Source organism: Falcatimonas sp. MSJ-15 (assembly GCF_018918265.1).
GTDB lineage: Bacteria > Bacillota > Clostridia > Lachnospirales > Lachnospiraceae > Falcatimonas.
This window is the reverse complement of the sequence record NZ_JAHLQC010000023.1, coordinates 1-56,129: the sequence shown is the minus strand read 5'-3', so window position 1 is coordinate 56,129 and position 56,129 is coordinate 1. Positions and strand designations below refer to the sequence as shown.

Annotated in this window: 51 protein-coding genes and 2 pseudogenes; 49 read left to right on the top strand and 4 right to left on the bottom strand. The window is 43.9% G+C overall.

Features of this window, described 5'->3' with window-relative positions:
* Positions 1–108 precede the first annotated feature (108 nt).
* The 26 genes and pseudogenes from KQI85_RS17040 to KQI85_RS14720 all read left to right on the top strand — a co-directional run.
* Positions 109–3,933, top strand: a pseudogene (locus KQI85_RS17040) (SpaA isopeptide-forming pilin-related protein); the annotation flags it as partial.
* Between the two features lie 71 nt (positions 3,934–4,004).
* Positions 4,005–4,352: a helix-turn-helix domain-containing protein gene (locus KQI85_RS14840; protein WP_055196088.1), complete on the top strand. Its 348-nt coding sequence runs from the start codon at positions 4,005–4,007 to the stop codon at positions 4,350–4,352.
* 14 nt (positions 4,353–4,366) lie between these two features.
* The gene (locus KQI85_RS14835; protein WP_173794071.1) at positions 4,367–5,362 is read left to right on the top strand and encodes a DUF5688 family protein; all 996 of its coding nucleotides are present in this window, start codon (positions 4,367–4,369) and stop codon (positions 5,360–5,362) included.
* A gap of 109 nt (positions 5,363–5,471) precedes the next feature.
* Entirely contained in the window at positions 5,472–6,011 is a 540-nt protein-coding gene (locus KQI85_RS14830) for a JAB domain-containing protein (protein ID WP_119214214.1), read from the top strand.
* A 4-nt stretch (positions 6,012–6,015) separates the two neighbouring features.
* Entirely contained in the window at positions 6,016–6,993 is a 978-nt protein-coding gene (locus tag KQI85_RS14825) for a DUF3991 and TOPRIM domain-containing protein (RefSeq protein WP_119214213.1), read from the top strand.
* 393 nt (positions 6,994–7,386) lie between these two features.
* Positions 7,387–7,908: a multidrug transporter gene (locus KQI85_RS14820; RefSeq protein ID WP_117477939.1), complete on the top strand. Its 522-nt coding sequence runs from the start codon at positions 7,387–7,389 to the stop codon at positions 7,906–7,908.
* Positions 7,909–7,912: 4 nt separating this feature from the next.
* Entirely contained in the window at positions 7,913–8,245 is a 333-nt protein-coding gene (mobC, locus tag KQI85_RS14815) for a plasmid mobilization relaxosome protein MobC (protein ID WP_055262787.1), read from the top strand.
* Between the two features lie 10 nt (positions 8,246–8,255).
* Positions 8,256–9,674, top strand: coding sequence for a relaxase/mobilization nuclease domain-containing protein (locus tag KQI85_RS14810; protein ID WP_216576829.1), 1,419 nt, complete (start codon positions 8,256–8,258; stop codon positions 9,672–9,674).
* A gap of 29 nt (positions 9,675–9,703) precedes the next feature.
* The gene (locus KQI85_RS14805; RefSeq protein ID WP_077326144.1) at positions 9,704–10,888 is read left to right on the top strand and encodes a hypothetical protein; all 1,185 of its coding nucleotides are present in this window, start codon (positions 9,704–9,706) and stop codon (positions 10,886–10,888) included.
* Between the two features lie 9 nt (positions 10,889–10,897).
* Entirely contained in the window at positions 10,898–11,302 is a 405-nt protein-coding gene (locus KQI85_RS14800) for a hypothetical protein (protein ID WP_006858865.1), read from the top strand.
* Positions 11,302–12,420 carry a PcfB family protein gene (locus KQI85_RS14795; RefSeq protein ID WP_004611534.1) on the top strand — a complete coding sequence of 373 codons (1,119 nt, stop codon included), beginning with the start codon at positions 11,302–11,304 and terminating at the stop codon, positions 12,418–12,420. Before KQI85_RS14800 ends, KQI85_RS14795 begins: the two co-directional genes overlap by 1 nt.
* A 6-nt stretch (positions 12,421–12,426) precedes the next feature.
* On the top strand, positions 12,427–14,622 hold the full coding sequence (locus KQI85_RS14790; protein WP_216576826.1) for a VirD4-like conjugal transfer protein, CD1115 family: 2,196 nt from the start codon (positions 12,427–12,429) through the stop codon (positions 14,620–14,622).
* Between the two features lie 96 nt (positions 14,623–14,718).
* The gene (locus KQI85_RS14785; protein ID WP_015563755.1) at positions 14,719–15,321 is read left to right on the top strand and encodes a Type 1 glutamine amidotransferase-like domain-containing protein; all 603 of its coding nucleotides are present in this window, start codon (positions 14,719–14,721) and stop codon (positions 15,319–15,321) included.
* A 63-nt stretch (positions 15,322–15,384) separates the two neighbouring features.
* Positions 15,385–15,837, top strand: a complete 453-nt coding sequence (locus KQI85_RS14780) for a VOC family protein (RefSeq protein WP_117823161.1) — start codon at positions 15,385–15,387, stop codon at positions 15,835–15,837.
* A gap of 267 nt (positions 15,838–16,104) precedes the next feature.
* Positions 16,105–16,482, top strand: a complete 378-nt coding sequence (locus tag KQI85_RS14775) for a hypothetical protein (protein WP_005340540.1) — start codon at positions 16,105–16,107, stop codon at positions 16,480–16,482.
* 54 nt (positions 16,483–16,536) lie between these two features.
* Complete coding sequence (locus KQI85_RS14770) at positions 16,537–17,379, top strand: hypothetical protein (RefSeq protein WP_004611540.1); 843 nt, start codon at positions 16,537–16,539, stop codon at positions 17,377–17,379.
* A gap of 12 nt (positions 17,380–17,391) precedes the next feature.
* Positions 17,392–17,802, top strand: coding sequence for a DUF4313 domain-containing protein (locus KQI85_RS14765; protein ID WP_055062572.1), 411 nt, complete (start codon positions 17,392–17,394; stop codon positions 17,800–17,802).
* A 12-nt stretch (positions 17,803–17,814) separates the two neighbouring features.
* Positions 17,815–18,327: a PrgI family protein gene (locus KQI85_RS14760; RefSeq protein ID WP_055062573.1), complete on the top strand. Its 513-nt coding sequence runs from the start codon at positions 17,815–17,817 to the stop codon at positions 18,325–18,327.
* Positions 18,328–18,419: 92 nt separating this feature from the next.
* Positions 18,420–20,795, top strand: a complete 2,376-nt coding sequence (locus tag KQI85_RS14755; RefSeq protein WP_055062574.1) for a VirB4-like conjugal transfer ATPase, CD1110 family — start codon at positions 18,420–18,422, stop codon at positions 20,793–20,795.
* Positions 20,796–21,122: 327 nt separating this feature from the next.
* Positions 21,123–21,821 (top strand): M24 family metallopeptidase, encoded by a 699-nt coding sequence (locus tag KQI85_RS14750; protein WP_243008690.1) that lies wholly within the window; start codon positions 21,123–21,125, stop codon positions 21,819–21,821.
* Between the two features lie 126 nt (positions 21,822–21,947).
* Positions 21,948–23,882: a C40 family peptidase gene (locus KQI85_RS14745; protein ID WP_371820672.1), complete on the top strand. Its 1,935-nt coding sequence runs from the start codon at positions 21,948–21,950 to the stop codon at positions 23,880–23,882.
* A gap of 50 nt (positions 23,883–23,932) precedes the next feature.
* On the top strand, positions 23,933–24,829 hold the full coding sequence (locus tag KQI85_RS14740; protein ID WP_117568848.1) for a hypothetical protein: 897 nt from the start codon (positions 23,933–23,935) through the stop codon (positions 24,827–24,829).
* Between the two features lie 27 nt (positions 24,830–24,856).
* Complete coding sequence (locus KQI85_RS14735; RefSeq protein ID WP_015567852.1) at positions 24,857–25,075, top strand: DpnD/PcfM family protein; 219 nt, start codon at positions 24,857–24,859, stop codon at positions 25,073–25,075.
* Positions 25,072–25,440 carry a hypothetical protein gene (locus KQI85_RS14730; RefSeq protein WP_106492169.1) on the top strand — a complete coding sequence of 123 codons (369 nt, stop codon included), beginning with the start codon at positions 25,072–25,074 and terminating at the stop codon, positions 25,438–25,440. Before KQI85_RS14735 ends, KQI85_RS14730 begins: the two co-directional genes overlap by 4 nt.
* A gap of 798 nt (positions 25,441–26,238) precedes the next feature.
* Positions 26,239–26,598: a TnpV protein gene (locus tag KQI85_RS14725; protein ID WP_106492170.1), complete on the top strand. Its 360-nt coding sequence runs from the start codon at positions 26,239–26,241 to the stop codon at positions 26,596–26,598.
* Positions 26,523–28,535 (top strand): hypothetical protein, encoded by a 2,013-nt coding sequence (locus KQI85_RS14720; protein WP_216576825.1) that lies wholly within the window; start codon positions 26,523–26,525, stop codon positions 28,533–28,535. The genes KQI85_RS14725 and KQI85_RS14720 overlap by 76 nt, the downstream gene beginning before the upstream one ends.
* A gap of 174 nt (positions 28,536–28,709) precedes the next feature.
* Here KQI85_RS14720 and KQI85_RS14715 read toward each other — a convergent pair whose 3' ends face one another.
* The 4 genes from KQI85_RS14715 to KQI85_RS14700 are packed head-to-tail and all read right to left on the bottom strand — an operon-like array spanning position 28,710 to position 36,320.
* Positions 28,710–31,487 carry a DEAD/DEAH box helicase family protein gene (locus KQI85_RS14715; protein WP_216576824.1) on the bottom strand — a complete coding sequence of 926 codons (2,778 nt, stop codon included), beginning with the start codon at positions 31,485–31,487 and terminating at the stop codon, positions 28,710–28,712.
* On the bottom strand, positions 31,481–33,241 hold the full coding sequence (locus KQI85_RS14710) for a site-specific DNA-methyltransferase (RefSeq protein ID WP_216576823.1): 1,761 nt from the start codon (positions 33,239–33,241) through the stop codon (positions 31,481–31,483). Before KQI85_RS14710 ends, KQI85_RS14715 begins: the two co-directional genes overlap by 7 nt.
* A gap of 13 nt (positions 33,242–33,254) precedes the next feature.
* Entirely contained in the window at positions 33,255–36,098 is a 2,844-nt protein-coding gene (locus KQI85_RS14705) for an SNF2-related protein (protein ID WP_216576822.1), read from the bottom strand.
* A 9-nt stretch (positions 36,099–36,107) separates the two neighbouring features.
* Positions 36,108–36,320 (bottom strand): helix-turn-helix transcriptional regulator, encoded by a 213-nt coding sequence (locus KQI85_RS14700; RefSeq protein ID WP_216576821.1) that lies wholly within the window; start codon positions 36,318–36,320, stop codon positions 36,108–36,110.
* Between the two features lie 247 nt (positions 36,321–36,567).
* Between KQI85_RS14700 and KQI85_RS14695 the strand changes: the two genes are divergently transcribed.
* The 23 genes and pseudogenes from KQI85_RS14695 (at position 36,568) to KQI85_RS14585 (ending at position 55,825) form a co-directional block, all read left to right on the top strand.
* The gene (locus tag KQI85_RS14695; protein WP_216576820.1) at positions 36,568–37,110 is read left to right on the top strand and encodes a helix-turn-helix domain-containing protein; all 543 of its coding nucleotides are present in this window, start codon (positions 36,568–36,570) and stop codon (positions 37,108–37,110) included.
* Positions 37,100–37,798, top strand: a complete 699-nt coding sequence (locus tag KQI85_RS14690) for an ImmA/IrrE family metallo-endopeptidase (protein WP_216576819.1) — start codon at positions 37,100–37,102, stop codon at positions 37,796–37,798. Before KQI85_RS14695 ends, KQI85_RS14690 begins: the two co-directional genes overlap by 11 nt.
* Positions 37,799–37,892: 94 nt before the next feature.
* Positions 37,893–38,063 (top strand): hypothetical protein, encoded by a 171-nt coding sequence (locus KQI85_RS14685; protein WP_216576818.1) that lies wholly within the window; start codon positions 37,893–37,895, stop codon positions 38,061–38,063.
* 418 nt (positions 38,064–38,481) lie between these two features.
* Entirely contained in the window at positions 38,482–39,075 is a 594-nt protein-coding gene (locus KQI85_RS14680) for a hypothetical protein (RefSeq protein ID WP_216576817.1), read from the top strand.
* Positions 39,076–39,357: 282 nt separating this feature from the next.
* Entirely contained in the window at positions 39,358–39,723 is a 366-nt protein-coding gene (locus KQI85_RS14675; RefSeq protein WP_216576816.1) for an rRNA biogenesis protein rrp5, read from the top strand.
* Positions 39,713–40,840, top strand: a complete 1,128-nt coding sequence (locus tag KQI85_RS14670; RefSeq protein WP_216576815.1) for a DUF2800 domain-containing protein — start codon at positions 39,713–39,715, stop codon at positions 40,838–40,840. The genes KQI85_RS14675 and KQI85_RS14670 overlap by 11 nt, the downstream gene beginning before the upstream one ends.
* A gap of 1 nt (position 40,841) precedes the next feature.
* Entirely contained in the window at positions 40,842–41,411 is a 570-nt protein-coding gene (locus tag KQI85_RS14665) for a DUF2815 family protein (protein ID WP_216576814.1), read from the top strand.
* 20 nt (positions 41,412–41,431) lie between these two features.
* On the top strand, positions 41,432–41,614 hold the full coding sequence (locus KQI85_RS14660) for a hypothetical protein (RefSeq protein WP_216576813.1): 183 nt from the start codon (positions 41,432–41,434) through the stop codon (positions 41,612–41,614).
* A 65-nt stretch (positions 41,615–41,679) separates the two neighbouring features.
* Positions 41,680–43,671: a DNA polymerase gene (locus KQI85_RS14655; RefSeq protein WP_216576812.1), complete on the top strand. Its 1,992-nt coding sequence runs from the start codon at positions 41,680–41,682 to the stop codon at positions 43,669–43,671.
* Positions 43,672–43,803: 132 nt separating this feature from the next.
* Positions 43,804–44,469, top strand: coding sequence for a Rha family transcriptional regulator (locus tag KQI85_RS14650; RefSeq protein WP_216576811.1), 666 nt, complete (start codon positions 43,804–43,806; stop codon positions 44,467–44,469).
* Positions 44,470–44,471: 2 nt separating this feature from the next.
* Entirely contained in the window at positions 44,472–44,696 is a 225-nt protein-coding gene (locus KQI85_RS14645) for a hypothetical protein (protein ID WP_216576810.1), read from the top strand.
* A complete protein-coding gene (locus tag KQI85_RS14640; protein ID WP_216576809.1) occupies positions 44,677–45,126 on the top strand; it encodes a DUF4406 domain-containing protein in 450 nt (149 codons plus the stop codon). Before KQI85_RS14645 ends, KQI85_RS14640 begins: the two co-directional genes overlap by 20 nt.
* Before the next feature lie 2 nt (positions 45,127–45,128).
* The gene (locus KQI85_RS14635) at positions 45,129–47,459 is read left to right on the top strand and encodes a virulence-associated E family protein (protein ID WP_216576808.1); all 2,331 of its coding nucleotides are present in this window, start codon (positions 45,129–45,131) and stop codon (positions 47,457–47,459) included.
* A gap of 225 nt (positions 47,460–47,684) precedes the next feature.
* A complete protein-coding gene (locus KQI85_RS14630; RefSeq protein WP_216576807.1) occupies positions 47,685–47,966 on the top strand; it encodes a VRR-NUC domain-containing protein in 282 nt (93 codons plus the stop codon).
* Positions 47,947–49,305: pseudogene (locus KQI85_RS14625) on the top strand (SNF2-related protein). The gene KQI85_RS14630 and the pseudogene KQI85_RS14625 overlap by 20 nt, the downstream one beginning before the upstream one ends.
* Before the next feature lie 57 nt (positions 49,306–49,362).
* Positions 49,363–49,779 (top strand): sigma factor-like helix-turn-helix DNA-binding protein, encoded by a 417-nt coding sequence (locus KQI85_RS14620; protein ID WP_216576806.1) that lies wholly within the window; start codon positions 49,363–49,365, stop codon positions 49,777–49,779.
* A gap of 128 nt (positions 49,780–49,907) precedes the next feature.
* Positions 49,908–50,255 carry an HNH endonuclease signature motif containing protein gene (locus KQI85_RS14615; protein WP_216576805.1) on the top strand — a complete coding sequence of 116 codons (348 nt, stop codon included), beginning with the start codon at positions 49,908–49,910 and terminating at the stop codon, positions 50,253–50,255.
* A 135-nt stretch (positions 50,256–50,390) separates the two neighbouring features.
* On the top strand, positions 50,391–50,966 hold the full coding sequence (locus KQI85_RS14610) for a P27 family phage terminase small subunit (protein WP_216576804.1): 576 nt from the start codon (positions 50,391–50,393) through the stop codon (positions 50,964–50,966).
* A gap of 1 nt (position 50,967) precedes the next feature.
* Entirely contained in the window at positions 50,968–51,750 is a 783-nt protein-coding gene (locus KQI85_RS14605) for an S-adenosylmethionine synthetase N-terminal domain-containing protein (protein WP_216576803.1), read from the top strand.
* A gap of 14 nt (positions 51,751–51,764) precedes the next feature.
* The gene (locus KQI85_RS14600; protein ID WP_216576802.1) at positions 51,765–53,012 is read left to right on the top strand and encodes a site-specific DNA-methyltransferase; all 1,248 of its coding nucleotides are present in this window, start codon (positions 51,765–51,767) and stop codon (positions 53,010–53,012) included.
* A complete protein-coding gene (gene dcm, locus KQI85_RS14595; RefSeq protein WP_216576801.1) occupies positions 53,002–54,816 on the top strand; it encodes a DNA (cytosine-5-)-methyltransferase in 1,815 nt (604 codons plus the stop codon). Before KQI85_RS14600 ends, dcm begins: the two co-directional genes overlap by 11 nt.
* A gap of 93 nt (positions 54,817–54,909) precedes the next feature.
* Positions 54,910–55,623, top strand: a complete 714-nt coding sequence (locus tag KQI85_RS14590) for a virulence protein (RefSeq protein WP_216576800.1) — start codon at positions 54,910–54,912, stop codon at positions 55,621–55,623.
* Positions 55,607–55,825 carry a DUF4314 domain-containing protein gene (locus KQI85_RS14585; protein WP_216576827.1) on the top strand — a complete coding sequence of 73 codons (219 nt, stop codon included), beginning with the start codon at positions 55,607–55,609 and terminating at the stop codon, positions 55,823–55,825. The genes KQI85_RS14590 and KQI85_RS14585 overlap by 17 nt, the downstream gene beginning before the upstream one ends.
* Positions 55,826–56,129 lie beyond the last annotated feature (304 nt).

The following is a 56,129-nucleotide window of genomic DNA, read 5'->3' as shown; positions in this document are numbered from 1 at the left end:
ATGCACATGTAATACCAATATCAGGAAAATCATACAGATTAAAAGACCACTTAAAACAAACAGACTAATTGTACATTTTTATATAATATTTTTTGTACATTAAGTCTTGACATTTTATACGTAAAGAAGGACTCTGACACAGAGAACCCTCTTGAAGGCGGCAAGTACACACTTTATGCCGGAAATGACATCAAAAACTATGCCGGACAGGTTATTGTGACAAAGGGTACAGCTCTTGAGACAGTAACTACAGGTGAGGACGGAAAGGCAAGCTACAGCGCGGATCTGCCAATCTCTAACGGATATTATATCCAAGAGACACAGGCACCATATGCGTATATCAGAAACAGTAAAGATGTTTACAGCTTCAATTTCAATGTATTACCTGAAACACAGGCAAAGGCATCATTCAGTCATACATTTGTGAATGACAGAACGACAGCAAAGATTCATATCTACAAGGTAGACAAGGAATCAGGCAAGGCAGTTGCCCAGGGAGATGCAAGCCTTGAAGGTGCAGTTTATGGTCTTTATGCAAGAAACGATATCGTGCATCCGGACGGAGCAACAGGAGTTGTATTCAAAACAGGAGATCTTGTAGCAACACTTACAACAGATAAGAATGGCGAGGCAGAGGTCAATAACCTTTACCTTGGAAACTATTATGTGAAAGAAATCACTCCATCAGAGGGGTATCTTTTAGACGAAGAGGAGCACGATGTAGTTTGCGACTATGAGGGAGACCTTGTAGCAGAGGTATCAAGAAGCACAACCTCAGCAGAGCAGGTCATCAAGCAGCCATTCCAGCTTATCAAGGTATCTGACAATGGCGATGATACTGAAGCAGGCTTATTGGCAGGTGCAGAGTTCACAGCTTATTTGAAATCATCTTTACCTGTAAAGGCAGATGGAAGTTATGACTTTGACAAGGCAACTCCGGTAGTAATCGGGGAAAACGGAGCAACAACAATCACATCCGATGACAAGGGACATGCAGTTTCTATTGCAATTCCTTATGGAACTTATGTGGTAGTAGAGTCAAAGACTCCGCATAACATGAAGACAATCAAGCCATTTGAGGTAAAAATCAGCGAGAACCATCCTGACAAGCCTCAGACATGGAGAGTATTCCTTGACAGGGAGTTTACTGCAAAGCTTCGTGTAATCAAGAAGGATTCCGATACAAAGCAGACAGTACTTGTACCAAATGCAGAGTTTAAGATCTTCAATATTGATAAGAACGAATATGTGAAGCAGTACACAACTTATCCGTCAAAGGTCGAGCATACTTCATTCTTTACTGACGATGATGGAGATTTAATCTTACCTGAAGCACTTAAAATCGGTAACTACCGTATTGAGGAAGTATCTGCACCATACGGATATGTTGTAAATGATAAGTATGTCAGCATCTCTGTTGATACTGATACAGCATTTGAAACAGATGGTGATACAAATGATGCAATCATTACTGTGGAATATTCCGATGCCCCTGCAGTCGGAGAAATGACTGTAGAAAAGAAGGGTGAGGTACTTGACGGATTCAAGGGTGGACTTCTTGCAAGCTCATATGAGAAAGAGTTTGTTTATAAGGAAGGCTCACTTGCCGGAGCAAAATTCAAAGTTTATGCTGCCGAGGATATTTACACAGCAGACAACCAGAAGGATGCAGACGGAAACCGCATTAAGTATTACAGCAAGGGAGACCTTGTGACAACTCTTACAACTGGCAAGGATGGAAAGGCAACAGCTAAGAATCTTCCTCTTGGACAGTACAGAGTTGTGGAAGTGGAAGCTCCATACGGATATGTATTAAATCCGAATGAGCAGAAAGTGACATTCACATATGTGGATGATAAGACACCTGTTATCAAGGAAAGCCTTACTTTCTCAGATGACAGACAGAAGCTTGATATGTCAGTGACTAAGCTTGATGCAGAAGATAACACACCGATTGCAGGTGCAGTATTTGGTCTTTATGCAGACGAGGATATCAAGAATGTAGATGGCAAGGTAATTATCGAGAAAGGCACACTTCTTGAGAAGACAACATCTGATGAGAATGGAAAGATTGCTTTTGTTAAGGATTATCCATTTGCAAAATATGTTGCAAGGGAGCTTGTAAAGCCTGCCGGATATGTGACAAATGAGGAAGCAGTAAACTTTGATACAAAATATCAGGGACAGGATGTTAAGACTGCTGTATATAACAGCGAGTATAAGAACACTCCTACAACCTTTGAGTTTACAAAGACAGATATCACAAGCGGTGCAGAGCTTACAGGTGCAACACTTACTGTACTTGATAAGGATGGAAATGTGGTAGACACATGGACATCTGATGTTAAGGAAGCACATGTGATCAAGAGACTTGTAGTTGGAGAGACTTACACTCTTCGTGAGGAATTTGCTCCTTACGGATACCTCAAGGCAACTGATATCCAGTTTACAGTTGAGGACACAGGCAAAGTGCAGCATGTAGAGATGAAGGATGAAGTTCCTACAGGTTCCATCGTTATCAATAAGGACGGCGAATTTGTAACAGACACTACTCTTATGAAGGGTTACTGGTACGACTTTATCTTCAATTTCTTCAAGGACAGCCTTGCAGGAGTAACTTTTGATGTATATGCAAAAGAGGATATCGTAAGTGCTGACGGACTTGACACTGTATATCATAAGGCAGGAGACAAGGTGGCAACCATCGTGACAAATGATAAGGGTATCGCAAGAGTTGATGACCTTCCACTTGGCAAGTATTATCTTGTTGAGACAAAGACCATTGATGGATTTGTATTAGATGATACACCGATTGAGTCAGACCTTTCCTATATCGACCAGAATACAAAGGTTGTTTTCGCAGGAATGGATGTGACAAATGAGCGTCAGAAAGTGCAGATTACTGTAACCAAGACGGATTCAGAGACTAAGGAAGCACTTGAAGGAGCAGTATTCGGTTTATTTGCGAAAGAAGATATCGTAAATAAAGATGGCAAGGTAATCGTAAAAGCTGATACACAGATTGAGAGAACAGTAACAGGTAAGGATGGAAAGGCTGCATTTACCTCTGACCTTCCGCTTGGACAGTATTATGTCAAAGAGATTGAGGCACCAAAGGGATATGTGAAGTCTGATAAGATTTTTGATGTTGATGCTTCATATCAGGGAGATAAGGTAAAGGTTATCGAGTTTGACGCAGCATTTGAAAACGCACCGATCAAGGTAGAGATTTCAAAGACTGATATCACAGGCGAGAAAGAGTTGCCTGGAGCAAAGCTTTCTGTTATTGATGCTGATGGAAAGCTTGTTGAGAGCTGGATATCTGAAGCAGGAAAGACTCATATGATCGAAAGACTTCCTGTTGGCAAGTACACACTCAGAGAGGAATCTGCACCGTATGGATATAAGGTGGCAAGTGATGTAACCTTTGAAGTAAAGGAGACAGCAGAAATCCAGAAGGTATCCATGAAGGATGAGCAGGTTGTCGGAAAGATTGTCATTGAGAAAACTGACAAAGTAACCGGAAAGCCAATCGAGGGTGTTGTATTTGAAGTAAGAGATAAGGACGGAAAGGTGCTTGATACACTCACTACTGACAAGAATGGTCATGCAGAGAGCAAGGAGCTCCCTATCTGTACTTACAACGAGGATGGAACTTTTAAGGAAGATATCCATTATACAGTAGTTGAGACAAAAGCAGCTGACGGATATATCCTTGATGAAACAGCTCATGATGTAACTCTTCGATATGATGACAATGCACCGGATGTTGTTGTAGCAACTCTTAAGCTTGTCAATGTACCGACAGAGCCTAAGCTTCCACAGACAGGCGACAATGCAAATCCGCTTCTTTATCTTGGAATTGGTGCACTTGCACTTATTACAGGTGTTGGAGTAGGACTTCGTGGAAGAAAGAAAAAGAATAAACAGTAACAATAAACCTTGCAGGGAATGTAAGCCAGTGACTTATGTTCCCCGCTTTTTTTTGATTTGGAGGACAAACAGTGGTAGGAGAAAGAATCAGGTATTACAGAAAACGACAAAAAATGACACTCAGGGAACTGGGCGAGAAAAGTGGTTTTGAAAATAGAGGTGATGTAAGAATTGCCCAATACGAAAATGGTTCAAGAGTTCCAAGGACGGGAACGTTGAACAGGATTGCAAAGGCACTAGGCATTCCGCCGGAAGAATTATTCTGTGAGGACTGTAGAAAGTGTATGTTTCTCAAGAATTATTACAGAAAGAAAAGAAAATCTCATACCACTTTTGATATGGGAATCGAAGAAGACAACAGTTACAGAGAACACAAAAATCCTGATGATGAAGGGATTTTATATGACAATTTAGATTAAGGAGGAACCGTAATATGATGAATTACGAGATTTTTAAGGAAGTAGTAAAAGAAAAGTTTATGGATTATATGCCTGAGAAATTCAAAGGAATGGAGCTTGTGGCAGAGCCAGTGGAAAAGGTAAATGTGACTCTTGATGGCATCATCTTAAGAGAAGAAGGCAGGAACATTTCACCTACGATTTATATCAATGACATGTATAAGAAGTATCAGGACTGTGGCGATCTTGAGGAAACACTTATGGCTGCATGTGACTTCATGGAAAGGGCATATGAGCAGACTCCGGTTGTTGATGTGGACAGCATTATGAGGGATGCTAACGAGAAGATTGTATTCCAGCTCATCAATACAGAGCAGAATAAAACATTTTTGGAACAGGTGCCGCACAGAGAGTTCCAGGATCTTTCTATTGTGTATAAGGTAATAATCAGTGCAGATAAGGATGCGGTGCAGAGTTCAAAAATTACAAATGAATTTGCGAAAAGACTTGGAATGAGCGAGGAACAGCTCTTTAAGTGTGCAGCGGAAAACACAAGAAGACTCTTCCCACCTGTCGTTCGTAGCATGAATGACATTATGAAAGAAATGTTCGCAAGGGATGGGATGCCACAGGATATCGCAGAGATGATGATAGCTGAGATTCCACCGGAGCAGACGATGTGGGTGATTTCCAATGAAAAGGGTATCAATGGCGCAGCATCCATGCTTTATGAGAATGAGCTTCATGAGCTGGCAGAGAGTTTAGAGAGTGACCTTTATATTCTCCCTTCGAGCGTGCATGAGGTTATTGCAGTATCTTCAGATATGGGAAGCCCTGAGATGCTAGCACAGATGGTAGTCGAGGTAAATATGCAGGAGGTGTCTTTGGATGAGAGACTTTCCAATCAGGTATATCACTATGATAAGGATTTAAGAAAACTCACCCTTGCAACTGATACACCAAACAAGAGACTTGATGGCATCGTTGCAGAACCTCCCCTTGTATATGACGCGAAGGAAAAGTCCAGATAGGAGGCAGCTATGGAGCAGGAACTTACAATGGAAGAACTCATTGCTCTCATAAATAGCCAGAAAGGTGACTTTGTTATCCGTGTCGAGTTTGGAGAGGAGGCGGTGTCTGATGCCAAAGAAGAATGACTTCAAGCTTGATGTGGTTTCGGTAAGACTTGTAAAGGATGCTCCGATTTATTCGGAGCACACCTTTAATAATCCGGCGGATATAGCTGCTGTCATGGGAGACTGTATGTGCCAGTTTGACAGGGAAGTAGTGTGTGTGGTCAATCTAAGGTCAGATTTAAAACCTATCAATGTGCATTTTGCAAGTGTTGGTTCTTTAAATGAGGCAATGGCACATCCGAGAGAGCTGTTTAAATCAAGTATCTTAAGCAATGCTGCAAGCATGATGTTAATCCATTGTCATCCATCCGGAAATGTATTCCCAAGCAAGGCAGACACGATGATGACAGACCGCATGAACAAGCTGTGTGAACTGATGGGAATACCGCTCATTGACCATATCATAGTCGGTGGAGACAATCGTGAATTTTTCAGTTTCAGGGAAAAAGGCATGATTGATAATCCTAAGATTACCCTGAGCACAGATTACCGGACACTTGATATCAAGTCACCGCTTGTAGCAGAGCAGCGAAAGGCAAGGTGAAAGCATGGATGGAAGATTTACGGATGAAGAGCTTGCCATAGCAAAGAGTGTTGACCTGTGTGCAGTTGCTGAAAGCCTTGGGTATACAGTAAAGAGGATTGGCAAATACCACACTTTAAAGGAGATGGATTCCATCCGTATCTATAACAGAAGCCATTGGTACAGATGGTCAAGGCAGTTTGACAAAGGCAACAATGGCGGCTCACAGATAGATTTCTTGCGGGTGTTTTGTGGAATGAGTGTAAAAGAGGCTGTGTTCTGGCTTTTAGATTTTGCAGGATATAGAAGGATCGAGAATCCTGTAAAGCAGCCACTTGTTCATCAGGTATCGCAGAAGCAGGCAGAGGAGAGAAAGCCATTTGTCCTACCGGAACCGGCGGGAGATAATTCCTATCTTATTTCATATCTGAATCAGGAGAGAGAAATCAGCAGGACTGTCATAGATCTGTTTTTAAAAGATGGACTGATTTATGAGAGCAGGCATTACCACAATGTTGTTTTCAAAGGAAATGATAAAAATGGAGTGACAAGATTTGCAAGTATGCGTGGAGTGTTTGATAAGCAGGGCAAGCCATTCAAGTGTGATGTCACAGGCAATGATAAGAACTATGGATTTAATGTGGTAAATGTTAACAGTACAGAGCTTGTAGTATTTGAGGCTGCAATTGACCTTATGAGTTATGTGGATATCTTCACAGATTATGAATCAAATAAGCTGGCACTTGGGATGCTTGCAGATGCACCACTTGAAACATTTCTTCGGGAACATCCGCAGATAACTTCCATCCGGTTCTGCCTTGATGGAGATGAGCCGGGGAGAAAAGCAGCAGCTGAACTTATGAGAAAATATTATGAGCTTGGATATGAGGTAGAAGACTGTCCGCCTCCAGCCGGATATAAGGATTACAACGAGTGGCTTGTGGCTGCAAAGCTTAATCTGAACCAGATGAATCAGAGAGCAGATGAACCAGTCAGGGCATGAGAAACCGGATTTTGATGTGTGGGGGCAGAAAGCGCCCCCAAAACAGCAAAGTGGGGGCAGAAAGCGCCCCCAAAATGTCAAAGTGGGGGCAAAAAGTGCCCCCACAATTTGGACACGACAAAATCCGGACTGAAGTAAAAATAAAAGTGGGGGCAGAAAGCGCCACCAAAATAACAAAATGGGGGCAGAAAGCGCCCCCAAAGTAGCAAAGTGGGGGCAAAAAGCGCCCCCACTTTCATAAACAGAGGGTTTTAGGGAGATTTTCTCCCTAACTAGATGGCATTAGGACAGAGATGTCTCTAATGCGTATCTAGCCGTAAACCTAAGAGATTCAGACAGGCGTGTGGGTGGAAGAGATATACAAAACACGGATAAGGGAGGTGCAGGAAAGCAATGGATAAAGAACTTACAATAATCGCAGAACCAGAGGAACTTATTGCCTGGGCAGACACATTTGATATCTTACTAAACCCTTCGATAGAAGATGCTGCAATTCTGCTTAACTATATGGAAGGACATGATTATGCCATTGGCATAGATTCAGATGGGAAGATGTACAGGCAGGATGTAGCTGAGGAGAATGGTGAAATTGAACCATACCCGATAGATGATGTTATAGATATTGTCTGTGAATGGAACTATGAACTGATACTTGATGCGGAAGCACACAGGAGTGATCCAAAGGATTTTAACGACTATAACGAGTATCAGAGCAAGTATGAAAGTCTGAAAGCAGATGAAAAGAGACTGGACAGATTGTTTGATAAAACCTGTTATGGTAAGGAACTTATAGAAGTTGCCACAGAGCTTGCAGACAGGGTTATTGCCCAGCTGGGTAATAAAGAACTGGAAAAAGTTGCTGTAACAGTAGCAGAAGGAGTAAGAGAATACAGTACGGGTAAGAGAGGAAGGTGATTCTATGGCGGATAAAGTTCATTGTATAAGGAAAACACTAAGACTTATGCCACAGGAAGCGAAGGTACTTTCTGATAAGGCAAAGGCAAATGGAATGAATGAAGCCGAATATATCAGGCTTCTAATCAGTCAGAAACCAAATGATTATCCGGAAGTAAGGAAACTTCTTAAAGAGCTTATCAATGAGATAAACCGAATCGGCATTAACATCAATCAGATTGTATTTAACAGCAATGCACAGCTGTATTCCAAGAAAGATAAGGAACAGCTTGTGGCATATATGAAAAAGCTGAATCAGTCTGTCAGCGAGGCGGTGGTAAAGATTGGCAATCAGTAAGATACTTCACATGAAGGACAGCGGGAATTCTTTTCATGCAAGGCATTTGAAACGGGCACTGGATTATGTGATGAATCCTGAGAAAACTCAGAGAGGAAGACTTGTGGGAGCTGTTAACTGTCAGGCAGATATGGCTTTTGAACAGATGATGGATACAAAGAAGCAGTTTGGAAAAACAGACAAGCGACAGGGGTATCACATCATTCTTTCCTTCAAAGAGGATGAGGTGGAACCGGACAGGGCTTTTGAGATAACACAGAAGTTTGTAGCAGAATATCTTGGCGATGCCTATGAAGCGGTATTTGTGGTTCATGATAATACAGACCATGTTCATTCACACATTGTATTTAACAGTGTAAGCTTTGTGGATGGGAAAAAGTATCGCTACGAGAAAGGTGACTGGGCAAAGTATATCCAGCCGATTACCAATAAGCTGTGTCAGGAGTATGGTCTTTCCATTATAGATGTGGAGGCTGGCAGCAAAGAGAAACAGCACGAGAATTATAAGGATTGGAGCGAATATCGTGAAGGCAGCTTTGTGTGGGCAGATATGATAAAAAGAGATTTGGATGCCTGCATTTTACAGGCAAATGATTTCAGAGGATTTCTGGAACTGCTGTCGGAAAAAGGATATGAGGTCAAGCAGGGAAAGTATCTGGCAGTCAGACCACAGGGGATGACAAGATTCAGAAGATGTAAGACTCTTGGCGAGAATTATTCACAGGAAGCTATTGTGGAGCGTATTGCTAAGGAAGATTTATCTTTTTACCAGTCACAGAATGAGGAAAAACAGGCAGCGATAGTAAAGTGCTATGTCAAAAGATACCGCAGGGCGAAGATGTCAGGCTTGCAGAAAAGATATTATGCAAAGCTTTACCGGATTGGAAAGCTGAAAAAGAAGCCATACAGTCAGGTATGGAAGTATAAGGATGATATCCGAAAGATGCATAAGCTGCAGGAGCAGTATCTATTTCTGGTAAGGCATAAGATTGAGAGTGCGGAAGAACTTGTATCGGTACTTGATAATCTGACGGATAAGAAAAAAGAAGCATCAAAGGAAAAGAGTAAGACCTATAAGGCTAAGGAAAGATTCAAAGATATTTTTGACAAGGCTGAACAGATCCGGGGGCTTGATGATGCGGAATCGTGTTATCAGAGTGGGGATACCTTCTTTGAAGATGAGCACAATGCATGGGAAAGGCTTAACACTGAGCTTCTGGCACAGGGATACAGTGTGGAAGAGGTCGAGAGTCTTAGAAAAAAATATGAGAGCAAGTATGCACAGGACTGTAAGGCAGAACGGGCGGTATCAAAGGAACTTAATCTTGGAAGATCAATATGGAAGGAACTTACGGTATCAGCTTCGGCAGAAGAGAAGCAGTATGACAAAGAAACAATAAGAGACAGAAAAGAACAGCCGGTACGTTAGGCTGTTTTTTTAGTGGTTAGGAGGCATATATGGAAGAAAAAAGAGAGCCATTAAGTGAAATGGCGATTGAGAGAAAGATACAGATTCTTCGTAATAAGCATATGGACAGTGAGGTTATTGCTCTTGTCAAAAGCGATTATGAATATGGACTGACTGATGATGAAATCGGTCTGTATCTTAACAAAAGTTATGACATTGAGCAGATGAAGGTGTTATCAAAATGTCTGCATAAGGGTGTATCAGAAGAGTTGTTAACGCTGCTGAAAGATAGCAGGATGGCAGCACCTAAGATGCAGACAGCATTGGATTACTATGAAAAAGGTGTGCCGATTGATGCAATCAGAGAGGTAGTCCAAAAAGATGATACAGCAGTAAACATGCGCAGGATGTTTGATGTGGTATTAGAAAAGCTTAATAAAGCCAAAGAGCAGATGCCACAGGATTTAGAGTATGTGAAAAGTCTTGTAGCTCAGATGGATGAAGTGGTTGCAAAGATCAATCATCAGAATGAAAGGTATGATGCCCTGAATAAGAAGCTTTCTGAAATAGAAACTTCCAAAGATGACGAGGAAGTCAGGGAGCGTCTGGTCAAGGAGAACCAGGATAAGGACGCTCTTATCAACAGTCAGCAGAATGAACTGAATAAGGCAAGCAGTACGATTGCAAGACTCAGGGATGATATTGAGAAAAAGGATAAGGAGATGAAGCGTATGGGAGACAGAATAGAGTCATTGGAAGATAAGATCATAAGTGTTGCCACAGAGAATAAGAAAGAGGCAGAAAGTAAGGCAGAGCCGCAGGAAAGCCAGTCCGTATCACAGGCAGATAAAAAGATGGTTGATACAGTTGCAGTTCCTCAGAATATGCAGGCTGTGGCAAATGGTATTCCGGTCTATTATCAGATTCCGGTAGTTGATGGAACCGGAAATGTGGTGCAGAGACTTCCGATTGAGCGAAGTGTGAGAAAGAGCAGCAACAGCGGAGTGGCGAGCCTTTTTGCAAGACTGTCATTTAAGAAAAAGTCAAGAGCAGACATTGTAAAGCTAGTTGCATCGGGAGACCTTGTTCCGGCGCAGCTTGTGCAGATTAAGAGTGCAATAGAAAAGGGACTTACTGAGTCACAGCTTGTAGAGCTTATAAACAACAACATTTCAGCGGAAAAGATGAAGGAGATCATTGAGATTGCTGTGCTTGAAAACAGCATGGCAGATTAGGAGGAACTTATGAATTTAGCAGTAGTAAATGAAGCAGTAACAGAGATGAATGGTGTGGAGCATCAATTTACAGAGGAAGAGAAAAACTTTGTTGTCCAGTTCGCATTCAGAAGCGGCAGCAAGGAAGATACGATTTCTCTTATTGAAGCTTTGGCACATTCAGCGGATAAGGCTGAGTCGGACGAGATTATGGTCACATACAGGTCTAAATATGATATGAAGCCTGCATGGGTGGAACAGGTGGAAAACCTGCTTGTGGCACTTGAAATGTATCGTATCGAGGAGGAGAAAGCTATCAATCATCTGGCAGATATTTTGACTGCTTATGGTATTGATGTATCAGCCGAGGAAATCCGTACTACAGAGACAGAAACGCTTAAAACAACAGTCAGAGAGAAAGTGGAGGTGCGATAATGGCAGAAGAGATTCAGGAAGCGGTGCAGATCATCCGTGTAGCTTATGATGGCATTGAGATTGCCATGAAGGTAGGAAGCGGCGGCATTGCTGCCATGCAGAAGGCAATAGATTTCTTAAAAGGGATGCTTGATTATGAAAAGTCACTTGGCAAGACATCCATGAGAAAGCTGATCTTAAAAGGTGGCGATTTACAGGTGTTGCAGTTTAATACCGAAGATATGAAAAAGGTTGAAAAGATGGCAAAGAAGTATGGAATCCTGTATTCGGTACTTCCAGACTGTAACAGGAAAGATGGACTGAGTGAGGTAATCTTTCATACAGAGGCAGTTCCCCGTGTGAATATGATGATACAGAAGCTCAAGTTTGGTAAGATTGCTACATTTGACGATTATCTGAAGAATGGAGATGAAAAATCCCTTGGCAAGCTGATGGATTTTTTGAAGAAACAGCAGGGAAACGAGAAAAGCCACACGATAGAAGGGGATAGGGTTAATACCGCTATTGACGGACTGATCGAAAAGGTCGGAATGTTTGCAATGGAAAAGAAAGCTATCAGTGTGGATCAGGTCAAGGAGAATTTCAGTATCAATGGTGAGCAGGCTGAAAGTGTTATCAAACAGCTAGAGACAATCGGTGTGCTTGGAAAGAAAAATGAGGATGGCACCCATACAGTCATGATGGACAAGGATGCATTTATCAACCGTGTCAGAGGCTATCAGGACCTTGCTGAGAGAATGAGGGCAGTTGCAGCATCAAAAAATGCGAACCTGTCAGATGTGACAATCAGCAAGAAGCTGATTATCGAAGAAAATGACCATGCTGTTAAGACCAGAGTTCCCGGCACATGGGGAGAAGAGGCAAGATATGTATGGCTCCGTAAGGAAAACATCATGGAGATTCATGGTGGAAAGACAATGCTTACCTTCCTTGATTCAACCAAGGATTATAAGCTCTACGATGAGCAGAATCGTGTGGTGACAACCCAGAAAGGAACCGAGCTTTATACTCACTACGACAAGGTGGAGTCATCTGTCAGGGAGCGTTACGAGAAAGTGCAGAAGCAGCAGAAAAAGACCACACAGAAGAAAACTGTTACCACAAAGAAAGCGAGGTAGCAGCCTATGCAGACAACAAAGAAAAAGCCGTCACTGATATTCATTCTTGTGGGTGCAGTGTTAGCAGGGTATCTTGGTTATCTGATAAATGGTGCGTGGACGGAAGGGATTGCCTTTAATGAATTTATGGACAGATTCAATGAAGTATGTGCTGTTCCCTTTGCCAACTATTACAATTCCAATACAGTAAAAGCAGTAGCCATTGCATTAGGTATCTATGCGATGGCTATTGTCATGTATTACACCAGTCAGAGAAACTATATGCCCGGTAAGGAATTTGGTACGGCAAGATTTGAAAATCCGAAGCAGGTCAACAAGATACTTGCAGATAAGGATGAGAATTTCAACCGGATACTCAGCCAAAATGTGAAGATGTCGCTGGATTTTAGGAGACTCAAGCTCAATGGAAATATACTTATCTGTGGTGGTTCCGGAGCAGGAAAAACATTTTATGAAGTAAAGCCGAATCTTATGCAGATGCCGCATAACTGTTCCTTTATCTGTACCGATCCAAAGGGAGAAATCCTTAGAAGCTGCGGTCAGATGCTAAAGAATAACGGATATAATGTGAAAGTCATAAATCTGTTAGAGATGGATAAATCAGACTGTTACAATCCATTTTTCTATATCAGAGAGGAAACAGATGTGGTCAAGCTGATTACAAACCTTATCAGCAATACGACACCAAAGGGAGCGACACCAAGTGATCCGTTCTGGGAAAAGGCGGAAGGATTGTTCTTACAGGCTATCTTTTATTATGTGTGGCTGGAGGTACAGCCGGCAAAGAGAAACTTTGAGACAGTACTTAAACTTCTTGGAGAAGCAGAGGTTACAGAACAGGGAAAAGCATCAAAGCTGGATGTGCGTATGAAGTTTTTAGAGGAAAGTTCTCCGCTTGGAGCTAATCATCCGGCAGTAAAGCAGTACAACAAATGTATGAGAGGTGCAGGAGATACCGTCCGTTCCATTATCATCAGTGCCAACTCAAGACTTGCATTTCTTGAGAATAAGCAGGTTTTACGATTACTCTCAAAAGATGAGCTTAATCTGTCCGATATCGGTATTGGAGTAAATGGGGATGGTGAGACAAAGACAGCACTGTTTTGTGTAATCCCGGATAGTGATAAATCCTATAACTTTATTATCGGTATGTTATACACGCAGATATTTCAGGAATTGTACTATCAGGCAGACTTTAATTGTGGTGGAAGGCTGCCAATCCATGTGACATTTATGTTAGATGAATTTGCGAATGTCGCATTGCCAGATGACTTCTGTTCACTGTTATCGACAATGCGAAGCCGTGAGATTTCAAGTATTATCATTATTCAGAACTTTGCCCAGTTAAAAGCACTTTTTAAAGATACCTGGGAGACAATTCCCGGCAACTGCGATACTTTCATCTATCTTGGAGGCAATGAGCAGAGTACGCATAAGTATGTATCAGAGCTGCTTGGAAAAGGAACGATTGATAAGAAGTCAAGCGGTGAGACAAAGGGCAGACAGGGTAGTTCATCAAGAAATTATGATGTTTTAGGCAGGGAACTGTTTACACCCGATGAGGTAAGAAAGCTGGATAATAAGAAATGTATTATTTTTATCCGTGGATTTGATCCTATCATGGACAACAAGTTTATTCCATTCAATCATCCGATGTTTAACCAGACAGCAGATGGCAAGGGAGAGCCTTATGTTCACGAGATAAGAGGAGCAGATAATCTTATCGGTCCGCCATTTGAGATTCTTTCAGACAAGGCAGTTAAGTATTATGAAAAACTGAAGGATAAGGGCGAGAATGTGTATATAGACTCTCTTACCTATGAGCAGTTTATGATGCTTGGTGATGCTGAATTAAGCAGAAGATTCTCCATGCAGGATGAAGCAGAGCAGAAGGCAAAGATTGACAGGGAGCAGGCAAATGAGCTTGAGTATGTCGATGAATCACAGAAGTCTGATGCTGCAGAAAGTGATAACGCTTCTAATGGAAGTGCTGGAGCTAAGCCTGTAAGGAATCCTGAGAGGGAAAAGCCTAAGTGGGAAGATACCATCACAAACAGAATGCTGCACTGGTCATATACACCGGAGCAGAAAGAAGAGGTAAAGAAAGCATTGGCTGCAGGAGTTCCGAAAGCAACAATTCTTACTTACTTCTATCCGGAGGTTACTGTGGAGAAGATGAGTTCTTACAGAAAGAAGCAGTAAATGTTATCGCATAGGCACAGGAAATGTGATATACTGTGCCTATGTAAAAAAGAATGTGTTTTACAAATCGCAATTTTTATATAAAGGAGAATATTGATGAAACTGTTTTTATGTTCGCACTTTTCAAGTGTAGGAAGTCTGATAAAGGAAGAAATTGAAAATAAAAAAGTCGCATTTATTCCAACAGCTTCGCTGCGTGAAGGCTACACCGGTTATGTCGGCTCGGCTCGAAAATTATTCAAAAAGTTGGGAGCAATCGTAACTGAAATTGATATTTCAACGGAGGCTTATTCAACGATACAGTCTGTTTTTGAAGATGCGGATGTGATATATTTTACCGGCGGAAATTCTTTTTTCCTTATAGACCAGCTCCGTAAAACGGGAACGGATGAGCTGTTGAAGAAAGAATTGGCAAAGGGAAAACTGATGATTGGTGAATCGGCAGGTGCGATTATATGCGCTCCAAGCATCCAATATATCGAGCAAATGGATGAAAAGCCGGAGGACTACTCACAAGAAGATGATGCAGGGCTTGATTTGATTGATTTCTATGTTCTTCCGCATTATCTTACAGCACCATTTAAGAAAGTTACCGAGAAAATAATGACTGAGTTTTCGGATTTGAATCTATGCCCAATTAACAACCGTCAGGGAATTGTAATTGATGGTGAAGGTTCAAAGGTTATTTGCAAAGACTAATTTGAAAATTCAAGTTTGTTTGTGAGAGAATAGAAAATCGGATTTTTTTAGGAGGATATAAAGGTGATTGGAAGAATTTATCATGTAGGACTAACGGTTTCTGATTTGGATCGCTCTATTGCGTTCTATAGAGATATTCTTGGACTTGAGTTTCAAGGCGAAATCTTTATGAAGGGCAAAGAAACAGATAAAATGTTCCGTAAGGAAAATTGTAAAGCAAGGGTTGCTTATTTGAATGGTTCTAAGGCTATTGAAGCACCGCCAGTCGAATTGATTCAGTTTGTAGACAGCGAAATCCATAAAGTAAAATCGGATTTGTTTACGACATCTATCTCAGAAGTGTGCTTTTACACGGATGACATTGATTCTGTCTACAAAACACTTGTCGAAAATCATGTAGAATGTCTGTCTGAACCTCAGTATTTTGATTTCAGGGCAGATGGATTTGGGGAAAGTCGAGCTTTTTATTTTAGAGACCCGGATGGCATTATTCTTGAAATGATGCAGCCGCTTTGATGAAAAATCATAAGTACAGGAAAGTGGAAACTTCAAGTTTGTCTGACTCACAACAATTTAATATCAAACTAATACAAGCACTTTAGCCAATATGGTTAAGGTGCTTTTTTTGCACCTTGAAAGGAGGTGGTTACAGGTAAACATATCGGGAAAAGCCCGATTTAATCATTACAACAGGCATTGCCTGATCATATAGAGTAACTTTTAACAGCCAGTTAGGGATTATCCCTGCTGGCTTATTTTTTTATCAAAAAGGAGACAAACAACATGAGAAAAGAACAGATTATTACGACAAACAACAATCAGATGGAGGAGAAAGGCATGAAGAGCAGATTCATTCACTTTAAAAAGAGATTCGTTCCGGCATTATCCGGAGCACTTATGGGAGTAATGCTTATGAGCACTACTTGTTTTGCAGCAGGTACAGGTACTTCCGCAGTAACACAGCCGCTTGAGAACTTAAAGACACTTATCATTGCAGTCATTGGTGCTGTTGGTGTCATCATTCTTGCAAAGAATGTCATGGAGTTCGCACAAGCCTATCAGCAGCAGGATTCATCTACTATGAACTCTGCACTGAAAGGAATTGTAGCAGGTGTCATGATGGCTGGTATTTCAACAGTACTGACATTCTTAGGCTTCTAAGATTGGGGAAAAAGAGTTCCCCTTTTAGTAAAAGGAAAGAGGTGAATAACAAGTATGGATATTTTTAAGCTTGGAGACAAGATCCTTGCACTTCTTGAGGCGGTGTTTGGGTTTTGGAACAATCAGATATCCCTGGTCTTTGCAATGCTTGGACAGTCACCGGTCAGTTTCAAGGGCGGAGGTCCTTGGGCAGTTATTGAGGGTATTGAGCCGGTCTTTGTAGCGGTCGGCTCTTCCCTCGTTGTGCTGTTCTTTGTTATCGGTTTCTGCTCGGAAAGCATAGATGTAAAAGATGAGATGAGGTTTGAGTCTATATTTCGTATGCTTATCCGACTGGGACTTGCAGAATGGTTTGTTGCAAATAATGTCACGATTATGAAAGCGTTTTTTACTTCCATAGGAAATCTGGTGGGACTTATATCTGCCGGGACAACGACGCAGCTTGCCATTGACAGTACACAGGCAGACATCATTAAGGGACTCGGATTTGGTGAGAGTCTGGTAATGCTGATACTTACAGCTTTGCTTGCAATCATCATTATTATCTGTGGATTCTTTATCATTTACACAGTGTATTTCAGGTTCTTAAAGATACTGATTATTGTGCCGCTTGGTGCGATTGCATGCTCCACAATGGCAGGAAACAGAATGGTCAGTCATACAATGGCTACCTACTGCAAATATTTTCTTTCGTGTGTATTCGAGGCAGTAACGATGGCACTTGCAATTGTGGTATGTAATGCATTTATCAATGCAGGACTTCCGGCATTTACAGGAAGTTACGCTGACTGGGCACAGACACTTATCTATCTGTGTGAAATGACATTTACGATAGCAATGACTGTTGGAAGTGTGAAGGGAGCACAGACACTTACAAGCAAGGCATTTGGATTATAGAAGGAGGCAGAAATGGATAATGAAAAGAAACAGGTTACTTATAATTCAAGCATAACCGGAGAAACGCAGGTGACATTTGATATCCAGCAGTATATGAATAACAGGGCAATGTTTATTGGTCTTATGTGTAATGAAGATGGACATGAGGAGCATTTTGGGGATGTGACTGTGAATTTGTCGGTTGCAGCACCAAATTACTGCGGATATCTGAATGTGAATGACATGCCGGATATTGAAAAGTTTATTACAGACAATGACATTGGAGAGTTTACAGGATTCACGCAAAGGAGTGGTTTCTGCGAATATCCGCTTTATCTGTTCAATGTAGATAAGCTTAGAGAACTGTGTCCGGATGGAATGGATAAGTATGAGGCGAATATTGGAATGACAAGAAAGCCGGAGACAAAGGATTTATCAAGATAGGAGGCAGGGACAATGGTAATCGAAGTAAACAAGGATATTGACCGCTATCAGGAATCGGTTGCGATGGGACTTACTGCAAGGCAGCTTATATTTTCCATTGCAAGCGTAGTAGTCGGTGGCGGTATCGTCCTTCTTCTTTACAAGTATATCGGTCTTACGGGTTCTGCTTATGTGGCAATTCCCTGTGTGGCACCGATTGCACTTGGCGGATTCTATTCCTTTAACGGGATGAATTTCTACGAGTATATGGGAAAGAAGCTGCATTTTATGTTTGGGAACAGGACACTTACCTATGTATCAACAGAGGGAGAGCCTGCAATAAAGCAGTTAGAAGCAGAACAGAATGAACAGGTAAAGAAGAAAGGCAGAAAGGCTGAACCGGAGACTGTAACAGCTGATTCGGCTGTAAAGAAGCAGGAGGAGTTTGAAGCAATGAAGAAAAAGACGAGAAACATGCTGCTTGGACTTGTCGCAGTCATTGTGGCGGCAGCAGCAGGCATTGCAGCATATAAGGCAATGCATTAGAAACGAATAGTATCTGACCGCAAGGTCGGGAACACAGCCCGCAGGGTGAAGTTCCCGGCGGGCTTTCATTATAAGAAAGCGAGGTTAGAGACATGGGTTTATTTACAGACGGATTTAAGTTATTAAAGAAGGCGAGTGAGCCTTTGTATAAGACACCTAAATCCATTCAGGAAACCATAGAGATTATGGCGGTGGCTGAAAACGGCATTTTTGAAGTGAGCAAAAATAAGTATTCCAAATGCTACCGCTTTCAGGACATCAATTACACGACAGCAACGGAGGATGAGCAGATCGGTATTTTCGAGAGGTATTGCAAGTTCCTAAATTCGCTGGACTGTAATTATAAGATTACGATCAACAATAAGAACAAAAACATGGATGAACTCCGTGACAAGGTTCTGATTGCTGAGAAAAACGATGGCTTCAATAATTATAGAAGAATCTACAATGACATCATTGAGGAGAAGATTATTGAGGGCAGACAGGGGATTGAGCAGGAGAGATACCTGACAATCACGATTGAGAGAAAGAACTTCGAGGAGGCAAAGGCACAGTTTGCTACCCTTGAGGCAACGATACACAAGGCTTTCATTGAGCTTGGGGCAGAGATTGTTCCGCTTAATGGCAATGAGAGACTGAAAGTGCTCTATGATTATTATCATCTTGGAGATGAGGGCAGCTTTGATTTTGATATCAAAAAGGCAAAGAAGGTCGGAGCAGATTTTAGAAATGATCTGTGCAATGGGATGGTGAAATATTTCCCGGACCATTTTGAGGATGAGAGTAAATTCTGCAAGGCACTTTTTATCAAAAAGTATCCGAGCAGTTTGTCAGACAGATTTATCAATGAGATTACTTCCCTTCCGGTTCATTCCATCACGAGCATTGATGTGGTGCCTGTTCCTAAGGATTTGACTACAAAGGTGCTTCAGAAGAAATACCTTGGTATTGAGTCGGATATCATTAAGCAGCAGAGAGTCCGTAATAAGAATAACGACTTTTCTACGGAAATTTCATATGCCAAGAGAACGGAGAAAAAGGAGATTGAGGAAATCATGGATGATGTTCGTGAGAATGACCAGTGCCTTTTCTTCGTGGGAGTTACTATTATTCTTATGGCAGAGAGCAAAAAAGAGCTTGATAGCGTCTGTGAGACAGTGGAGACTATCGGAAAGCGTAACAGCTGTACGATTGATACACACTACTTAAAGCAGAGGGAAGCTCTCAACACAGCACTTCCGATTGGTGTAAGACAGGTGGAGACAATGCGTACCCTTCTTACTCAGTCACTTGCGGTACTTATGCCATTCAATGTGCAGGAGCTTAATGACAGCACAGGCAACTATTATGGTATCAATCAGATCAGCAAGAATGTGAATATCGGTAACAGAAAGAAGCTGATAAACGGAAATGGCTTCGTTTTCGGAGTGCCGGGTTCCGGTAAATCCTTCTTCTGTAAGATGGAAATGGGCAGCGTATTCTTGTCGGGAGATGATGAGATAATCGTCATAGATCCAATGAACGAATACTTTGATATTGCTGAGACTTATGGTGGAACAGTGGTAAATATGTCCACTTACACGGATAACTATGTGAATCCGCTGGAGATGGATGTATGGAGCCTTGATCCGAATGATTCCAAGGGAATGGTAAGAGAAAAAGGCGAGTTTATGCTTGGTCTTTGTGAGCAGTGTATCGGAGACAGCTTAAATTCAAGACAGAAGTCAATCATTGACCGCTGCGTGAGAAAGCTGTATATCGACATTGCAAGAAGCAAAGAGAAGTATATCCCTGTAATGAGTGACTTTTACGATATCCTTATGGCGCAGCCGGAGGACGAGGCAAAGGACATTGCACTGTCACTAGAGCTTTTCGTAAATGGTTCGCTTAACATCTTCAATCACCAGACAAATGTGGATGTGGATAACAGATTTACAGTATATGGCATCAGGGACTTGGGTACAGAACTTAGTCCTATCACAATGCTTGTTATGATGGAATCCATTCAGAACAGGATTGTTGAGAATGGCAAGAGAGGCAAGGCAACATGGCTCTATATTGATGAGTTCCATGTTCTGCTTAATTCCGAGTATTCTGCAAAATACTTGCAGCAGCTCTGGAAGAAGGTAAGAAAGCAGGGAGGTCTTTGTACCGGTATCACGCAGAATGTTGTCGATCTGTTGCAGAATTACACAGCAACCACAATGCTTGCAAACTCTGAGTTTGTGGCACTCTTGAAGCAGGCAAATACAGATAGTTCAAAGATGGCGGAGGTTATCGGGGTATCAGAGGCACAGCTTCGGTTCGTAACTAATACCGCCTCTGGAATGGGACTTATTAAGTGTGGTTCGGTAGTAATTCCCTTTGATAATCAGATCAGCAAGGATACGGATTTGTACAGGCTGTATAATACCAACATTCATGAGAAGATTGCGGAACAGAAGAAAAAAGAAGCAATGCTGCAGTGATAACAGATGAATTTTTATAGAATCTATAGTATAATCAAGAGGTCGGATGAATGTCCGACCTTGATGATAATAAATTAGATATTCCCTATTTTTAAGAAGAAAGCATATAAGATTCGATATGAAAAATAAATAAGGAAGCAGTTCTAAAATGTATCATTTGTACCGGAGAACATGTGGCTGGATTTTAAGATATGCTTATCGTACACTTTGACGAGAATATGTTGATTGGGGATGCAGCGGACCTGGATGCATTTATGGAAATGTATGGTGTGGAAGCAATTTCCAAGGAATATTTGTAATTATTAGGGAAAAGAAAATTTGAATTTTGTGGAGGGTGTTATGCAATATACCGAGGTACAGAATATAGCGAAAAAGACAATCGAGTTCATTAAAGATAATATACAGCCCGGCATGACATTGCTTGAGGTAAGACATTTGTGTGAAACAAAAATGATGGAATTGGGAGCTGATTCTTTTTGGTATTGGGATGTGGGGGCTTTTGTTTTTGCTGGGGATGAAACCACATTATCCGTTTCAGGGAAAGAATATACTACAAGTGAAAGAGTTATTGCAGAAAATGACATTATTACAATCGACTTGAGTCCACAAAATGAGGATACATGGGGCGATTATGCAAGAACCATTATTATTGAAAATGGAAAGGTTGTCGAAACTGATAATGTGACTAATGATGAATGGAAAAAAGGATTGTTGATGGAAGAATATTTGCATGAGGAGATGTGCAAATTTGTTGCACCGGAAACTACCTTCGAGGAGCTATATTATCATATAAATGGTATCATAGAAGAAAAAGGGTATATAAATCTTGATTTCATGGGAAACTTGGGGCATTCAATTGTTCGGCAGAAAAATGATAGAATCTATATAGAAAAGGGCAATCAAATTTGCCTTGGCGAGGTTCATTATTTTACTTTTGAGCCACATATAAGTGTTCAAGGTTCAAAATATGGATATAAAAGAGAGAATATTTACTATTTTGAAAATGGAGAAATCAAAGAGTTATAATTTGTAGATGTACCCGAAATTTCAGTTTCATGTTGCTTTTAATAATTGAATATTGAATGATTTTACATAGCCGTTAAGGAGTAATTTTTGCTCCCTAGCGGCTTATTTTATTTTTCAAAGTAGGAGGTGAGAAAATTGAAAATTAGAAAGGTTGATGACAAACCGATGGTCATTCACACCAAGGAGAAAGCCAAGATTCATGCCCACGAACCGAAGGGAGCCAAGATTAAGGGGAGTAACATCTATACAGTAGAGAGAGGTCCTAAGACAGCTGGTGCAAAGGTAACTAATACGGATAGAAAGAAGTCATATCGCAAGAGTACCATTCATCAGTCAGAGTCGAAGAATAAAGGATTATCAAGATTTAAGCGAAACTATAGAGAATCTAACACTTCCATCAAGACCAAGAACACGAATCTTCACATAGCAGGAAGAACAGGAGCACTTGCAGCCGGGGCAGTAACAGAGCAGGTAGAAGGTGGGCATGAGGTATCGCAGGCAGCATATCTTGCATATGAAGCAAGCCGCCCTGTTACCGGAACTGCTTCTAAGGGTGCTGCACTTTTCAGGAAAAAGGCGGCAGCCGAGGCAAAGAAGCGTATCAAGAAGGTAGAGGCAGGAAAGAAGCTGGCAAAAAAGACAGCAAAGAAAGCTGCCAAAGATACAGCCAAGACTGTAGCTAAAGAGACGGCAAAAGAAACAGCCAAGACTACTGCCAAGGTTGCAGCGAAAACTGCTTCAAAGACAGCTGCTACAGCGGCAGGAACAGCGGTTGCACCGGGAGTTGGTACTGCAATTGGCATAGCAGCTGGATATGCAGCAGGTGTGTCCATAGAGGTCAAGGATGAAAAGATGACCAACCGGAGCAGGAAGATAAAATTCTTTCTGGATAAGATGAAAGCACAGGAGAATCAGACAGACAGCGTGGCAAAGCTGGTAAAGGATCTGATTGTGCGAAAAGCGATTACCTGGGTAAAGGCAGCTGCACCGATTATCGGACTGGTGCTGTTGTTACTTGTTCTTGTAGTTGCCATGATTGCGGTTCCGGTTATTGCGGCGATAGCAATCCTTTACAATTCTCCATTTGCTTTATTTCTGCCACCACTTGAATCAGGAGATACCGTGCAGACAGTAACGAGTGCTTATGTGCAGGAATTTAACCGGGATGTGAATACGAAAGTGAATGAGCATACCGGATATGACCTTGGAGAGCTTGTATATGTGGACTATGAAGGTATGGAAGAAAACCCAAGCAATTACTATGACATCATGGCTGTCTATATGGTCAAGCATGGTGTCGGAGATACTGCAACAGTCATGAATGATACTTCAAAAGGCTGGCTGCAGGCAGTTGTAAATGATATGTGTTCATACACCACAAGCACAGGAACAAAAGATGTGGAAGAAACAGATGCAGACGGTAATGTAACTACTGTCACGAAGTCGGTTCTGTATGTGAATGTCACACTAAAATCGTACAGGGATATGATTTCGGTCTATGGATTTAATTCTGATCAGGTGGAAATGCTTGAGCAGATCATGAGTCCTGAGTTTATGGGACAGCTTGGATATGCCGGAAGCGGAAGTGGAGGTGGAGGCGGCAGTCCGGGAGTAAGCTCCATGACTGAGGATGAAATCAATGCCATCCTAAACGAAATTACAGACAGCAGGCAGAAAACAGTCTGCTCCTATGCACTACACAGAGTTGGTTTTCCTTATAGTCAGGATTTAAGAGACAGCGGTAACTATTATGACTGCAGTTCCTTAGCCTATTATTCATGGAAAGATGCAGGCGTGGATATTAGTTATGGCGGTGCAACCACAGCGGCAGCGGAGGCACAGGGACTTGATGAAGCCGGAAAGACTGTCTCCTTTGATGAGTTACAGCCGGGAGACCTTATCTTTTACAGTTTTACAAGCAATGGAAGATATAAGAACATCAGCCATGTGGCAGTATATGTCGGAAATGGCAAGGTGGTAGAGGCACTTAATGAAAGTCTTGGTGTGGTCTACAGGGATGTGGCAAGCACAGGAAAGATTGTTGTGATAGGAAGACCATAACAGGAAATTTGCAGAGAGGGCATAGTCCCTCTCTGAGACTGGAGGTAAGAATGGATTTAAAAGATATGATACTGGTAACAGAAAACGACAGGGGAACAGAGACAAATATGCTGATGACTCTGGATGATTATAAGAGTTTTATAGCAATTGATGATATGTCAGAGCTTGCAGAAAATTTGTTGCAGCTTGGAAGGACACTTGGTGAAGCAGATAACTTCACAGAGTATTACAGGGCAGCAAATGTAACTGTATCTGCGAGATTCTGTCTGGATGATATTCAGCTCGGACATTTTCTTCAGGGATTTTATAACGATTCCAAAGAATTCCGGTTTGATAAAGAAGCCAGTTCTTCTGAATGTGTTGCAAAGCTTAAGGAGATTGGAATGACCGATAAGGGCTGGGTGGATGATTTTAACCTGCATTATGAAATGGAGAACCGCTCATTTGAAAGGGGACAGACATTTCATAACTTCAATGACCATGATTACATGGTGCTTGAAGCATTATCACCAAGGAATCTTGTGGTGATGGATATGAAGTCAGGTTCCCTTACAATCGCCCTTGGTGCGACAGAGTATAAGCGTTATCCGAAGGATGAGAAGCCTACAAAGGACAATACCACAATCGGGGTATCGTGGGAGCATGGCATTTATCTAGGTTCCACACTTTCAACTACAAATTTCAAGGCATACAAGAGGGAGTATGGCACACCGGAAAAGATAGAGGATATCTATGATTACAGGGCAAAGCTAAAGCAGAAGTTCTATTTTTATCAGGATATGTCAAAGGATGATGATGTACCAAAGAAGCTGCAGAATGACTTCCTTCACCAGATGTATGAGGATTTTGGAACGATTGAAGAGGACTGTTTTTACGACAGGCTGGAAGATGGAAAGTACGATGAAGGCTTTAAGGAAAGACAGGTAAAGGAAGAAAAGAGCCGGTGATGAGATTTTTACAGGAGGCGATATCATATGGAACAGGAATTTGATGTTGAGATAAAAGAAGTGCTTTCACGAGTACAGAAAGTAAAGGCAGAGTCGCTTGACGATGCCATCAATAAGGCAATGGATATGTATTATGCAGAGCAGATAGTCCTTGGAGCAGAGGACATGAAGGGAGTTGATTTTGCACCTATCAGCGAAAGTCAGCTCCCTTCTTCATTAAAAGAAAACGGAGGAAGAGCAAGATGAAAAGTGATTCAACAACAGTAATTAAGAACATGGAGTTTTTAGTAAAGGAACTTCATAAGGAGTGGGACAGATCGGGTGCTTCTAAGGCATCCGTTATTATTTCCCTTGAGGAAGTAGATGGTATCAATGATAAGTTAAAAGAGATTATCTATCAGACACAGAAGTCAGTCGATGAGGATGAGCTGACCTTTAAACAGAGCATTGCAAAGTCCAAGGAGTGCTATGTGCTTCTTCGTGTGGTGCGTAAGATTGCAAAGGAAAAGGATAAATGCGAAAAACAGGCAATCGACAATGAATTTGCAATCGAGCTGGATAAGGATGAGTTAAAGCTCTTTAAGGGATTGTTTGCAGAGATGTTTAAGTAGAGGAGGACAAAGGTATGGGCGTTGATATGAAGGTCAAAGCGATATACGATTCTGAAATTGGTAACATCACCAGAACAGATAAGAACTGGAAAGATGTTTTAAAGGTTGCAGGTCAGTTGTACCGCTATGAATTTGACAATATCGTTATGGTAACAGCTCAGAGATCTCCGGAGAGAAGCACACTTATGGCAGATTATGATACCTGGAAAAAGGTGGGAAGATATGTAAAGCGTGGTGCGAAAGGCTGTGCCATTTTCCCGTCAAGGGCACTGAATCCCCGTATGAGATATATCTTTGATATCAGTGATACCGGAGGGAAGAATGTTAAGCTGACATGGGACCTTGAGGGAGAAAATCTTAAGGATTATGTGGATTTTCTTGTGTCAGAAGGTCAGATTGAGCAGTACGATAACAGCGACAGGGAGTCTCTAAAAAATATATTAAAACAGTTTACAGGAACAGATGTTTGGCTTATAATAAAAGAAGAGTTCGGAGACCGAATGACCGAACTTATGCAGCTATCAGGTAGTGTGATAAAGGAAGAAAGTAAGAAACGCAATGGCTTACAGCAGGAAATGGACATGGAGCAGCTTGTATATGCAAGTGTCATGTATGCTGTAGGGACGAGATGCGGATTTGACTTATCTGTGCAAGAACAGGATTTTAGTCAGATCGTAAATATCAAAGACGAAGAGATCATTTACCGTCTTGGTTCCATTGTATGCGATGTCTCCTGTAGTGTTCTTAGAGAATTTAGTCGTAACTTAAAGGCAATCGAGAGCGAAAGGAGAATTGGATATGTTAGAAGAAATGACTTACAAGGAAGTGGACGGACTGCTTTATCCGCAGATAGAGATGCCGGACGAGACGGAGGATCTCACGAAGCTGGGCAAATACGGAAGGATGGCGATGAACTATCTAAAGGAGAACGAGCCGGCAAGATACAAGACGCTGATGAGATTCGGGAAGATGTACGAGAAGATGTCAGCGGTAGAGGAGGAAGCGAACCAGCTGTACGACCAGCTGGAGATGCAGTATCTGGCGAAGCACAAGCCACAGAATCCGTCATCGACAATGGAGATGTGGAAGATAAGAGAGCAGGCGAAGATGCAGGCAGAGGAAGTGGTACTGAATCAGATAGTGATGCGATTCCACTAGAATCAGATGATACAGAACTGAATAGGGAACTTGATGAAATCAATTCATTGGGTGTTAGTAAGGAAGCCGAATATACACAGGCTTCCTTTTTTTTCGACCAGAATGGGCAGGCAAGCATTGGCACTATTCATACTGAGGACGAAAACAATAATCAGTTTATGCGTCAGTTCGAGCAGGACAGAAAAGCTGCATTAGCAGGTAAATACAATTACCTGAATCCCAAAAAGTCTGCAACAGTACCAAGTGAGTATATCAAACAGGTGCTTATGAGAGGTACAGGTTTTATCGGTGGCAAGGGCAGGGTATGCAAGATTTTTGAAACTGAGATTGATGCAGGAACCAGGGCAAAGCGTATCAAAGCAGAATATGGTCAGGGAGGTGCAGGCTGGCCGGTTGACGGACTGGGACTGCACGGATATGACACATTTCATGGGAATGGACTGCGTTTTCAGTGGCGAGATGAGGATGGAGAGGTTGAAGGATATGTTTCGTGGAAAGATATCGAAAAAGAGCTTGGTGTCCTTATTCTTACAGGGGAATACCAGCCTGAGACACCTCGTATTGATGAGCTTGCGATGGACGGACTCCGTGAGGATGATGAGGTCATTGATGCCGAATACCGGGAAGTGGAACCGGAGGAGGCAGAATCAGAGATTGATGATTATGCAATACCGGATGAGCCGGAGAGCTATGCTTCTAACAGAGATTATGTAAGTGCAAAAGGCATGACACCACAGGAAACTGCCGATGAAGACCGCATGGTAACACAGGCAGAATATGGTGCAGAGATAGAAGCTGAAACAACTGAAAAAGATCCATCAGAGCTTCAGTATATTACACCGATTGATTATGCCAAGCGTATTGCAGAGCTTGATGAAGACCTGCGTGATGCGGCGGAGATTCTTGTAACAGATTGCAGCTGCTACACTCCGTTTAGGGCATTCCTTATGGATGTGGTGCAGTCTGATTTTGCATTTATGCCCAATAAACTTGACCTTATCAGGGATATTGCATTAGGGACAGATAATGCAGAAAGAAAGGCATATTCCAACAATAAGTATGGTCTTGTGGAGTACTCAATCAGAAGTGGATATGTGAAGATCAGCTATAAGAACAGGAATGGTGTGCGTAAGGAAGGTGCTCTCGACTGGCGTGAGTTATATGAGATTTTATCCTATATGGTAAAACAGCCATTTTACTGCGGAGAAGACCAGAAAAAGTATTATCAAGAGATAAAGCAGAAGGCTGACAGGGATAAGATGAATCCGGTCTATAAGAGATTCTTTGACATCGAGGATAGTGTAAAAGCTAATCGTCTTGAAACCAGGGAAAGAGCAATAGCGAATGGATGGGAAACCAAGATTGATGAGAATGGACATGTAGTTTCAGATGATGTGGTATCAGTATCTGTGGATGATATTCAGGCTGATACAGAATCACAGGAAACTGTAGATTTTACACCAAAGCAGGAACCAGTACAGCAAGTAGAAAGTCTTGAAAATGAGAAGAATGTTGCCGGGCAGACGAAGCACAACTTCCATTACAATCTCTGGGAAATGGAAAAAGGCGGTGCCAAGACCAGATATCAGTGGAATATGGATGCAATTCGTACTTTAAAGCAGATTGAATCAGAAAACAGGCTTGCAACACCGGAGGAACAGAAAACCTTGTCGAAGTTTGTCGGATGGGGCGGACTGTCACAGGCATTTGACGAGGAAAACGCAGGCTGGAGCAAAGAGTACAAAGAACTCAAAGAGATGTTATCGGATGAAGAGTATGCTGCAGCTAGGGCAACAGTAAACAATGCCTTTTATACTTCACCGGAGATTGCCATGTGCATGAACTCGGCACTTGTCCAGTTTGGTTTCAGAGGCGGCAATGTATTAGAAATAACAAGACCAATTTTGATACAAAGAAATCTACGAAAAACCGCATAGAATAAGGCTTTTTGACTCTTGCAATTGTGTGGAAGAGGCATGAAGCCTTATTTTTATGCCATAAAACAGGCATTCGCACTTTCTGCTGGTGCATACAATTTACGAACATACAATAAAATCCACGAACTAAAAAGCGTTCGTGGATTTTATAAATATTGCCATCGTACTGGATATTTAGTCTGTAGCAATCTCCATCTGCTTATACTCAACGCGATTTTTGACCAGATAGCCAAAGCTGGAATTGATACGTACCTCATCGTGAGAGAGAAGCACATACTGCCACGACTTGCCGCCGTTTTCAGCATTCCAGTCAGTGACAGCCTGGCAGAACACCTTGGCGGCCTTGGCTTTCTGAATGACAGGTTCGCTGGTTAGTTCGTTGCTTGCTTTGGTTTCAACCATATAAATCATATCTGCCGTCTCAACAATAAAGTCCGGCTCATATCGGTTAATGCCGCCTGGACCGTAGTAGATGTCGAACTGCTTTGCAGAAGGTCTCATCCATTTCAGTACGGATTTATCATTTTCGAGTACAATAGCAAAATCACGTTCGGTTCCACTGTCGAATTTATATAAGGTGTGGCACGCCTTGGTAAAGCCATTGAACACCTTACTACGAACTTCACCAGCAGGTATATTTGCTCTCAAATCGTATATCTCATCAGACTTGAACTTGCCGCCAAAGCCGGTCTCAATGCGTGAAAATGGACGCATTTTTGATGCTCGGAAATTGATTTCCTCATGATAGAAATGCTCGTTCATCTGATTGTAAATAATGTCAGCGATGGTCTTCTGACGGTCACGCATAACTTTCTCGGCTTCTTCATCTGTGAGATAAGACAGGAAGTGCTGCTTAGCCTCATTGACCAGAGAATAAATCAGGTCAGCACAAGATGAATAATCTACATTGTCGTGGACAATAATGTGACGGACAATTTCATTCTCAGCAGTATCGACCTTTGCCATTGCAGAACGGTCAGATTCCATTTCAAAGGTTTTACCACCTTCCTGCAATTCTGTTCCGAGCAGCGTATCATCGGAAGGATGCCAGTTCATGCTACTTGTGTTAAGCGTAAATTCTGTGAATCCCTGCTTTACCTCAGTAAAAGGCTGTACAACTGTTTGTGGGATAGGAATAACCCTGTCGGTCAGTTCCTGCACGCAGGTTTCGATGGCCTTTTCAACAACACTCTCAAGGTCTTCTGCCTTCAATCCCATTTCTGGGAATTGACGGATTGTTTCATTGATAACTGTCTTCTTTACGAAGTTACGGGATTCTTCATCATGTACCGCATCGAATGTTTTAACCTGCTTGCTTAAATCCATAACGGACTTGGATGCATAATGAGCCACGAATTTTGCAACTTCCTGCACTTTTTCCTGCGGCTTTTCCTCATTGCCGTATTTGGCAGTTTCTTCTTTCAGAATGAAAGAAAGTTGTTCGGTAAAGCTGTAATCTGTGGTAGCGACTTCATATGCAGATGGAAGTTCAACGGTTTCACGCTGTTCGTTATTACGCTCGATTTCTGAATCGTTGATATAATAGACCTTGCGTACCAGAGATTCTGGGTCATTGGCAAGGTTGATGATTGCCTCATATTTATCATGGCTGACAATCGAAAGGCGATCCACCTCTTCTACGCCAGTTCTTTCACCGTAAGGAAGACGTAGCCCTCGTCCGATGGTCTGCTCTGTCAGAGTTTCGGATGCAGATGCACGAAGCGGAATGATCGTATAAAGGTTAGTGACATCCCATCCTTCTTTCAACATATTTACATGGATAACAATTTCAATTTTGTTATCCGGCTTTTCCAGAGCAAGCAGACGCTGAATATTTTCATCCTTTTCCGATTTTTTCTGATCGGAGTTGATTTCCATAACTTTGTCGGCATAATAACCGTTAAAGAAATCCTTGGATTTTATATATTCCATCAGTGCTTTAGAGTGATCGGTGTCTCTTGCCACAACGAGTACAAACGGCTTGACGATAGGCTTGTCGTTACTACGGGCATATACTTCGAGATGACTCTTTGTTTCTTCGTGAATTCGCAGACCATCATTTAATTTCTCATGGTCAAGTTGCTCTGGAGTATACTCTTCAGGACGGAAGTCCTTACGGGTGAATACGGCAGGAACTTTTACATAGCGTTCATCTTTCAGCGCATGAGCCAGACTATATTCATAAACCACATTTTTGAATGGAACAGCCTTGGCACCTTTCTGAATCTGCGGAGTAGCAGTCAGCTCCACACCGAGAATAGGTTTCAGGTCATTGATGACCTCAAAACTCTTATCGGCGTGGTAGTGGTGGCTCTCATCCATAAAGATGCACAGATCCGGCAACGACTGTAAATATTCAAAATATGAAGTTCCAAGCACCTCATTCAAACGTTTAATACGTGCCGGCTCTCCATTCTTGCCTTTGCTTTCTGCGTTCAGCTTAGAGATGTTAAAAACATTGATTACTACATCATTTACACCAAATGTACCCTGTCGAAAATCAGCATAGTTATCGCCATCAATGATTCTTGGCGGTTTGGCAAAGAGATCGAGACCTTTGAATACATACTTAGGGTTTGATGTATTGCCAAGGTCTGCTTTCAGTTTATCGTAGATTGTCAAATTGGGTGCCATAACGAAAAAGTTTTTGATTCCTTTTTCATAACGCAGGTAAGCAATGCAAGCACCCATCAATCTTGTTTTGCCGATACCGGTTGCCAGCGCAAAGCAGAAAGAAGGAAAATCTCTCTCAAAACTGCTGAGCGTAGGGCAAAGAGCGTGGACGGCTTCCAGTTCCGCATCGAGATCAGGTTCTTTGGAAAACGTCAGAATATCGCAGAGCCTTGCAAAAATCTCAAGGCTTTCTCGCTGCGGCTGACGAAGAGCAAGGACATTTTCGATGTACTTGGAATGGTAAGTATAGAATTTTTCTGTGAAAGGCTCTCTTAGCATTCTTCGTCCTCCTCCCATTCATCCTCATCGATTTCCGGTGGGTCAATGATGTTCAGATTATAATTATCAACACCAAATTCGCATTTTTTCAAAACGGACTGCGGAATTTTGCGGACATTGATATTATCATAGCGCTTGTTCAATCCGTTATCGAAGGCAGGAGCGCAGACCAGCAGATTCTCGAATGAATCGACATCTTCTGCAATGCTGTCAAGCATCTTGGAATCCAAGTATTGTGTCGTGACATAGATAAAGCTGTTATCCTGGCTATATCCCTGTTTCCAATAGACTTCCTTATTCGGAGCATAAGTGAAACCGTTTATCTTTGCTACGGCAGCAGCAATCATAGTAGAGTTATATTTACTGGAAAATACAGGGTTCCCATATTTGTCTTTTTCGATAAGAGTAGGAGCAAGCTCATAGAACTTATAACCGCCGCCACCTTGCCAGTTAACATCATTTGTGATGCCACCATTATCAGTACCGTCAATCACGCTGTTAAGACGTGGGATGCAGTGAGTATAGCAGTGATTTCCGAGTTCAATACCGATGTATCTACGACCCATTTTGTGAGCAACTGCAGCAGTAGTACCTGAACCGAGAAAGCTATCAAAGACAAGATCGCCAGGCGCAGTAGCCATGGTAAGAATGCGAGAAATAAGACGTTCAGCTTTTTTCCCGTTGGGAAATTCAACACTGCCTTCTTTGGTTAGATTTTTCGTTTCACCAACAAAGTCCCAATAAGTACCTTGTAAGTTTTTCTTGTACAATTCACCATCGCGTTCTTCGGCAACATCTCTTAACCAGGCAAACAACCTGAAAGATGAACCTTTGTAAAACTGTTCATACAGTTGTCCTTTGTTTCGCCCTGTTTTAGGCACATATTCAATAGAATATAAATCACTTTCTATTCCTATTTCCTGAACCTTCTCCATAACTCGTGGGCGGATAGAGCTTTGTGGCATTGCTGTTTGGAACAGACAAGTTGCATATTTTTTATATGCCTCTGATTCGCTGAGTTTTTCTTCTCGCATCAAAGCTGATATAGGTTTTATAGAGTAGTTGACTCGTTTGTATATTTTGATTTCATTCCCATCGCCATCAACAGTCGAGCCAACGTATATCTTTTCACCAGCATCCACAAGCGCAGTAGTGTATTTCCAGCTCTTACCTTCGTCTCGATATTCCTGTACAAGTTTAGCAATCGGAGAATAAGAGTATACAGGCGTAAATGGCTTTATTAAATTGTAATCTTTCGCATATACTACGATATACTCTATGTTCTTTTTGAGACGTTTGTCTTCTCCACCTCCAGATGCTCCAGCAATATTCTTCATAAGGACACTGATTGTGTTTATGTAATTGTTTCTGCCGAAAATCTCGTCCATTATTACCTTAAGATAGGCATATTCGACATCATCTATCTGCACAAAGATACTGCCCTCTGGTGCTAATAATGTCCGTAGTATTTCGAGGCGTGCCTTCATAAGTTTTAACCAAATGGAATGCTCTAAGTTATCATCATAATGCTCAAATGCCGCACCGGTATTGTATGGCGGATCGATATAAATACACTTTACCTGTCCGGCAAACTGCTGTTCCAGTGCTTTTAGGGCAAGGAGATTATCTCCATGAATTAACATATTTTGTGCGTTTGGATCGCCATAATCCTTGGATGGATCATGGAGCAGAATACGAGGCTCAACCTGTGGCTGCTCGTCCTTTCCAATCCATGTAAGTTCTAATCTTTGCATTGATTTACCTCCGTCATACGACCTCAAAGGAGATGGTCATGATATGTTCAGTGACGATTTTACCTTCGAGTTTTTTCTTCATTTCTTCCTGCAAACGTTCATTGTCTGCATCTATTTTGTCTTGCTGTGCGTAAAGGTCACGCTGTTTTTCTTTACGCTTTTTCTCCAGCTTATTGATTTCATCCTTCAGAGCAAGCATCTGATCCAATGGAAGATTGGTACTGTTTTTGAATTCTTTCTTTTTTGCAGTGATTTCTTTTCGCATCTCCTTGATTTCACGTTCCAGACCGTCCTTTAATTCCTCAGAATAGGCATCCAGCTTATCGCATTCATCAAGATAATACTGTCTGTTGGCATTTTCAATCTGCGTTTGCTGCATTTCAAGCCGTTCTTTTCGCTTGGCAATCAACTGTGCTGACTCCGGAGGACAGCTGCCGTCAATCATTCCAGGAAGTTCAAGAAGGCGGTTTACCAGGTCGTTGTCCAATTCACTGCCATCATCTGTGATAACGGTGTATACAAGGTGTTCTTCTTCTCCAATGCCGTCATAGGACATTTTATCGATGGAGAGAGTGCCTTTCAGACCCGGATGGGATGTAAAGAAGGAAATATTTCTGGAAGAACCTGTATGGTCAAATTTAATATTGACCGCAGGCAAATCAACTTGGATGGCTTCCTCCAACCAACGCTGAAAGAAGGAATCCTCTTTTCGCAGGAACAAATCGCCTTCAGCTTCAGCATCCTTCCATTTGAGATTATAGGTCTGAGTCGTGCCGTCATCGTTTTTGCAAGTGAATCGCCATTCATCCAAAGGTTCTACTCGCTCTGCACCATGAATAAGGAAGAAGTAGTACATCCACTGGCTGAATTTATCAAGGCTCGCAATTGTATCCTTTTGGCAGTCAGCAAGACGGTTTGCGACTTCTTCGTCAAAATTTTCCAAAATCGACTGTCTGGCAGCGACCATCTTTTCATTGATCTGATCTGCGAGTTCTTCCTGCAACTCATCAAACTCACGTTGAATATCTTCCTGGTTCTTACACTTTTGATAAATTTCTGCAATTCGCTTTTCAAAATCAACACCGGATTCTACAGAACCAAGAACCTCATCCGAAGAACCAAAAACACCGCTAAAGAGCGTAAATTTCTGGTCTAAGAGTTCATATACACGCCTGTCTGCCGCATTCTTGTTGTTCAGGAAATTGATTACAACAACATCATTCTTTTGACCGTATCTGTGACAGCGGCCGATTCGCTGTTCAATTCGCTGTGGATTCCAAGGCAGATCATAATTCACGACAATGCTGCAGAACTGAAGATTGATACCCTCGGATGCAGCCTCTGTACCAATAAGGATGCTTGCTCTGTCACGAAACTCCTCAACGATAGCCGCCTTAACATCCGCCGTTCTTGAACCGGAGATTTTACCGTCTGATTTATGACGTTCCTTCCATTTGTTATAGATTTCCCTTGACCCGGTATCGTTGTTTACACCATTCAAAAATACGATCTGATCTTTGTAGCCGTTGTTGGAAAGCAGAGTAAACAGGTAATTCTGCGTTCTTTTGGATTCTGTGAAAATTACAGCCTTTCGCTGACCACCGAGTTCAGCTGTTTTATTAAAACCCTGCTGCAGTGCAGTAAGAAGATTATCACCCTTTGAATTGCTGGTGATGCTTTTTGCAAGTTCCGCATATCCGCGCAGAAGCTCTAATTCTGCCTCAATTCCTGCACAGTCACGTTTCAGATCCTCTTCGAGAATTTCATCTGCCGCTTCGTCCTCTTCATCGTACTCAGCATATGTATCAAAATCATCGAGATCAAGTTCGCTTTTATAGCCGGCTAACATTGATTCAAGGCGGGTGATAAGTGATTCCAGCGTCCCACTGATTGCAAAGGATGAAGACGCCAGCAGCTTTCGCAACACCATTGTGATAAGATTGCGCTGACCTTCCGGCAATGCATATAATTTTTCTGTCTGCAAGTATGCGGAGATGCCGTTGTACAGTTCTTCCTCCGCCCTGGATGGAGAGTACTCCTGTAGCATAGCAATACGGTTCGTGTATCTTACATACTCGGTAACCTGGGAACGGAGTGTCCGCTTGCAAAAGTTCTGTAGTCTTGATCTAAGAGAACGATTGCGGACATCCGTATTGGTTACTGCAACATACATCTCCCGGAAAGTTTTTTCATCACCGAACACGTGGTCATCAATCAAACTGGTAAGGCCATAAAGCTCCAAGAGATTATTCTGCAGTGGGGTGGCGGTGAGCAGGAGCTTTTTTCTTGCTCCGGCAAGGGCATTTTTAAGACGATTTCCTGTCACGTTATTGGGTTTATAGACATTGCGCAGTTTGTGCGCTTCATCCATAATAACCAGATCCCAAGGCACACTGCGAAGCTCTGCATCCTTCCGAGCTGCAAAATTATAAGAGCAGATAATTACCTTGTCGGTAACATCAAAAGGATTACCTTTTCCTTCTTTCTTTGCCTTATTGAACGTGGAGGCCTCCATGATGATGGAATCAATATAAAACTTATCACTCAACTCAGCTCTCCACTGCATACGAAGGGAAGCCGGAACAATTAAAAGAATATGACGCTTTCTCTCTGACCAATACTGTGCAAGCACAAGACCACCCTCGATGGTTTTTCCAAGACCGACCTCGTCAGCGAGAAGTGCACCGCTGCTGAGCGGTGATTTCATAGCAAATAAAGCAGCATCTACCTGATGCGGATTCAAATCAACCTTAACGCCGGACATAGCGGATGCTAATCCGTCAATCGTTGATTCGGAACGTTTCAGTTTTATCTGTTCCGCAAAGTAGCGTGCCTGATGCGGAGTATAATTCTCCATTTAAACACCTCAATTCGTTGTATTGTCTGTGATTTCCATGATATCTGACACATCGCAGTTGAGTGCCAGGCATATTTTTTCTATAATTTCTGTATTTACATTTTCGTTTCTGCCTAATTTTGTAATGGAAGCTGCACTGACCCCAGACATTTGCTGCAGGTCTTTCTTCTTTAAATCTCTATCTATGAGAAGCTTCCACAGTTTTTTGTAGCTGATTGCCATGTCTCCACCTCTTCCTTTGAAACTACAGTAATTAACCCTTATATTATAGCACACAATGGGTGAAAAAGCAAGAATAATGACGAGAACGCAAGAATAACGGTGAATAAACAGTAAAATTAAAACAGACACAGTACGGCAATAAAAAGTTTACAGATAAGAAAAATGATGCCATTGACAGGCGCACGAGAATATGCTACAATAATTACGCAAGTTAGCGAATAAGCGAATTGTAGAAAGGAGAAACATCATGGTAGGCGATTTTGGAAAGTTTATTAATGAGAAACGAAAAGGCCGCGGTCAAGGTGGTTCTGATGTTCTTCTTCGTGATCTTGCGGCAGCTATGGGTGGAATGTCAGTATCTTACCTGTCCGATATTATAAAAGGAAGAAGAAACCCACCTGAAAAGAAACTGCTCGACATCATGGCAGAGGTTTTAAAGCTGGATGATGACGAACGGGAAGAAATGTATAATCTTGCAGGACAGGAGCGAGATGAAGTAGCACCGGACCTTCCGGAATACATTATGGATGAAAGCATTCCTCACGTAAGGACTGCACTGCGTACTGCTAAAAAGGCAGGACTTGGTGATGAATTTTGGAATGCTGTGAATACCGGAGCCAAACGCGGAAAGATCGACTGGGAGAAAACAGTCAATGCATCAAAGTCTGAAAATGTGCAGTCCGGTGCGTTGGGTGAGGTTATAAAAAAAGCGGAGGCTAAAGGATTAGGCGATGCTTTTTGGAAGAAAATACTCGAAGAAATGGATGGGGATAATACAGATGGCGAGTAATTATGTTGAAACAAAATCGCTTGTTCCCATCATTCCCAAGGATAAATTTGATGAAGTAGCAACGGAGTTTTTGGAGAAATACTGTCCGGAAGCACTGGAAAAACCAATGCCTGTACCAATTATGGATATAGCAAGACGCAAGATGGGGTTAAAAATTGTACCGGATTTTCGTCTGTCGGAAGATTTTAGTGTCTATGGTCAGATATGTTTTACAAGCGGAAAAGTACCTGTGTACATAAGGGAATCCGATGAATACGTTGATATCACTGTAAAACGCGGCACAATGCTGATTGACCCGGATACTCTTTTAGAGAGAAATGTTGGGTGCCTGAATAACACAATTGCACATGAGTGCGTTCACTGGTTTAAGCATCGAAACTATCATATGTATTGCAACGGTGCAGGAATAACGATAAAGTCTTCATACAATTATCCGGCTCAGAAGTTGGATGATTCCAAACAAGCGGAGTGGAGTGACGATGATTGGATGGAGTGGCAGGCTAACGGAATAGCACCTAAGATTCTAATGCCAGTTCAAACGGTTGAATCAGCTGTAAGAGATATGTTGAATTCATCTGCTGTTCCGAACCCACCTCGCTGGTGGGCTATCAATCAGCTTGCTGATTTCTATAAAGTGTCTAAAATTTCTGCAGAAATTCGTTTGCAGGAATTAGGAATAGATGTATAAAAATATATGCCACTGGCAGTGGCTATATTTTTTACAATATGAGTTCGCAGCTAAGCGTAACTGCGATATGAAATAAGGAGGCGATATGCAAAGTATGCAAGTCAGATCAAAACATGGAACCGGAAAGCTTCTATTTGAATGGAATCCGGAAACGAATCAGGTTGAAATGGTTATTAAAGGAATCTATTACCTTGTCGACCTTAATTCGAAAACGAAAGAATACAAGATTGTTGAAGAATATGCTAAAAAAGAAAAAGCTTCATAAACATTAAATTCTTCAGAGCTGCGAGATGGCCAGAAAGGATGCTGTAAAAAAACTACGGCATCTTTCTGGCCATTTTTTTATTTTGAGGCTTCGGATTTATTTACTTTCATTCGCCTATAGAAGCGGAGACCCAGAAAGAGAAGCAAAAGTCATTATCACGCACATCAATCAAGCATGACTGTTATGTGGGTCAATAAAAAATGACCTTAAATAAAAAATCACAATGAGCCTGATTACGTATAGGGCAATTTGGATACATAAGTCGCATTTTACCGATTTCTATTGGAAAAAGCTGAAATGTGTACCCTTATTTCCTTATACCCTTTTTTAGGTATTCGGACGGCTGGGGCACATAATCTCCTGGCCGTTTTTTTGTATCCGAATTGCCCTTCCCGTCAACAGGCGGAAGGGACAATCTATGAAAATCAAAAAAACACCACAGAACAAGCGAGGTACCTACAAATTATTTGATGAGAATAACAAGCTCATAACAGAGTACAAACCCGGTAAGGACGGAGTTACTGAACTTGATATTTTGAACCTTCATAAAATGGACGATCATGAAGTCTATGTCAATGGAAAAGAAGCCAGCCTCCCAGAATGGTACAAGCCGCACTACGAAGAATGGAAGGATAAATTTATTAAAGAATTTGAACAGAAAGCAGGAAGAAAACCGTTTAATGATGAAATTCCAGGACGCCATCGTCAGTACGAATCGTGGGAGCAAGAAACCCAAGATGGAGATGAACTGGGCGATAGCAGCCGCTTAGAAGCTGAAACAGCGATCCCGTTCGAAGAAAAACTCTCAAGTCCTGTTTATCGTCTGCGTGAAATCGTGGCGGCGATGCCGGAGCAATGGCAGAAAGTATATCAACTGGTATTACTCGAAGCAAGGTCTAAGGCTGAGGCAGGTCGTATTTTGGGTATTAGCGATGTGCGGGTCGGACAGATTGTGCGGAAAATCAATGCGGTTATAGCCAATGATGAAGAAATGAAAACTTTATATCGCTGATACTTCGGATTGTGGATGTTCCTTTTGCCTATAGGTGTGTAAGAGACAAACGAAACTGCTCTTGCAGAAAGGATGGTGGCGATATGGCATTGAAACACAGAATCCGTATCAACGTCACGACTGAAAAAGCCAAAGGTCGCATTCTTGAGGGTGCAGAATGCAGGCTGCCGATGAGACTTCTCCGTTTTCTTTTTGGAGATTTTACAACGGTATATCTGCTTTCTCCGGGACAAAGCGTTGAGTCGGTAGAAGTACACGAAGTCAAAGGAGGTTGAAAGGAAGATGAGCAGGATAAAAATACTTTTGGATGTCATTGAAGATATTCACTCGCTTGGGGACAGTTTGCAGATTCTTGCTGATGCGATAGCAAGCGATGAATCATCTGAAAATTCAGAAGAGTGTAAAGAAAATGAAAAGCAGCCTGCGAAAAATAGTGCTGCTAAGAAGAAAGAGCCAGAGCCGCCTGCGGAAAAGGAACTGACGCTGGAAGAAGTCAGAGCTGTTCTGGCAGATAAGTCGAGAGCCGGATTTACCGAACAGGTCAAAGAGCTTCTGAAAAAGCATGGTGCGGACAAGCTCTCTGCGGTTGACCCGGCAGAGTATAAAGCACTGCTTGCGGATGCGGAGGTGCTGGGAAATGCCGGATAAGCACGCAGTCCTGTCAGCATCATCCAGTCACAGGTGGATTGCCTGCCCGCCATCAGCACTCCTTTGTGCCAAGGAAAAGGATGTATCCAGTGAATTTGCCATGCAGGGAACGGACGCACACAGTTTGTGCGAGTTTAAAGTGAAAAAATCGCTTGGGCAGGCAGTCAAAGACCCAACCGAATCTCTGACTTACTTCGATGAGGAGATGGCAGACTGTTCCGATATGTATGCACAGTATGTGCTGGAACAGGTGGAAGCATCCAGGAAGAAATGCAAAGACCCTATTGTTCTGGTAGAACAGCGTCTGGACTTTTCCAAGTGGGTGCCTGAGGGATTCGGTACCGGGGACTGCGTGATTGTGGCAGATGAAACACTGACAATTATTGACATGAAATACGGAGTCGGAATTTTTGTTTCCGCAGAGAAAAATCCGCAGATGATGTGTTACGCATTGGGAGCTTTGGCTCTGTTTGATGGAATTTACGATATCACCGAGGTGTCGATGACGATCTTCCAGCCGCGAAGGGACAACATCAGCACATACACCATTTCAAAAGAAGAACTGCTTAAGTGGGCGGATGAGGTGCTTTCCCCTGCCGCACAGCTTGCGGCAAAGGGCGAAGGCGAATTCAAAGCCGGAAGCCACTGTCAGTTCTGCAAAGTAAAAGCCACCTGCCGGAAGCGAGCAGAGTACAACCTGGAACTTGCCCGTTATGACTTTGAGATGCCTGCCAACTTGGAAGATGAAGAGATAGAGGTCATTCTTTCCAAAGCAGACGAGCTTGTTTCCTGGGTAGGAGACATCAAGGAATATGCACTGCAGCAGGCAGTCAGCGGAAAAGAGTGGGCAGGCTGGAAACTGGTCGAGGGACGCTCGAACCGCAGATATGTAAATGAAACCGCCGCAGCAGACAAAGTGCGGTCGGCAGGATATGACCCATATGAACACAAAGTTCTGGGCATCACTGCTATGACGAAACTGCTCGGCAAGACAAAATTTGAAGAACTGCTCGGCGGTCTGATCGAGAAGCCGCAGGGCAAGCCAACGTTAGTACCTATGTCGGACAAGCGCCCGGCAATGAATACAGCAGCAAATGATTTTAAGGAGGACAACTGATATGTCAAAGAATTTTATGAACCCGACCAAAGTAATCACCGGACCTAAGACTCGCTGGAGCTATGCCAATGTATGGGATGCCAAGAGCATCAACGGAGGCACTCCGAAGTTCAGCGTATCCCTCATCATTCCGAAAAGTGATACCGCAACCGTAAACAAGATCAAGGCAGCAATCCAGGCTGCTTACACCGAGGGCGAATCCAAGCTGAAGGGCAACGGCAAGAGTGTGCCTGCACTTTCGGTACTGAAGACTCCGCTTCGTGACGGCGATTTGGAGCGTCCGGATGATGCGGCTTACGCAGACAGCTACTTTATCAATGCCAACAGTGCAACAGCTCCCGGCATTGTAGATGCTGACCGTCAGCCGATTCTTGACCGCAGTGAAGTATACAGCGGTGTGTATGGTCGTGCATCCATCAATTTCTATGCTTTTAACTCCAATGGCAACAAGGGCATTGCCTGCGGGCTGAACAATCTCCAGAAGATTGCAGATGGCGAACCTCTTGGCGGCAAGTCCCGCGCTGAGGATGATTTTGCAGATACAGCAGATGAGGACGATTTCCTCGCATAAGAAAGGACAGGTGAAAATCTATGACAATGCTGCAGACGGTTTTGACAACAGCACTTTTGGTAATGTGGCTCTGCTTCAGCATCACATTCCTGGTTTCGGCCATCCAGAGCTTTATTTTTGACCGCAGACGTGAGAAGCGGGAGCAGGAAAAGGAACAGCGTGATCTGGAATACCATGAGGAACGCATGAAAAATCTGAAATAACATGAGTACGGCGGGCGGCAGGAAGTTTTCTGCCGTCTGCTTTGCTGTAAAGGACGGTGACGATAATGGAAAAAATCAATAGTTTATCTTTGGACTTGGAAACCTTCAGTGATGTGGATCTGAATAAATGCGGTGTATATAAATATGCCCAGTCCTCTGCATTTGAAATCCTGCTGTTCGGTGTGTCAGTAAACGGCGGTGAGGTGCAGGTCTATGATCTGGCACAGGGAGAATCAGTGCCGATGGAAATTATCAAAGCACTGACGGACATTTCTGTTTTGAAATGGGCATTCAATGCTTCTTTCGAGAGGGTCTGCCTGTCAGTGTGGCTTCAAAGATATTATCCGCAGTATTTTGAAAGCTACAGCATTCATGAGGATACAGTCGGAGATTATCTGGACCCTTCAGCATGGCGATGCTCGATGGTATGGTCGGCATATATGGGACTGCCGTTGTCTCTTGCAGGTGTCGGGGCTGTGCTTGGCCTGTCGGAACAGAAACTGAAAGAAGGCAAAGACCTCATTCGATATTTTTGCGTTCCATGCAAGCCGACACAAACCAACAGCGGCAGGACAAGAAATCTGCCGGAGCATGATGCACAGAAATGGGAAACTTTCAAGGCGTACAACAAGCGTGATGTCGAGGTGGAGATGTCCATCCAGGACAGACTAAAAAAATATCCAGTGCCGGATTTTGTGTGGGAAGAGTATCGCATCGATCAGGAAATCAACGACAGAGGGATTGCGCTGGATAGGACTCTTGTGAAAAACGCCATTGCTTTTGATAAAAAATCCAAAGCGGAGCTGTCGGAAAAAATGCAGGAACTGACAAATCTTGATAATCCAAATTCGGTACAGCAGATGAAGCAGTGGCTTGCAGATAATGGTTTGGAAATGGACAGCCTTGGGAAAAAGGAAGTGGCAGCAGTATTGAAAACAACACCGGAGCCGCTTCGAACAGTGCTGACATTGCGGCAGCAGCTCGCTAAATCTTCGGTCAAAAAATATCAGGCAATGGAAAATGCAGTCTGCGAAGACGGCAGAGCCAGAGGAATGTTCATGTTTTATGGTGCAAACAGGACAGGCAGGTTTGCCGGCCGCATCATACAGCTGCAGAATCTGCCGCAAAATCATATGCCGGACTTGGAGCAGGCACGAGGTCTTGTCAGGGACGGAAACTATACGGCGGCAGAGCTGTTATACGATGATATACCGGACACACTGTCCCAGCTGATCCGCACAGCTTTTGTGCCAAGACCCGGCATGAAATTTGTGGTGTCGGATTTTTCTGCAATTGAAGCGAGAGTGCTTTCGTGTCTTGCTGGCGAAAAATGGCGAAGTGAGGTCTTTGCCAATAATGGAGATATTTATTGTGCATCGGCATCGGCTATGTTTGGCGTGCCTGTGGAAAAGCATGGAGTGAACGGGCATCTGCGGCAGAAAGGAAAAATCGCAGAGCTGGCACTCGGTTATGGCGGCTCGGTCGGTGCATTGAAAGCAATGGGAGCATTGGATATGGGACTATCTGAAGATGAGCTGCAGCCGCTGGTGGATATGTGGCGAAGCTCCAATCCTAACATCGTGAAGTTCTGGTGGGAAGTTGACCGATGTGTCAAGGAAACTGTGAAAAAGAGAGTGCCGACCGAAACGCATGGCATCCGCTTTATCTATCAGAGCGGGATGCTTTTCATCAAGCTCCCTTCCGGCAGACAGCTTTCCTATGTAAAACCTCGCATGGGAGAGAACCGATTCGGCGGTGAAGCAGTCACCTATGAAGGAGTCGGCGGCACGAAGAAATGGGAACGCATCGAAAGTTACGGTCCAAAGTTCGTGGAAAATATCGTGCAGGCTATCAGCCGGGATATTCTGATGTATGCGATGAAGACGCTGTCGCATTGCTTTATCTGCGGCCATGTACATGACGAGCTGATCATCGAATGCAGCAAAGATGTATCGGTGGATGCCATCTGTGAGCAGATGGGAAGAACACCGCCCTGGATTCCGGGACTTCTGCTTCGTGCAGACGGATACGAATGCGAATTTTATAAAAAGGATTAAAAAATGTCTCCTGCTCTTTTTGTGAGCAGGAGACATTTTTGGTGTTAGTACTTCGGATTGCCACCCTTTCTTTTGCCTATAGGAATAGAAGATGGGAAGCCATCTTACTTTTAAGAAATGGAGTTGCTTCATATGAAAGAACTGATACCGAAAGACGAGTATGGGATTTTTGTGGATGCCCATGACACTGCAAGAGTGGACAGCCTGTTTGTGGCTGAATTTTTTGAGAAACAGCACAAACACGTTTTGCGCGATATTGCAAAAATCACTGAGCCCACATCTGGACTTAGTGAAGAGTTCATTAAAAATAACTTTGTTTCGGATTTTTACAAGGATGTGACGGGAAGGCGGCTGCCTTGTTACCAGATGACTCGTGATGGTTTTACGATGCTGGTCATGGGTTATACGGGACAGAAAGCAATGAGGTTTAAGGAAACATATATTAAGCGTTTCAACGAAATGGAGAGTTTCATCAAGACGCTGATTTCTGCAAGACAGGAGTTTCCGCTTCTTACCGATAATATCAAGCTGCTCCACGAAAATCCAAAGCCGTACCACTTCAGCAATGAGTGCGATATGTTAAACCGCATTGTGATTGGAATGTCGGCAAAGCAGTTCAGGCTTGCCAACGGCATCGAAAAGGGTAAAAGCATCCGGCCATATCTGAATAAGGAGCAGATCGATATGCTGGAAACACTGCAGAAAGTTGATGTAGGACTGCTTGTTGCTTTTCCTAATTATGAGGACAGAAAACGCCATCTGGAATGGTACAAAGCAAAGATTGAGGAGGAGAAATAATTATGTTTTATGTGAAAGAACAGCTGAATGATGCGATGGAAGTGTCTGTGGAAATTAACGATGAGAATGTTTACTGCCGCTGCCCCAAGTGCGGCTGTGAAGTGCAGGTGGATCTGGCGGAGGTGTTTGCAGATGGTGATATCGATCTGTTTAGCACCGCAGTTTTGTGCAGTAGCTGTACGGAAAAGATGATGGGAGGAAAGCATTTTGGGTGTGAGCAGGTATAACAGCGAAGGCTATCCTGATCCGACCACCTACGGTGCATTAAGCAACATCGAGAATGAGATGAAAGCGGCAAGAGCATACAGACCTATCGTGTATGTATGCTCCCCGTTCTCCGGAAATGTGGAAGAGAACACAGCAAATGCAAGAAAATACTGCCGTTTTGCGGTGGAGCATGGGTATATCCCCATTGCTCCGCATTTGCTGTATCCGCAGTTCTTAAATGACAATGACCCGGTGGAACGGGAGCTTGGACTGCATTTTGGCAATGTACTCATGAGTCATTGTGCCGAGGTGTGGGTATTCGGTGAAACGATAAGCACCGGAATGGATACTGAGATCAGGAGAGCCAAAAGAAAGAATTACCGACTGCGGTACTTTAACAGCACTCTGGAAGAAGTGCCGGATATCAAATGCAGGAAGGGAGAGACTTAAAAATGCGTGATCTAAAGATAGCCTACGGAAATTCCAGACAGGCAAAGTTCTGGGCGAATAAGACCATAAAATTTGATGAGCTGTGCGACAGACTGAGAAACCCTGTCCGCACATCGGAAACGTCAGAGGAATATCCAAAGCTGCCGAAAAAACAGCGTGATGATATCAAGGACAAGGGCGGCTTCGTTGCCGGACATCTGAGAGATAACCGCAGACAGGCAAACAAGGTGGAGTGCCGTTCCATGCTGGTGTATGACCTGGACAGCGTTGACAGAGAGTTTCTTGACCATATTGCAGATAAGATTGGAAATAAGGGCTGTTTCTATACTACGCACAGCCATACGCCTGAGCATCCGAGGGCGAGAATGATCATTCCTGTCACTCGTGATATGACGCCGGATGAATTCAATGCGGCGGCGAGATATTATGCTTCGGACAACGGATTTTTGGATATGCTCGATCCTTGCTCCTTTTCCCCACACCAGCTGATGTACTGGCCGACCTGTCCGTCAAACGGAGAGTACCTGTTTGGTGAGCTTGAGGGTGCGTGGCTTGATCCGGATACAGTGCTTGAAAAGCATCCGAACTGGCAGGACTGTTCCCTGCTGCCAACGACACCGAAGGAAAGCAAAGCTGCAAATCATAAGGTACAGCAGCAGAAAGACCCGCTTGAAAAAGAAGGTATCGTGGGTGCGTTCTGTCGTGCCTATTATCCGATAGAGCTTGCAATCAGTGAATTTCTGTCAGATGTGTATTCTCCCACAGCGAATATTTCCGACAGATATGATTATATCCCCGGCGAAGGCTCTGCAGGTGTGGTGATCTATGATGATAAATTCGTATACAGCCATCATGCCACAGATCCCGCAGGCGGCAGACTATGCAATGCATTTGAACTGGTGCGCATCCATAAATTCGGTGATCTGGAAGAAAAGAAATCATTCAATCAGATGTGCGAATTTGCCATGACGCAGGATAAGGTAAAGCTGCTGATCCTTGAGGAAAAGCAGAAAAGTGCGGCGGCAGATTTTGATGGAAAAGAGGATTGGAAAACAGGTCTGCGTTATATGCCAAGAAGCAAGTGTCTGGAGAACAGCGTGTGGAACCTAATGCTGATTCTGAACAATGATCCCGATTTTGCCAATATCGCATTTAACGAGATGGTGGGCAGAGTGCAGATCACAGGCGATGTTCCCTGGACAAGACCCTGCGACAACACCTTCTGGCGGGATGCAGATACCGCACAGATGAAAGCTCTGATTGATATCCGCTATGAAACCTTCTCCGGCAGAAATTATGAAGTAGCATTCACCAAAGTCGTAGAGGACAGGCATTTCCATCCCCTGCGTGAATGGCTGGATACACTGCCGGAGTGGGACGGAACGGTGCGGCTTGAAAATCTGTACATTGACTGTCTTGGTGCAAAGGATACCGCATATGTCAGAGCCGCCACCAGAAAATCTTTTGTGGCGGCGGTAGCGAGAATCTACGAGCCTGGCATTAAGTTTGATTCGGTCGTTGTTCTGGTAGGACCCCAGGGCTGCGGCAAGTCTACGATTTTTGCAAAGATGGGCAAGGATTACTATTCCGACAGCCTGTCCCTTATGGATATGAAGGATAAAAGCGGTGCGGAGAAGCTGCAGGGCTACTGGCTGTTGGAGCTTGGCGAACTGGCAGGTTTAAGAAAAACCGATGTGGAAGTCGTGAAGGCATTTGTCAGCCGTACCGATGACATCTATCGTCCGTCCTACGGCAGAACGGTGGAAAGCCATCCCCGTCAGTGCATCATTGTGGGGACAACTAACTCGGAGTCCGGCTTCCTGCGTGATATTACGGGAAACCGCAGATTCTGGCCTATTAAGGTAACAGGTGTCAGCAAAAGAAAATCGTGGGACATGACCGATGAAGAAGTCGTGCAGCTTTGGGCGGAGGCAAAGTACCTGTATGGGCAGGGCGAAACCTTATACCTGAATGAGCAGGAAAACAGTGAAGCACTGAGCGAACAGATTGATGCGATGGAAACCGATGAGCGTCAGGGCATCGTGGAGGAATATCTGAATACACTTCTGCCGGATAATTGGAACAGCATGGATCTGTATGAGAGAAGGAATTTCCTGACGGACAGCACTTCGGCAAAGGGTACGGTACAAAGAAAGACCGTAAGCAATGCGGAAATATGGAGCGAGTGTTTCTGTCGGAACCTCTCCGATCTCAAGCCATCCGATTCTTATGCGATAGCCGCCCTCATGACCAAAGTGGACGGTTGGGAGCGTACTGAAAAAATCAGAAAGCTTGCCATCTATGGCAGGCAGAGGATTTACGAGAGGTTGTGATTTGTGCAGCCTGTGAATTCCAGACAGGTTGTGAACTTGCAAAAAGCCTTATAAACAGGGACTTTCAGGCACTCTAAGACACAAGTATCACAAGAATTTCTATAATGATTGTTTTTATATTTATATAGTCAGATATATAGACTGTATACACGCATATACGCATATAGAAATTTTCTGAGATACCTGTGTCGGTTGTGTCTTGTGAATTTTGGAGGTGAAAACGCAGTGAGAGAAAAGCAGATTGAACAGAAACTGGTGCAGGCAGTGAAGGCAAAGGGCGGTATCTGTCCGAAGTTTGTATCTCCGGGATACGATGGAATGCCGGACAGACTGATTCTTCTTCCAAACGGAAGGATAGCATTTGCGGAGCTGAAGGCACATGGAAAGAAACCAAGACCGCTGCAGGCGGCAAGACATGAGATGTTAAAGCGGTTAGGATTTCAGGTGTATGTGATTGATGCCGCAGAGCAGATTGGAGGAATCATTGATGAGATACAGTCCACATGATTATCAGCTGTATGCCATCCGGTATATTGAGGAGCATCCCATAGCGGCGGTTCTTCTGGATATGGGTCTTGGCAAAACAAGCATCACACTGACGGCACTTGCAGACCTTTTATTTGATTCCTTTGAGGTGCGTAAGGTTCTGGTGATTGCACCGCTTCGTGTGGCAAGAACGACATGGAGCGATGAGATACAGAAATGGGAGCATCTTAGCATCCTGCAGTATGCCATTGCGGTTGGAACGGAAGATGAACGGCTGTCGGCACTGAGGAGTAAAGCTGACATCTACATCATCAATCGTGAAAATGTGCAGTGGCTGATAGAAAAAAGCGGTATTGCATTTGATTTTGATATGGTGGTTGTGGACGAGCTTTCGTCCTTTAAGAACTAGCAGTCAAAACGGTTCAAGGCTTTTATGAAGGCAAGACCGAAAGTGAAACGCATCGTAGGTCTGACAGGTACTCCGTCTTCCAATGGTCTGCTGGATCTGTTTGCAGAATTTAAGCTGCTTGATATGGGAGCAAGGCTTGGAAGATTTATTGGCCAGTACCGCACCGCCTTTTTTGCACCGGACAAGAGAAATGGACAGATCATTTACAGCTACAAGCCGCTGCCGGGAGCAGAAGATGCAATCTATCAGAAGATTTCAGATATCACGATTTCCATGAAATCCACTGACCATTTGCAAATGCCGGAGTTGATTGGCACGCAGTATGAAGTGGTGCTTTCCGAAAAGGAGCAGGAAAAGTATGAGGAGCTGAAAAAAGACCTGGTACTGCAACTCCCAAACGGAGAAATCACAGCCGCCAATGCCGCAAGTCTTACCGGAAAACTGTCACAGATGGCAAACGGTGCGGTGTATGGGGATGATGAGAAAGTGCTGGAGATACACGAAAAGAAGCTGGATGCTTTGGAGGATATCATTGAAGCCGCAAACGGGAAACCAATACTGGTGGCATATTGGTTTAAGCACGATTTGGAACGCATCTGCAGACGGCTGGAAGGACTGAAGGTGGAATATGCCAGAATTTCTTCTCCTGGCAGTATCGAAATGTGGAACAGAGGTGAGTTTGCAGTAGGACTGATTCATCCGGCATCGGCTGGACATGGCTTGAATCTTCAAAGCGGCGGCAGTCACCTTGTATGGTTTGGCCTTACCTGGTCGCTGGAGCTGTATCAGCAGACCAATGCCAGACTGTGGAGACAGGGACAGACAGCAAGCACAGTGGTGATTCAGCACCTTATCACCAAAGGCACAGTGGACGAGCAGATCATGAAGGCTCTGGAAGCCAAGGACACTTCTCAGTCTGCATTGATCAGTGCCGTAAAAGCCAATCTATGACAATCAGCGAAAATCAGAGTCAATCCGAGGGAAATTTATATTTTCGGAGGTTAGGCTATGACAGCAAAGGAATATTTACAGCAGGCATACAGGCTGAATGAACTGATTGACTCTGATGTCCATGAACTGGAACGGCTGAGAGATCTGGCAGGAAGAATCAGCAGTCCTAATTTTGGAGAAAGAGTACAGAGCAGCAGAAACCTTGATGCACCGTTTGTAAAGTATCTCGGTGACATTATGGAGATGGAAGAAAAGATACAGAAAGAACTGTGCAGACTGGTTGTATTAAAAAAGCAGATTCTTGCGGCACTGGAAAGTGTGGCAGACCGGGAAGAACGGCTTCTCCTTACTTACCGTTATCTTAACAACGAGAGCTGGGAGCAGATTGCAGAGGATCTGTCGGTCTCAATGAGTACTGTCCATCGGATTCATGCTTCCGCACTTAGAAATTTTTCTGTTCCAAACCAAAGTTGACACGTTTTGGAATGGAATGACACATAGGAAATGAGTATAATGGTAATATAGAAAATTGCGTAAAGCACAAAGCCTTCATGGGAGCAATCCTGTGAGGGCTTTTCTTATGCCGACAAGGAGGTGAGCCAATGCCGAGAAAACCGAAACAGCCCTGTGCTTACCCCGGCTGTCCGAATCTGTCGGACGGCAGATACTGCGAACAGCATCGCAAGCTGGTGGAGAAGAACTACGAGCAGTACAGTCGTGACCCGGCGGTGCATAAAAAGTACGGCAGAGCATGGAAACGGATTCGTGACAGCTATGTCAAAACACATCCCTTCTGCGAGAGGTGCTTCGAGCAGGGCATCCTTGTCCCGGTGGATGAGGTACACCACAAGATTCCCATCTCACAGGGCGGCACACATGACCGAAGCAATCTGATGAGTCTTTGCAAGAGCTGTCATAACAAAATACACCATGAGATTGGTGACAGGTAGCTGCGTGCGTGACCCGGTAGGGGCGGTCAAAATCTCTGTGACTTTAGGTCCCGGAAAACGGCGCCCCCTCACACGCACAAAAACGGCGGTTCAAACGGGGTATTAAACCCCAGGGCGAGAAAGGAAATTAAAATTATGGCGAGAGACGGCACAAATCGTGGCGGCAGACGAGTGCGTGCCGGAGATAAACCGGCACCTGCCGCCGAAAAAATACAAAAAGGACAGCAAGTCCAGATACTGAAAAATGATATTCCCACACTGAGTCCTACTGAACTGGAGGCGGTTGACCTGCCGGAAGGTGCTGTGATGAATGGCGTGGATATGCCAAAGCCGAGCGATTACCTGTCGGCAAGGCAGAAAAACGGTGTTCCGCTTGGTGCAGATGAAATCTACAAGGAAACCTGGCTGTGGCTGAAGGAACGCAACTGTGAGAAGCTGGTCAATCCCAGACTGATTGAAGCCTATGCTCAGGCATTTGCCCGATACATTCAGTGCGAGGAGGCAACCAGCACCTACGGTCTGCTCGGCAAGCATCCGACCACAGGCGGTGTAATCACATCCCCCTTCGTGCAGATGAGTCAGCAGTACCAGAAAAGTGCAAACCTTATCTGGTATGAGATTTATGACATCGTAAAGCAGAACTGCACTGAGGTGTTCGAGGATAATCCAAACGATACAATGGAGCTTCTGCTCCGGGCAAGGAGAAAATAGCATGATAGAAAAAGTGAATCCGAGCCACCCGGATAAGGTGGCAGACCGCATTGCCGGAGCAATCGTTGACCTGGCATATGCGGCAGAAGAAAATCCTAAGATTGCAGTCGAGGTGCTGATCGGACATGGCTTCTGCCATGCGATTGTGGAAACCGATGCCAAACTGAACATTCGTGACATCATGGATGCCATAAGCCGCATTGCAGGAGATGTACAGCCGGATATTGTAATTGTTCCGCAGGATACCCATCTTTCGGAAAACCAATCCGGGCAGTTTCGCTGCGGTGACAATGGTATTTTCAAGGGTGTGCCTTTGACGGAAGAACAGAAAAAGCTGTCTGAAATTGCACATTCTATTTATGAAAAGTACACTTCTGACGGAAAGTACATTCTGGACGGCAACCGCCTGATTATCTGTCAAAGCAACGCTGACAGCTACGACCTCATGGGCGATTATCCGAATGCAGAGGTCAATCCCCTTGGTGACTGGACAGGCGGCACCGATGTTGATACCGGAGCTACCAACAGAAAGTTGGGTTCCGATATGGCGGATTCCGTTACAGGCGGTGGTTTGCATGGCAAGGATCTGTCAAAAGCGGATGTGTCTGTGAATATCCACGCCTTTCTGAAGGCACAGGATTTAGGAGAGCCTGTATCACTGGTGTGCGCCATTGGCGATGATACGGTAGACGGTGTCCCGTATGCGGATATTGTGGCAGAAGCGAAAGAATATATAGACTCCATCGGCGGTTTCGAGAAATTTGCCGAGTGGGGTCTTTTTTGATGGAGGTGAGGACGATGAGCAAGACTACGACAGAAATGCAGCTGGTGGATATCAATAAGCTGATTCCCTATATGAATAACGCTCGTACCCACAACGCACAGCAGATCAACAAGCTCCGTTCGTCTCTTCGGGAGTTCGGCTTTATCAATCCCGTCATTATCGACCGGGACTTCAATGTGATCGCCGGTCATGGCAGAATCATGGCTGCGAAGGAAGAAAGCATCAACGAGGTGCCTTGTGTATTTGTGGACTATCTGACCGAGGCACAGAAGAAAGCATATATCCTCGCAGATAACCGTATGGCAATGGATGCCGGATGGGATGAGGAGCTTTTGAGAGTGGAGATTGAAGCTCTCCGAGCTGAAGATTTCGATTTAAGTCTGACTGGTTTCGATGAATCGGAGCTGGCAGGCTTTTTTGATACTGCGGATGATGCAAAAGAGGATGATTTCGATGTGGATGCGGAGTTGGAAAAACCGCCTGTCACAAAAAGCGGTGACCTCTGGCTGCTCGGAAACCACAGACTGCTTTGTGGGGACAGCACCAAGGAAGAAAGCTACACCTTGCTGATGAATGGCAAGAAAGCCAATCTGGTAGTAACGGACCCTCCGTATAATGTAAATTACCAGGGCACCGCAGGCAAAATCAAGAATGATAACCTGGAAAACGACAAGTTCTATCAGTTCCTTTTTGATGCCTTCACCTGTATGGAAAAAACGATGGCAGACGATGCCAGCATTTATGTGTTCCACGCAGATACAGAAGGTTTGAATTTCAGGAAGGCATTTGCAGACGCAGGTTTTTATCTGTCCGGCACCTGCATCTGGAAAAAGCAGTCGTTGGTGCTGGGACGCTCCCCGTATCAGTGGCAGCATGAGCCTTGCCTGTTCGGCTGGAAGAAGAACGGCAAGCATCAGTGGTATTCCGACCGCAAGCAGACCACTATCTGGGAATTTGATAAGCCGAAGAAAAACGGTGACCATCCGACAATGAAGCCGATTCCGCTGATTGCCTATCCGATTAAGAATTCGAGCATGAGCAACTGCATCGTGCTTGACCCATTCGGCGGCAGCGGCAGTACCCTCATTGCCTGTGAGCAGACCAATCGAATCTGTCACACCATTGAACTGGATGAGAAATACTGCGATGTTATCGTAAAACGCTACATTGAGCAGGTCGGCAGTTCGGAATCTGTATCTGTGGTGCGTGACGGCAAGGCCATTCGCTTTGATGACCTGGAGGTGCCTGCCGATGGAGAATAAAAACTTAACACTTGGAAGTCTGTTCGATGGCAGCGGCGGCTTTCCTTTAGGCGGCTTGATTTCCGGCATTACCCCTTTGTGGGCATCGGAGATCGAGCCGTTTCCTATTCGTGTCACTACCAAACGGCTGCCGCAGATGAAACACTACGGTGATGTATCGGCACAAAATGGTGCTGACCTCCTGCCTGTGGACATCATCACCTTCGGCAGTCCCTGTCAGGATATGTCGGTGGCAGGAAAGCGCACCGGCCTTGACGGAGAGCGTTCCTCGCTTTTCTATCAGGCGGTGCGGATCGTGAAAGAAATGAGGTGCAAAACCAATGGCAAGTATCCAAGATTTGTGGTCTGGGAAAATGTCCAGGGCGCATTCTCGTCCAACAAAGGCGAAGACTTCCGGGCAGTCCTCAGCTCACTGTGCAAAATCAAAAGAGAAGACTATGCTGTGCCTGAACTTCCAAACGGAAAATGGGACAATGCGGGGTGCATCATGGGAGAGGATTTCTCCCTCGCATGGCGGCTGTTCGATGCGCAGTATTGGGGAGTTCCCCAACGAAGAAAACGCATCTACCTTGTCGCAGATCTTGATGGCGGGAGTGCCGGAAAAATACTATTTGAGTCCGAAGGCGTGTCAGGGTATACTCCGCAGGGCTTCCGTTCGTGGCAAGGAACTGCCGAAAGTACTGAAGAAAGCGTTGGAGCGTCAAGCCTGTGCTTAAACGACCAGGGCGGTCAGCGGATGGATGTGACAGAGGATTTTACCGCAACTCTGCGTGCGGCATCCAACCATCCTCCGCTTGTATTTGAAAATCACAGTCAGGATACCCGGTACAAGGGTCCGCTTGATGTGGCACAGACGGTTTCTTCTACCTATGGAATGGGCGGCAACAATCAGCCGTTTGTGCTGGAAACGCCGAAAACGCTGAAAATCCGTTCCGGCTGTGAGGGCGGCGGCAAGGGTGCTTTAGTTCAGGACAATCTGTCAGCTACGCTTGCCTGCAACAACGACCAGACGGTGTTCGTACCGAAGTGCTACGGTATCTGCTCTAAGGACAGCAATTCCATGAAGTCAGAGAATCCGCACAGCGGTTTCTACGAAGCGGAAACGAGCCGATGCCTGGATGCCAACGGCGGCAATCCGTCCTGCAATCAGGGCGGCATGGCTGTGGTGGCAGTGCAGGGCTCCATGATCGGCAGAGCCGAGAAGAACGGTCCCCAGGGCAGCGGCATCGGAGAAGATGTCAGCTTTACGCTCAATACGGCAGACCGCCATGCGGTGGCATTTTCGCAGGAAGCCTATGACAAATATGTGGAGAACAATACGGGCAGCTCCCTTCGTGCAAGCGGTGGGATGTACGGCGGCGGTTCAGAAACCCTCGTCTACAGCACGAGCAAAAACTCCTATCATACCGAAGCGGAAGAAAATCTGGCGAATACGCTGGTTGCCACTGATTACAAAGATCCTCCGACCGTAGCGGAAGAACCGCAGTACATTATCCGCAGGCTTACCCCAACAGAATGTGCAAGGCTGCAGGGATTCCCGGATTGGTGGTGCGATGATCTCGGTACGGAAAATCCGACCGATGAAGACATCGCTTACTGGTCTGAGGTTTTTGAAACCCACAGAAAAATCATGGGAACTTCCACGAAACCAAAGACGGAAAAACAAATCATCAAATGGCTGAAAGACCCGCATTCCGATGCCGCAGAGTATAAAATGTGGGGCAACGGCGTGGCACTTCCGAATGTCTGCTTTGTGCTGGCGGGCATTGTGTACTACTCACAGTTTCCACCGTTTTTGCTTTGAGTTATTCTACACAGAAAACCCCACAGAATCCTTGCTATTTATCGGCTTCAGAGTGATATATGTAGTACCGAAAAAAACAAGGAGGTATCCACGATGAGGATTGAATTTAACAGAACAGGAGCAGAGCGAAAAGTACTGGTCAAGGCAATTTCAGAGATTACGGGAGCTGCAGCGGTATATAAATTTATGCCGACCTGTGCATACGAAATCGACTACTTTACCATCACCAAGGATGGTGCATTGGAGTTTGATGACAGGGCGGACAGCGAGGAGATTGAAACCTTGCTGGAGCAGCTTGCCGAGCGTGGCTTTACTGCCGCCGACAGCACCGAGAAAGAAACCGCCGAGGAAGTATCCGAGGATGCGGCTGCCGAGCCACAGGGCGAAAGCGTGGGGCTTACGGTGGCGATTCCGCTTGATAAGGTCGCAGTCGGCAACCTTACAAAGCTACTTGATGCCAAAGGCAGTCTGATTAAAAAGGCACTGGGCATCACAGACCTTCCGATAGAAATAACCGAGGATGCGGTTTCCTTCCCTTGGTTTTCACTCAGTCCAGATTTGGACTCAGCGAAAGCCTATACCGACTTCATTGCCGCACTGTGCAGGATGAGCAAGGAGCAGAAACGCATCAATGCCACCGAAAAGGAAGTCACCAATGAGAAATACGCATTCCGATGCTTTCTCCTGAGACTTGGCTTCATCGGCGCAGAATACAAGGCAGCCCGAAAGATTCTGCTGAAAAATCTGACAGGCAGCAGTGCATTCAAAACAGCGAAGGAGGCAGCAGATGATGAGATTTCCGAGTAAAGAGATTGTGGAACGGGTACGCAGGCAGTACCCGGCTGGCACAAGAGTGGAACTTCTGCATATGGACGATGTGCAGGCTCCGCCCATTGGCACCAGGGGTACAGTCGAGGGTGTGGATGATACGGCATCGCTGCTTGTGGCTTGGGACAATGGCTCCCATCTGAATGTAATCTACGGCGAAGATGAAGTATGCAGGATATAGCATATTGATACCAGATATACACAAGATGTTGGAGAAAACATTGTGTAGTAATCGTATTGCTATATCTGCCGTAAAGAGCGAATATGTGTACACCGAAAGGAAAAACAAAGAAAAAAGCCAACGGAGGTACACACCATGAACGAAAAAATCGCCAATCAGATTTCAGAAATGAAAAAGCAGACCATTGATGTTAGAATGTAAATAGTACAAATTAGATATGGAATAATCCTTAATATAGATTTATTATTAAAGTTAAAGATTGGAGGAGTAATACATGGCTACACAGTACTCAGAAGAATTTAAG

What these genes read in the sequence shown, in the direction of transcription:
- KQI85_RS14645 (WP_216576810.1), top strand. Translation starts at nt 44,472, where the DNA reads ATGTTTTATGTGAAAGAACAGCTGAATGATGCGATGGAAGTGTCTGTG.
- KQI85_RS14785 (WP_015563755.1), top strand. Translation starts at nt 14,719, where the DNA reads ATGAAACTGTTTTTATGTTCGCACTTTTCAAGTGTAGGAAGTCTGATA.
- KQI85_RS14680 (WP_216576817.1), top strand. Translation starts at nt 38,482, where the DNA reads ATGAAAATCAAAAAAACACCACAGAACAAGCGAGGTACCTACAAATTA.
- KQI85_RS14715 (WP_216576824.1), bottom strand. Translation starts at nt 31,487, where the DNA reads ATGCTAAGAGAGCCTTTCACAGAAAAATTCTATACTTACCATTCCAAG.
- KQI85_RS14585 (WP_216576827.1), top strand. Translation starts at nt 55,607, where the DNA reads ATGAGATTTCCGAGTAAAGAGATTGTGGAACGGGTACGCAGGCAGTAC.
- KQI85_RS14610 (WP_216576804.1), top strand. Translation starts at nt 50,391, where the DNA reads ATGGCGAGAGACGGCACAAATCGTGGCGGCAGACGAGTGCGTGCCGGA.
- KQI85_RS14775 (WP_005340540.1), top strand. Translation starts at nt 16,105, where the DNA reads ATGAGAAAAGAACAGATTATTACGACAAACAACAATCAGATGGAGGAG.
- KQI85_RS14835 (WP_173794071.1), top strand. Translation starts at nt 4,367, where the DNA reads ATGATGAATTACGAGATTTTTAAGGAAGTAGTAAAAGAAAAGTTTATG.
- KQI85_RS14800 (WP_006858865.1), top strand. Translation starts at nt 10,898, where the DNA reads ATGAATTTAGCAGTAGTAAATGAAGCAGTAACAGAGATGAATGGTGTG.
- KQI85_RS14705 (WP_216576822.1), bottom strand. Translation starts at nt 36,098, where the DNA reads ATGGAGAATTATACTCCGCATCAGGCACGCTACTTTGCGGAACAGATA.
- KQI85_RS14620 (WP_216576806.1), top strand. Translation starts at nt 49,363, where the DNA reads ATGACAGCAAAGGAATATTTACAGCAGGCATACAGGCTGAATGAACTG.
- KQI85_RS14725 (WP_106492170.1), top strand. Translation starts at nt 26,239, where the DNA reads ATGTTAGAAGAAATGACTTACAAGGAAGTGGACGGACTGCTTTATCCG.
- KQI85_RS14685 (WP_216576818.1), top strand. Translation starts at nt 37,893, where the DNA reads ATGCAAGTCAGATCAAAACATGGAACCGGAAAGCTTCTATTTGAATGG.
- KQI85_RS14790 (WP_216576826.1), top strand. Translation starts at nt 12,427, where the DNA reads ATGCAGACAACAAAGAAAAAGCCGTCACTGATATTCATTCTTGTGGGT.
- KQI85_RS14655 (WP_216576812.1), top strand. Translation starts at nt 41,680, where the DNA reads ATGGAAAAAATCAATAGTTTATCTTTGGACTTGGAAACCTTCAGTGAT.
- KQI85_RS14605 (WP_216576803.1), top strand. Translation starts at nt 50,968, where the DNA reads ATGATAGAAAAAGTGAATCCGAGCCACCCGGATAAGGTGGCAGACCGC.
- KQI85_RS14735 (WP_015567852.1), top strand. Translation starts at nt 24,857, where the DNA reads ATGGAACAGGAATTTGATGTTGAGATAAAAGAAGTGCTTTCACGAGTA.
- KQI85_RS14765 (WP_055062572.1), top strand. Translation starts at nt 17,392, where the DNA reads ATGGATAATGAAAAGAAACAGGTTACTTATAATTCAAGCATAACCGGA.
- KQI85_RS14600 (WP_216576802.1), top strand. Translation starts at nt 51,765, where the DNA reads ATGAGCAAGACTACGACAGAAATGCAGCTGGTGGATATCAATAAGCTG.
- KQI85_RS14795 (WP_004611534.1), top strand. Translation starts at nt 11,302, where the DNA reads ATGGCAGAAGAGATTCAGGAAGCGGTGCAGATCATCCGTGTAGCTTAT.
- KQI85_RS14690 (WP_216576819.1), top strand. Translation starts at nt 37,100, where the DNA reads ATGGCGAGTAATTATGTTGAAACAAAATCGCTTGTTCCCATCATTCCC.
- KQI85_RS14820 (WP_117477939.1), top strand. Translation starts at nt 7,387, where the DNA reads ATGGATAAAGAACTTACAATAATCGCAGAACCAGAGGAACTTATTGCC.
- KQI85_RS14740 (WP_117568848.1), top strand. Translation starts at nt 23,933, where the DNA reads ATGGATTTAAAAGATATGATACTGGTAACAGAAAACGACAGGGGAACA.
- KQI85_RS14665 (WP_216576814.1), top strand. Translation starts at nt 40,842, where the DNA reads ATGTCAAAGAATTTTATGAACCCGACCAAAGTAATCACCGGACCTAAG.
- KQI85_RS14710 (WP_216576823.1), bottom strand. Translation starts at nt 33,241, where the DNA reads ATGCAAAGATTAGAACTTACATGGATTGGAAAGGACGAGCAGCCACAG.
- KQI85_RS14825 (WP_119214213.1), top strand. Translation starts at nt 6,016, where the DNA reads ATGGATGGAAGATTTACGGATGAAGAGCTTGCCATAGCAAAGAGTGTT.
- KQI85_RS14730 (WP_106492169.1), top strand. Translation starts at nt 25,072, where the DNA reads ATGAAAAGTGATTCAACAACAGTAATTAAGAACATGGAGTTTTTAGTA.
- KQI85_RS14615 (WP_216576805.1), top strand. Translation starts at nt 49,908, where the DNA reads ATGCCGAGAAAACCGAAACAGCCCTGTGCTTACCCCGGCTGTCCGAAT.
- KQI85_RS14670 (WP_216576815.1), top strand. Translation starts at nt 39,713, where the DNA reads ATGCCGGATAAGCACGCAGTCCTGTCAGCATCATCCAGTCACAGGTGG.
- KQI85_RS14635 (WP_216576808.1), top strand. Translation starts at nt 45,129, where the DNA reads ATGCGTGATCTAAAGATAGCCTACGGAAATTCCAGACAGGCAAAGTTC.
- KQI85_RS14810 (WP_216576829.1), top strand. Translation starts at nt 8,256, where the DNA reads ATGAAGGACAGCGGGAATTCTTTTCATGCAAGGCATTTGAAACGGGCA.
- KQI85_RS14650 (WP_216576811.1), top strand. Translation starts at nt 43,804, where the DNA reads ATGAAAGAACTGATACCGAAAGACGAGTATGGGATTTTTGTGGATGCC.
- KQI85_RS14675 (WP_216576816.1), top strand. Translation starts at nt 39,358, where the DNA reads ATGAGCAGGATAAAAATACTTTTGGATGTCATTGAAGATATTCACTCG.
- KQI85_RS14805 (WP_077326144.1), top strand. Translation starts at nt 9,704, where the DNA reads ATGGAAGAAAAAAGAGAGCCATTAAGTGAAATGGCGATTGAGAGAAAG.
- KQI85_RS14660 (WP_216576813.1), top strand. Translation starts at nt 41,432, where the DNA reads ATGACAATGCTGCAGACGGTTTTGACAACAGCACTTTTGGTAATGTGG.
- dcm (WP_216576801.1), top strand. Translation starts at nt 53,002, where the DNA reads ATGGAGAATAAAAACTTAACACTTGGAAGTCTGTTCGATGGCAGCGGC.
- KQI85_RS14830 (WP_119214214.1), top strand. Translation starts at nt 5,472, where the DNA reads ATGCCAAAGAAGAATGACTTCAAGCTTGATGTGGTTTCGGTAAGACTT.
- mobC (WP_055262787.1), top strand. Translation starts at nt 7,913, where the DNA reads ATGGCGGATAAAGTTCATTGTATAAGGAAAACACTAAGACTTATGCCA.
- KQI85_RS14700 (WP_216576821.1), bottom strand. Translation starts at nt 36,320, where the DNA reads ATGGCAATCAGCTACAAAAAACTGTGGAAGCTTCTCATAGATAGAGAT.
- KQI85_RS14760 (WP_055062573.1), top strand. Translation starts at nt 17,815, where the DNA reads ATGGTAATCGAAGTAAACAAGGATATTGACCGCTATCAGGAATCGGTT.
- KQI85_RS14590 (WP_216576800.1), top strand. Translation starts at nt 54,910, where the DNA reads ATGAGGATTGAATTTAACAGAACAGGAGCAGAGCGAAAAGTACTGGTC.
- KQI85_RS14770 (WP_004611540.1), top strand. Translation starts at nt 16,537, where the DNA reads ATGGATATTTTTAAGCTTGGAGACAAGATCCTTGCACTTCTTGAGGCG.
- KQI85_RS14755 (WP_055062574.1), top strand. Translation starts at nt 18,420, where the DNA reads ATGGGTTTATTTACAGACGGATTTAAGTTATTAAAGAAGGCGAGTGAG.
- KQI85_RS14695 (WP_216576820.1), top strand. Translation starts at nt 36,568, where the DNA reads ATGGTAGGCGATTTTGGAAAGTTTATTAATGAGAAACGAAAAGGCCGC.